The sequence below is a fragment of the Barnesiella sp. ET7 genome, assembly GCF_024733785.1.
Classification (GTDB): domain Bacteria; phylum Bacteroidota; class Bacteroidia; order Bacteroidales; family Barnesiellaceae; genus Barnesiella; species Barnesiella merdigallinarum.
Genome location: NZ_JANRHM010000009.1, coordinates 57,672 through 115,342 on the forward strand (window position 1 = coordinate 57,672; position 57,671 = coordinate 115,342).

Genomic DNA, 57,671 nt, shown 5'->3' on the forward strand with positions numbered 1-57,671 from the left:
TACCTCGTATATCTTGTTGTGAATATTTCAAGGCATCGACCACGCCTTGACCAAAGAGCATGGAGCTGCTACAAAGAGCAACTCCAGCCAAAGCATATTTTACCGTTTTCATATTGTTCTTACTTGATGATTCACGTCTTGCTTATCTACGACCTCCACGGCCTCCTCCACTGGATCCCCGCGAAGAGGTACCGCTGCTTCTTCCCGACGAAGAGGATGGCGCCGAATAGCTACCCGAAGAGCGACGGCTCGACGATCCGCTCGAGAAGCTCGAGGAACGCCCCGAAGTCGAGGAGTTGCGATTGAACGAAGAGCTTGAGCTCGAGCTGTTGCCCCGTCGGCTGGTACCGACAGTACCACTGTTGTAACCCCTGTTATAGCTGTTGCTCGAGGAGCTCGGACGGGTATTGATTGTCGTCTGTCTGCGACTTTGAGTCGTCGACGGAACCGATACCGAGCTCGACGACGAACTGGTGCCTCGGCGAGAAGTATTGGCAGAGCCGAAACTATACCCACGATTCGAATTGGAGCTGGAGCTATTGCTGATGACCGTTCCCCGGTTGGTGCGAACACCATTTACAGAACTGCTGCCATTCGACGATGAAGAAACACTGGTCGTTGCTCGGCGACTGGTCGTAGTCGACGCCGAAGTCGAAGCGGTACCCACCGTTGCCCGACGTCCGGTAGTCGTCACCCCATTGCCCGACGATACGATATTACCGCCATAGCGATTGGGCTGACGCCCGTTGGGAGTATATTGCGGACGTGCCGGAGCATTCCACCCGTAGTAGGGACGATGGTAGTAGTAGGGCGAATAGTAGTGATGGTGATGGAAATAGGGACTGTACCACGAGTTCCATCCCCAATAGCCACCCCAGTAGCCGCCCCAACCGTAGTAGTAGGGATCATATCCCCAACCAAACCGCCACGGGCCCACACTCCAGCGCCACGACCAACTGGTATAGGAATAGGGTGTCCACATGTAATCCCAGTACCAGGGATTCGTCCAGGTGGGAGTTACCCAAGCATAGTTGTCCGAAATGTAGACATTCCAGTCGTTATTGTCGAGGAAATAAATATCGGAATAGAAGGGATCGCTTACCGACACCACAAACTTGGGGTTGTGGAACCGACGAATACGCAGGGCATACTCATAGTCCGAAGCCGATCCGTTGAAACCATTCAGGTAGTAACCGTCATCGCCATTCTCGTCGACAATATTATACTCGACATAATTTTCCTGTTGATTGGCTGCCAACTGATCGAGGGTCACCTCCGGAGCCGAACTGCCTCGACGATTGTACTCGTCGACATCGAAGAACTGTTTGTCGGCAGTCATCACCAACGTCTTCTTCACAACCGTATCCGAAGCTGCCCTGACGGCGGCAGCCTGCGCAGCTTTCTCCTTTGCCTTTTGCTCTACAATCGGATTCTTATCATTCGGATTATAATAAATATCATCTTCGATTACATACGAGCTTGCCCTGGCAAAGCTCACCCCAAGCATCGGCAATATAATCAACAGGGCAAATCTTCTTGTTTTCATAACCACTTCTCCTTAGTTTAATTACTCTATTGATTGATTCTATAATTTATCCATTAGACTTTTCTTTCAAAAAATAGTTTAACGGCCTTTCTACTAAAAGAAACTAAAAAGCCGATAAATACTGCATACAGTTCTCTTAATTTTCTACAAATATACTCTTTTCCTGCTTATAAGAAACACCCACAAAAGGATTTAACGCACTTAAACAAAAAGCGCTCACCTCCGATAGAGACGAGCGCTCGATGCAAAACAGCCTGTCGGGAACCGTCATTGAGCCTTAGGCCGTAACGAATAGCCGAAAAGGATAAGTGTGATACCCCAGTAGAGGAAGGCTGCGGCACATAAAAAGACAATCGAGAAGGTGGCCATGAAAGGCATCGACAAAAACAGGAATCCAAGAACGAGCAGCAACAGACCGTTGATGAGATAGACCCACCAGTACCGGTGCGTAGAGGTCATGGCAAATGCCGAAGCCAGATTGGAAATACCCTTGTACAGGAATATGAATGCAAAGAAGAAAGGTAACACCGTTTCGCTGAACGAAAGATTCCCCACCAAAATGAAACCAATGAGTATGTCGATGACACCCCCGGCCAACCACCAGCCCCAGCCGCGCACCTTACGCTTTACATTGTTCGATACAATGAGCTGCACAACACCAAACAAAATCAGCATCCATCCCAACAGCATGGAGAGCACTTCATAGCCCAGTGTCGGCTGCGACCAAAGCCACAAGCCGCAAGGTATCATCAATAACCCGACTACAATCAGGGCCCACCAATATTTGGTTTTGCCCCAGAAATACATGGTTGAAATATCCATCATAGCAAATAGTTGTAATTAAAATTATAGATTCACACAAACTACAACTATAACAGTCGGGATACCGCATTTGTTCCGGGTTTTACATTTTCAGATAAAAATCACGGGTAAGCGACACATAGTCTGTTGTGTAGCCCGAACCCCGCTGTTCGATAGCCATGGCATGGGTCTGCAAAGGCCGGCGTGCCCTGCCCCACTCCGACAGCAACCGTTTGGGTGCTCGCCCCGCGATACCCGACACATAGGTGAACCGGGCCGGATAGAAGCCGTGCAACAGGGCCACAAAGGTGAGATGCTCCTCCAAATCGGCCGGTGAGATAAGCGACACACGTCCGCCCGGCAACAGCAGCGCAGCTGCCCCCTCGAACAGAGTCTCGTAGTCGAGCGTACCAGTGTGCCGGGCCCTCTCCCGACGGCTGTCGGGCGGCAACAACGACTGCACGAAATAGGGCGGATTGGAGAGAATATGGTCGTACCGCGGCCGGGTGTATCGGCCGAACCAATCACCGAAATCGGCCTTATAGATTGTGACACGGTCGCTCCAGGGCGACAGTCCCGCATTCAGAGCCGCATCGCAGGCAGCCCCGAAATCCAGCTCGACGGCGTCGATACAAGCCGCCGAGCGTTGAGCCGCCATGAGAGCTATCAGCCCGGTGCCGGTCCCCACGTCGAGAATGCGCTTGGCCTCTCCGATGCGACACCAGGCCCCGAGCAACACCCCATCGGTACCTACCCGCATGGCGGCACGCTCCTGATAAATCGTAAACTGCTTGAATTTGAAAAAAGAATTTGCCATATTGCTTTGCTTTGGGCATGCAAAATAAACAAAAAAACATAATAATTTCGACAATGCCCTCTTATTTGCGTAACTTTGGCACGCCTGTTGCAGGATAACATAAAATAAGAGACAGGGGAAGACTATGCTTGCAACAGAAGTATGGCTACCTGCCAAAATGTCAATATGGAACCAAACACCTAAGAATAAGAACAAGTTTATGATCTGCGAAAACGACGAAAATACACCTTCGATTATGCCACTGTTTACCGAAATATCCGGACAAAACGATTCGGAATGCAAGACGTTAGACACCAAAGGATTGCCTATTCTCGCCTTGCGCAACATGGTATTGTTCCCGGGAGTAGCCATCCCGGTGAACGTAGGCCGCCCCAAGTCGCTGCAACTGGTCAAGGATGCTCAGAACAACCATACCCCCATCGGCGTGGTATGTCAGCGCAATGCAGCCGTTGAAGACCCGGGGCGCGACGACCTGTACGAGGTGGGTGTAATCGGCGAAATCATCAAGATACTGGAGATGCCCGACGACAGCACGACCGTGATTCTGCAGGGTAAGATGAAGCGCTTCAAAATCGACGAAGTGACCGAGACCTTCCCCTACATGCGTGCCAATGTGTCGCTACTCGACGAAATCATGCCCGAACCCGACGACAAGGAGTTTGAAGCGTTGGTATCGGCCATGAAAGACCTGACCTTCGACTTGCTGAAAAACATCGGCGAGCAGGCCAAAGAGTTGATTTTTGCCATTCGAAATATCGACAATGCCCACTACCTCATTAACTTCCTGGGAGCCAATATCCCGCTGACAGCTGCTCAAAAACAGGAACTGCTGGGTATCGACAACATGAAGGCCCGCCTCTTCAAGCTCTACGAGATGCTCACCCAAGAGGCGCAACTGCTGCAAATCAAGGCCGACATCCAGTCCAAAACCCGCGAGGACCTGAACCAGCAACAACGGGAACACTTCCTGCAACAGCAGATACGTACTATCCAGGAGGAGCTGGGCGGCAACATGCAGGACCAGGACATACAGGAGTTGCGCGAACGGGCCGAAAAGAAGAAATGGGATGCCAAGACGGCCGAGATTTTCGAGAAAGAGATGCGCAAGCTCGAGCGGCTGCACCCGCAATCGCCCGACTTCTCGGTGCAGTATACCTACCTCGACACGCTGCTCGAGTTGCCGTGGAACGAGTACACGCAAGACAACTTCAACCTGAACCACGTGCAGAAACAGCTCGACAAGGACCACTACGGTCTCGACAAGGTGAAAGAGCGCATCATCGAACATCTGGCCGTGCTGAAGCTGCGGGGCGACATGAAATCGCCCATCATCTGCCTCTACGGACCTCCGGGCGTGGGCAAGACCTCGCTGGGTAAATCCATAGCCGAGGCACTGAACCGCAAGTATATACGCATCTCGTTGGGCGGTCTGCACGACGAGGCCGAGATACGGGGTCACCGGCGCACCTACATCGGGGCCATGCCGGGCCGTATTATCCAGGGACTCATCAAGGCGAAGAGCTCCAACCCGGTATTCGTGCTCGACGAAATCGACAAGATAGGTAACGACTTCAAGGGCGACCCGGCTTCGGCTCTGCTCGAGGTACTCGACCCCGAACAGAACAACGCCTTCCACGACAACTACATCGACATCGACTACGACCTGTCGAAGATTCTGTTCATCGCTACGGCCAACAATCTCAACACCATATCGCAGCCCCTGCTCGACCGTATGGAGCTGATCGACATCAGCGGATACATACTCGAGGAGAAGGTCGAAATCGGCCGCCGGCACCTGGTACCCAAGCAACTCGAGAACCACGGGTTGAAAGAGGGCGACGTAGTCATCCCCAAAAAGGTGATGGCTGCCATCGTCGACCAGTACACCCGCGAGTCGGGCGTGCGCGAGCTCGACAAGAAGATAGCCCGCATCATGCGGAAAATCGCCCGCATGAAGGCCTCGGGCAAGGAGTACAACCACACCCTCACACTCGACGACCTGCACGAGTATCTGGGGGCTCAGGAGTACAACCGCGACAAATACGAGAACAACGACTACGCCGGTGTCGTAACCGGTCTGGCCTGGACGGCGGTAGGCGGCGAAATACTCTTCGTAGAGTCGAGCCTGAGCAAATCGAAGGGCGAGAAACTCACCCTCACCGGCAACCTGGGCGACGTGATGAAGGAGTCGGCTGTCATTGCCCTGCAATACATCAAGTCGCACGCCTCGCTGCTGGGTATCGACGAAGATGTATTCGACAAGTGGGCCGTGCACATCCACGTACCCGAAGGCGCCATCCCCAAAGACGGACCCTCGGCCGGTATCACCATGGTCACCTCGCTGGCCTCGACTTTCACCCAGCGTAAGGTGAAAGACCACTTGGCCATGACGGGCGAGATTACCCTGCGGGGCAAAGTGCTGCCCGTGGGCGGTATCAAGGAGAAGATTCTGGCAGCCAAACGAGCCGGCATACGCGATATTATCCTCTCGGAGGAGAACCGCAAAGACATCGAAGAGATTAAGGATACCTACCTGAAAGGGCTCACCTTCCACTACGTGAAGAATATCGAAGAGGTGTTGAAGATTGCCCTCACCGACGAGAAGGTAAAAAATGCCATAGAGATTAAATAAGGATTACAGTATGAAAGAGTGGAAAATAACCGAAGGATATAAAGTAAAGGAGGGCGAAGTCTCGTGGGACGAACTGAAACGTACGGCCGAAAAGACTCCCGAAGAGCGTCGCCCGGCACACCGCATCGTGGCGCTCGACGGCTACGGACTGAACCCCGGCGACCTGTCGTGGGAAAAGATTGAAGCGTTGGGCCACTTCACCGTCTACGACCGCACTGCGGTCGACGAGATTGTGGAACGGGCCGCCGAAGCCGACATCGTGCTCACCAACAAGACACCGCTCAGTGCCGCGACCTTGGACAAGTTGCCCCGGCTGCGCTACATCGGGGTGTTGGCTACGGGATACAATATCGTCGACATCGAGGCCGCCAAAGAGCGCGGTATCGTAGTCACCAACATACCGTCGTACAGTACCGACTCGGTGGCTCAAATGGTATTTGCCCATATCCTCAACATAGCCAGCGACGTGGCTACCCACTCGCAGAGCGTAAAGGCCGGCGACTGGGCCCGCTGCAAAGACTTCTGCTACCTGAAGAGCCCGGTATTCGAGCTGGCCGGCAAGGCCATCGGCATCGTCGGGTTCGGACACATTGGCAGTGCCGTGGCCCGCATCGCCCACGCATTCGGCATGAAGGTACTGGCCAAGACCTCCAAGAGCCGCGAAGCCCTGCCCGACTACGTCACCCCCGTCGACTGGGAAACCCTGTTGGCCGAGAGCGACGTCATCACGCTGCACTGCCCTCTCACCGACTCGACCCGCAACCTCGTCAATGCCGACGCCATCGCCCGCATGAAACCGACGGCTATCGTCATCAACACGGGGCGCGGTCCGCTGGTCAACGAGCACGACCTGGCCGAAGCCCTGAACTGCGGCCGCATCAAGGCCGCCGGAGTCGACGTTCTGTCGCAGGAGCCGCCGCGGCCCGACAACCCGCTCGTTGCTGCCCGCAACTGCTACATCACCCCGCACATTGCCTGGGCCACCCTCGAGGCCCGCGAGCGGTTGATGCAGATTGCTGCCGACAACATACGCCAATACATCGCCGGGAACATCGTCAACCAGGTAAACCGCTAATCGGTCCGAACAAGATAAAAGGCCCGCTACTCACCCCCATGTGAGCCGCGGGCTTTTTGCATACCTGCTTGTCCGTACACACGAGCCAACAGGACCAAACCGCCACACACTCACAAGACTACCGCTGTTCGACTCTTGTACAATTTGAAAGCATCCAAACCGGGGCAACAAGAAAATTCAAGAAAAATTCGAGACAATTTATCGTCCTTTACAAAAGAATATATAAATTTGTAAGGTACAAACGCTGTTGACCTGATACCTATGAGATATATCGCCCTGCCGGACCAAACAGTGCGCCGCCTGTCGTTCTACCTGGCTATGGAAGAATACATAGCCCGTACGCGAAGCGGCGAAGATTGCTTCTTCATGTGGCAGGTAAATCCTACCGTTATTTTTGGCCGTAACCAGTTGATGGAGAATGAAATAAACATGGACTACGTTCGCTCGCACGGCATCCAGTACTATCGCCGCAAATCGGGCGGAGGCTGCGTCTATGCCGACTTCAGCAACATCATGTTCTCCTACATCACCGACGACTTCAACGTCAGTTTCACCTTCGACCGCTACCTGCAACTCATCGCCCGCACCCTGAACAAACTGGGCGTGCAGGCCTTGGCTTCGGGACGCAACGACATCACCGTCGACGGCAAGAAGGTGTCGGGCAACGCGTTCTACCGCGTGGGAGGCCGCAGCATCGTACACGGCACCATGCTCTTCGACACCAACCTCGAAGACCTGGTTCTCTCCATTACCCCCAGCAACGAGAAGCTCATCACCAAGGGGGTGGAGTCGGTGCGCAAGCGGGTGACCAACCTCAAGGAGTATCTCGACATCGACATCAAGGAGTTCAAACGCTTCATGCGCACGTCGCTCTGCGACAGCGAGGAGTGCCTTACCCCCGACGACATCACCCGCATCGGCGAAATCGAAAAGGAGTACCTGAAAGAGGAGTGGATTCTGGGTAACAACCCGCGCTACACGCTGGTGCGCCGCGGCTACGGCTCGGCCGGTGAGATAGAGGCCCGTATCGAAATCAAAAACGGCATCGTCAAGGCGCTGAACCTCATGGGCGACTACTTCCCGATAGGCGAAATCGACGAGTTCCTCGACCGCTTCCGCGAGGTGCCCTTCACCCGCGAAGCCTTCGACCGGGTGCTCGACGATACCCCCATCGAGCGCTACATACACCGGCTCGACCGGGCGGCCTTTACCCATATTTTATTCAACGAGCAGAAATAGATTTTATCATAAAAAACACCTGTTGACTATGGAAGATATTTTAAAAACGTGCCTGCATCAGAAACACCTCGATCTGGGTGCCAAGATGATGCCTTTCGGCGGATTTGACATGCCTATTGAATACACCTCGATTATCGAGGAGCACAATGCCGTACGCCACGCCGCCGGCATATTCGATGTGTCGCACATGGGCGAGATACTCATTACCGGCCCCGACAGCGAGCGCTACATCAATTACATTTTCACCAACAACATACGGGGTGCCGAGCCCGGGAAAATCTTCTACGGCATGCTTCTCTACCCCGACGGCGGTACCGTCGACGACCTGCTGGTCTACAAGATGGGCGACGAGCGCTTCTTCCTCGTGGTAAACGCCTCGAACATTGCCAAGGATTACCAGTGGATTGTCGAGCACAGCGCCGGCTACAACCTGAATATCGAAAACCTGTCGGACTACTACGGCGAAGTGGCCGTGCAGGGGCCCAAAGCCGAAGCCTGCATCGAAGAACTGCTGCACCTCGAGGTAAAGGATCTGCAGTTCTACACCTGCAAGGAGATTGAGTGCGACGGCGAAACCATCATCGTTTCGCGCACGGGCTATACCGGCGAAGACGGTTTCGAGATTTACGGCAGCCACGCCTTCATCAACAAGGTATGGGATGTGCTGGTAGGTTCGAAACAGGTACTGCCCTGCGGACTGGGTTGCCGCGACACGCTGCGCTTCGAGGTAGGACTGCCGCTCTACGGTCACGAACTCGAAAAAGACATCACCCCCATCGAGGCCGGCCTGGGCATGTTTGTCAAACTCGACAAGGACGATTTCATCGGCAAAGAGGCTATCGCCCGCCAGAAGGCCGAAGGTGCCAAACGCAAAATCGTGGGCATCGAACTGGCCGACAAGGCTATCCCCCGCAGCGGCTACGAAGTCTATGCCGACGGCAAGGTGATAGGCCACGTCACAACCGGCTACAACTCCATATCTACCGGCAAGAGCGTGTGCATGGCCCTTATCGACAGCGCCTACGCCGCCCTGGGTACCGAGGTAGAGATTCACATCCGCAAGAAATTCTTCAAGGGAACGGTCGTCAAGAAACGCTTCTACGAAAAGAACTATAAAAAATGATTTATTGACAAACCTAAAAATAACAAGATTATGAGTACAGTATTGGACGGACTTTATTATTCCGAATCACACGAGTGGTTAAAAGTTGAAGGCGAATTCGGCTACATCGGTATCACCGACTATGCCCAACACCAACTGGGTAGCGTAGTATACGTAGACCTGCCCGAGGTAGACGATGAGCTGAACCAGGGCGAAGAGTTCGGAGCCGTCGAGAGTGTGAAAGCTGCCAGCGACCTGCTGTCGCCCATCAGCGGAACCGTCGTAGAGATTAACGAAGCGCTGGAAGACAAGCCCGAACTGTTGAACGAAGATGCTTTCAACAACTGGATCTGCAAGGTAACGATAAGCGACCCCGAAGAGTTGAAAAACCTGATGGACGCCGAGGCCTACAAAGCTATTTGCGAATAATCGACGGAGGAGGATAAGTACATGTACAAATATTTCCCGCATACCGAATCGGATATTGCCGAAATGCTGGAGCGGATAGGCGTCGCGTCGCTCGACGATCTCTACGCCGAAATCCCCGAAAGCATTCGCTTCGACAAAGACTACAACCTGAAGAAGTCGATGTCGGAAGACGAGGTACGTAACTATTTCAAGGAGCTGGGCAACCTGAACCACCCGCTCACCGTCTTTGCCGGCGGCGGAGCCTATGACCACTACTCTCCCTCGGTCATCGGACAGCTCATCGCCCGCTCGGAGTACCTCACGGCCTACACCCCCTACCAGCCCGAGATTTCGCAGGGAACCCTGCAATACATCTTCGAGTTCCAAAGCATGATGTGCGAACTCACCGGCATGGAGTGCTGCAACGCCTCGATGTACGACGGCGCCACCGCTACGGCCGAGGCCATGCTCATGGCCATCGCCCATGCCAAGAAACGCAACAAGGTAATTATCTCGCGCACGGTGAGCGAACGGGTGATTGCCGTCGTAGAGACCTACGCCCGTTTCCACGGCGTGACGCTCGACTATATTCCCGAGAATGATGGCGTGACCGACAAGGCCGCCATGGAACAGATGCTCGAGGCCAACGACGTGGCCGGTGTCATCGTGAGCACCCCCAACCGCTACGGCATCATCGAGGACTTCACCGGCTTTGCCGAGAGCACGCACGCCCACAAGACTCTCTTTATCGTCAACGCCGACCCCTCGGCCATGGCCGTGTTGAAGACGCCCGGCGAATGGGGTGCCGATATTGCCTGCGGCGACGGTCAGTCGCTGGGCATGCCGTTGAACTTCGGCGGTCCCTACGTGGGTTATCTGGCCGCCTCGCGCGACCTGGTGCGCAAATTGCCGGGCCGTATCGTAGGCGCTACGAAGGATGTCGACGGCAAACGGGCTTTCGTACTCACCCTGCAGGCTCGCGAGCAGCACATCCGCCGGCAGAAGGCCAACAGCAACATCTGCTCCAACCAGTCGCTCATGGCGCTGTATGTCACCATCTACATGGCTCTCATGGGCAAACGCGGTTTGCAGGAGGTCAACGAGAAATCCTATGCCGGGGCACACTACCTGTGCGACAAGCTGCTGGCTACGGGCAAATTCTCGCTCTGCTTCGACAAACCCTTCCTGAAAGAGTTCGCCGTACGCACCACCCTGAACCGGGAGACGCTGATGAAACATCTCGAAGAGAAAGGCTTCCTGGCCGGTATCCCCGTCGAAGGAACCGACGACACGATACTCTTCTGCGTAACCGAAAAACGCACCCGCGAAGAGATTGACAATTTGGTTTCACTAATCGAACAGGAGGGATAAGCCATGAAGTATTACAACAAACTGATATTCGAAATTTCAAAACCGGGACGCGTAGGCTACTCCCTGCCCCAATCCGATTTCGGCAACTATTCGCTGGCCGACCTGCCCCAGACACTGCGGAGAGAGACTCCGGCCGAATTGCCCGAAGTGAGCGAACTCGACGTAGTGCGCCACTATACCAACGTATCGAACAAGAACTTCGGTGTCGAGACCGGCTTCTATCCGCTGGGCTCCTGCACCATGAAGTACAACCCCAAGATAAACGAAGAGATGGCTGCGATGCCGGCCTTCACCACGCTGCACCCGCGGCAGAGCGAAGAGTCGGTACAGGGTGCCCTGCGGCTCTACTACGAGTTGGCCCAGGCATTGGCCGAGATTTCGGGTCTGGCCGAATTCACGCTCAACCCCTTTGCCGGTGCTCACGGCGAGCTGACCGGTCTGATGCTCATGCGTCAGTACCACATCAAACGGGGCGACCTGAAACGTACCAAGGTCATCGTACCCGACAGTGCCCACGGCACCAACCCGGCCAGTGCGGCCGTGTGCGGCCTGGAGATTGTCGAGGTGCCCTCGACCCCCGAAGGAACCATCGACGTGGCCAAGCTCGAACCGCTGCTCGACGACACGATTGCCGGTATCATGATGACCAACCCCAACACGCTGGGTATCTTCGAGAAAGAGATTCCCCAGATTGCCAAGCTGGTACACGGATGCGGCGGTCTGCTCTACTACGACGGAGCCAACCTCAACCCGCTGCTGGGCCGTTGCCGTCCCGGCGACATGGGCTTCGACATCATGCACATCAACCTGCACAAGACCTTCTCTACCCCGCACGGCGGTGGTGGTCCCGGTAGCGGCCCCGTAGGTGTGGCTGCCGCCCTGGTCGACTATCTGCCCCGTCCCCGCGTGGTGAAACACGGCGACCGTTACGCCGTCGAAGGGGGTGCCGACAGCCTGGGCAGCGTATCGGGTTTCTTCGGCAACTTCGGGGTGATGATGCGGGCCTACGCCTATATCCTATCGCTGGGTAAGGAGCATATCAAACATGTGGGCGAACTGGCCACACTCAACGCCAACTACGTGAAAGAGTCGTTGAAAGATTGCTACTACCTCCCCATCGAGGGCATCTGCAAGCACGAGTTCGTATTCGACGGCCTGCTCGACAAGTCGACCGGCGTCACTACACTCGACGTGGCCAAACGTCTGCTCGACTATGGATACCATGCGCCTACCATCTACTTCCCGCTGCTGTTCCATCAGTCGATTATGATCGAGCCTACCGAGACGGAGTCGAAAGAGACGCTCGACGAGTTTATCGAAGCCATGCGCACCGTGGCCCGCGAAGCCATCGACGACCCCGAAATGGTGAAGAGCGCTCCGCACGTGACACCCGTACGCCGACTCGACGAGACGACCGCAGCCAAGAACCCCATCTTGCGCTTCAAAGATTTGAATTATTAAAACCTCACCTTTACGGAGACCGGGAAGGCGCCCTGCGCTTTCCCCTCTCCGTTTTTTATTTCTTACATGCACATGAACAGCGATATTATCATCATCGGAGCCGGCCCCGGCGGATACGAGACGGCCCTGTATGCTGCCAAGAAGGGACTGAGCGTCACCCTGTTTGAAGAGCGCCGGGTCGGAGGCACCTGTCTGCAAGAGGGGTGTATCCCCACCAAATGCTTCTGTCGCAGCGCCGAGGTGGCCGACACCATTGCCCACTGCGAGGCGATGGGTATCGGGGCGACGGCTCCCACCGTAGATATGGCACGTGTCGTAGCCCGCAAAAACGAAGTGGTGGCCCAACTCACCGCCGGCATCGAGTTTCTGTTGAAAAACGAACTCATCACCTGCATACCCGAGCGGGCCGAACTGCTCGACGCCCACACCGTGAAGAGCGCCTCGGGCGAGACCTATACGGCCCGGCACATACTCATAGCCACCGGCTCTACGGCCAAGATTCCGCCCATCGCGGGGAGTGACCTGCCCGGGGTAGTCACCTCGACCCAACTGCTCGACATCGACCACATACCCTCGCGGCTCTGCATCGTGGGAGCCGGTGTCATCGGGCTCGAGTTCGCCTCCATCTTCCGCAGCTTCGGCAGCGAAGTCACCATGCTCGAGTTTGCCAAAGAGATTCTGCCCAACTTCGACACCGACATCAGCAAACGGCTGAAACAGGTTCTCTCCAAGCGGGGCATCGAGTTCTTCAACCAGGCCGGTGTAAACTCCATCGAGTCGACCGGCTCGGGGCTGACCGTCCGCTACACCTGGAAAAACCAGGAGCACACGGTCGAGGCCGACACGGTATTGATTGCTACCGGCCGGGCCCCTCGCGTCGAAGGGCTGGGACTCGACACCGTGGGCATACACTACTCGACCAAAGGCATCGAGACCGACGACAACCTGCAGACCAACGTGCCCGACGTCTATGCCATAGGCGATGCAAACGGCCGCTGTCTGCTGGCCCATGCCGCCTCGTTCCAAGGCCGCAAGGTCATCGACCACCTGCTGGGCCAGGAGAGCGGCATCGACCTCAGTATTATTCCCTCGGCCGTATTTACCCACCCCGAAGCCGGTATGGTGGGACTCACCGAAGAGGAGTGCAAACAGCAGGGCATCGCCTTCACGGCCAAGAAATCGCTCTTCCGGGCCAACGGTAAGGCGGTGAGCATGGGCGAGCCCGACGGGCTGTGCAAACTCATTGCCGACGAAAACGGCCGCATCATCGGCGGCCATATCTTCGGGGCCCACGCTGCCGATCTGATACAGGAGATTTCGGCCCTGATGAACCGCGCTACCACCGTAGCCCAACTGAAAGAGATGGTACATGCACACCCCACCCTCTCGGAGGTGCTGCAAGAGTGTGCCCGGGAATTTTAGGGAATCCCCCTACTCCACAGGATAACGAAAGAGGCTGTATCTATCTTGGATGCAGCCTCTTTCCGTATAAACGTACATAATCGTTCCACCCGAGAAAAGCATGGGTCTAGATTGTTTCTTTCAATAATTTTTTGCTACTTTGCAACTGATATAATATGTAAAGCCTTAATCTGAAAAAGAACACACCTATGGAAGCGACAAATTGTGAAAACATCGGTATAAAAATACAGGTAAGAGAGAATCTGACCGATCCGAGAATAACAAAATTTCTCGAAGAAAAAGATTGGAATTTTTCATTAGACGACTTTGATGCATACCTTGATACCTTAGAGCGACCGCTCTACAATGAACGGGCTCGACAAATTGTAGAATTTCTTGTCAACTATCGCGACGGGATTATATGTCCCGATCGGTACAACAGTTGTGACCCGATAAAATATCCCTTTGACAAGAACGATATATCAGACCCGATTGCCATGCTAAGTTTCCCGGCAGGAGACTTGAGTATGAAGAAACTGCGTAAATATCTTGTTCTTATATACAATAAGTCATATGCTATTATCGGAGATGGAGGAGTGGAAAAAGTCTTACGTCCCAAACGGGTCTTACCGGAATATATGGGTATTATCTCCTTTTATTTCCTCAAACAATGGAAGATTGACAGGGACTTTGTGGAACAACTCCTGCGGGACTTTTGCGAGTACCTGAAAGCCGACTACGGCATTATGTATGACAATAAGACAGGCGAAGTCCTGCTCGATCTCTTCGGCAATGCCGAGAAAAACATCTACGAAGAGAAATGGAAATCACAAAAAGAGACCGAAGAATACTTCAACAACCTCATGCAAAAGGCCTTGGCCAATCAGCAGAGCCAGGAACAGGAAATCGCCGACCCACAAAACCAGGAGCAGAAACCCGCGATACGGCAACAGGAACCCGGCAAACAGCCACCGATTTTATGCTTATGTATACAGGTCAAGCCCAACCTGACCGACCCGCGATTTGTAGAGTTCATGCAGAACTGGGACTTTGATAGGGCCAAATTAAATACCTTTTTACACGACCTGTGGGAGAAAAGTCATAACGAGTATGCCGAGAAGATAATCCGTTTCTTCTGCACCTATAAAGATGGATTTATTTGCCCCGACAAATATGGCTACTACGCCACCATGGGAAAAGAGTTTGATGCCGACCATATAGAGATTCCCGTGGCCTGGTTGAGTTATCCCGGCGTGCGCCTGCACCTGTCGAAGAAGCGCATGTATCATGGCTCTATCATCAGCGATTACTGGTACACCATTACCAATGGCTGCGACATAAAAAATCCCAAGAAGGTAACTCCCCAATATGTAGGGATATTGACCAACGAACTGGTGAAGTCGAGAGCGCAGATTTTTGGCCAGTTTCCCGACCACATGGGCACCATATTGATTTGGACCATGAAGAGGAGCAAGCTGGATATGGAACGATGCAAAGAGCTGCTGGTCGATTTGTGTACCTATATGGATACCGACAGCGGGGCGATAATCGACGAAGAGACCGACCAAATCATCTTCAATGTCGAAGAGGTTCTGGAGAAAAAGCCAAAGCCTCGCAACAATTGGCTGTCGTGGCTTCTGAATCCCTTTAAGAAAAAAGACGACCTGAAGTCATAGACTCATAAGAACAGAAAGCAAAAAACAAGAGGGGCTGCATCGGTTGCGATGCAGCCCCTTGTCTTATCAGTCTGTGATAAGATTATTTCATCACTTTGGCAACCGTGTTACCGGCTTTTACAATATAGGCACCGGCAGCGGGCAAGGCGATTTCGTTCTCACCTTCCACACCCTCGACACTCATAACCAATACACCGGCCATGTTGTAAACGGCAATTGTAGCCGGTTTCTCAAGAACAACGTGCAGATTGTCGTGTACGAAAATCTTGTCGTTGCTAACTTGTACACCTTCTACACCGCTTTGGCCATCTACATCAATCAAATTTGAAATATTGGAAGCATCGGTAACTTGACCGGTGGCCATATTGACATTCAAGGCAAATACACCATAGAAGAAATTATCAGTTACCCCTTCGGACATTACATCTCTCTCCATCGTAAATACCTGAACCGATGTACCCGTGGTCGTGGCATAATCATGGAAAGCCATAAACTCAAGACCGGGAGCAAGAGTTTGTGATACAACGAATTCATTAACCTTTATATCACCTGTATTCTCCGAAGCCATCGTATATAAGAAAAGTCCCGATTCTTCAGTCAACGGAAGATCTGGAACCGAATAACTTCCTTTCAACCCGCCATCGTCCAAAGTCAGGTCACCCAAAGCATAAGCTTTGCTTTCACCATTTTCATCATAATAATACCCTATATAAACCTTATCACCGGTATTACCCTCTAGACTGAGACTGAAATGGATATTCCCGGTTTCACCACCAGCCGTCAAATCCAACGGGGGAGTATCCAACTCGCAACCCTCTGCAGCTGCGGCAGGGAGAATAACAGACTGATCGCCCAACTTACCATCGATCAATACCCACTGAGAACGGTAGGTACTACCATTAAGATAGTTGGTAATCGACTCATCACTTGCCTCTGCGAAATAGAAATCTTCATACAAAGCACAATATTCAACAGAATCGGCAGCCGTAGTAAATATTCTATATGTATCTACTTCGTAATAATTAGCTCCCGACACAGCATTCCAGTTAGCTACAAAATAAGAAGGTGTTACATTTGTAGCAGGGAGAGCTTCAGGTGCCGTCAAAGCAGCAACTTGTGCCGGTTTTTTGGCAATACGTTTTTGATTCTCCTTAATAAAATCAAATTTGGTTTCAGCAGTACCCGGTAAAGTTCTGCTCAACGAGGACTTTTCAATCTTCTCGAGGGCTACTTGTTTAACCGGAGTCAAGCGATTCATCGGTTCAAATGTTTGGGCAAAGCCAACATTTACACACAAGGCCGTAGCGGCCAAAACAAAAGTAAATTTTTTCATACCACTTTTTTTAAGTTACTACTTTGGGGTCAAAAAATATGTACACAAATGTAATAATATTTTGATAAATAAAGTCATTTTTCTAATAAAAATCTATTAAAAATTTCATTTTGAAAACAAATACCATCCCTCTGTTTCATTTCAAAAGTAGAACAAAAATCTATAACATGCTGTTTAACAGAAAAATACAAATCGATTGTGTTGATTGACAACAGGCCACAAAAAACGGAGCGTACCGACAATACAATCTATCGGGACCACAACAGATGACTGCCACACTCGTAGAAAAAGAGAGGGAATGTCGCCGAAGGAAGAGCTTGCGAGGGGTTTAAAAAAGGAAAGGTTGTCTCACGACAACCAATCTTCATTAACCTTAAATCTAATACTATGAAAAACACATTGCAAATGTATGAATTTTCTGAGTCGACGACAAGAAAATCAACTCAAAAACGAGAGTATACAACTTTATTTATTATTTAAATACAATATTTTAGCAAAATAGAATCAAAAACAACCAACTCTAACCTATTTTTGCAGCATTGAAAAAAGTAAGAGCTCGACGAACCATTATCGTCAAGAAATCGCTATCTTCGTGCACCCAAACGAAAAGAGATGATAGACCAGGCAACCATCGATAAAATTATGGCCGCGACCGACATCGTCGATGTCGTATCCGACTTCGTCAGCCTGCGCCGGCGTGGAGCCAACTATTGGGGGTTATGCCCGTTTCACGACGACCGGTCGCCCTCGTTCAGCGTATCGCCATCGAAGGGGGTTTGCAAATGTTTCAGTTGCGGCAAGGGTGGCAGCGCCATACACTTCATCATGGAACACGAACAGCTCTCCTACTACGAAGCGCTGAAATACCTGGCCAAGAAATACAACATCGAGGTTCATGAAAAGGAGCTGACCGACGAAGAGCGTCAGAAACGGAGCGAACGCGAAAACATGTTTGTCATCAACACCTTCGCTCAAGAGTTCTTCAGCAAGTCGCTGCTCGAGACCGACGAAGGCCGTTCGGTGGGTCTGGCCTATTTCAAGGAGCGGGGCTTCAACGAAGACATCATCCGCAAGTTCGGGCTGGGATATTCGCCCGAAAAGCGCGACGCCCTGGCCGTGGAGGCCCAGAAACGGGGCTATAAGATTGACTATCTGCTCAAGACGGGGCTCTGCCGCGAGACACAGGAAGGCCGCATCTACGACCTCTTTTCGGGCAGGGTCATGTTCCCGGTCTACAGCGTATCGGGCAAGGTGGTCGCCTTTGGCGGACGCATCTTGAAGTCGGGGGTGAAGATAAGCAAATACTTCAACTCCCCCGAATCGGATATTTACCACAAGAGCGACGAGCTCTACGGCATCTACCAGGCCAAGCGGGCCATCGAGAAAGAGCGGCGCTGCTATCTGGTCGAGGGGTATACCGACGTGCTGTCGATGCACCAGTCGGGTATCGAAAATGTCGTAGCTTCGTCGGGTACGGCACTTACCCACGGACAGATACGACTCATTCACCGCTTCACCGACAACATCACGGTGCTCTACGACGGCGATGCTCCGGGCATCAAAGCCTCGTTGCGAGGTATCGACCTGCTGCTGCAGGAGGGGCTCAACATCAAAGTGGTGTTGCTGCCCGACGGCGAAGACCCCGACTCTTTCTCCAAGAGTCAGAGTGCCGAGTCGTTCACCCGTTATATCAAGGGACACGAGACCGATTTCATTCGGTTCAAGACCCAACTGCTGCTCGAAGATGCCGGCGAAGACCCCATCAAACGGGCCGCCATCATCTCGAATATCGTCGAGAGCATCTCGCTCATACCCGATGCCATTGTCCGCTCGGTCTACGTGCAAGAGTGCAGCCGCCTGTTGCAAATCGACGAACAGGTACTGCTGTCGGAGCTGAACAAACGCCGCCAGAAACGGGCCGAACAGCAGTTCTCGCGCGAGCGCTACAATCAGGAGAGGCAATCGGCCGCCACGACGAACGCCCCGAAATCGGGAAACACAACAACCGCCGCACCGGCCAACGGCAACGAAACTCCCCCACCCCCTTCGCTGGCCGATATGCCGGCACCGGCCGAAACACCCGAAGCCGTCCCCGTCACCGACCACACGCTGTCGCAACGGATGGTACAGCAATCGCCCCTCGAAAAATACGAGCGGGAGATTATCCGCTATATCGTGCGCTATGGCTACCGCAACCTGTTCGAATTGCCCGACGGGTCGTGGCAAAAGGTGTGGGAATACATCGTCGAAGAGCTCTCGATCGACAGTATCGAACTGTGCAATCCGCTGTACAAGCATATCGTAGAACTGACAGCCGAGCAGCGGGAATACGAAGCTCAACAAGTAGCCGCCTTGCGAACCGAACTGCAGGTGAAGGAACAAAAACTGGTCGACGAAGCCATCGAACAGATACGCCTCGAAAGCGGCGATATTGCCGACAAACAACGGAAAGAGGCCGAAGCTCAAACACGTATCGCCCGCGAGATGGAAGAAGAGTTGCAAACCTTCGAGACCAATTTTCTCGAACGCTATTTCACGACCCATCCCGACTCCTCGATCAGCATGCTTGCCGTCGACCTGGTGAGCGAGAAATACCAGCTCAGCAAAGTACACACCAAATTCCAGAAGGTAGAACTGGAGGCCGATCGTCTGTGGGAGCTTATTCCACGGGCCATCTACGAGCTGAAAAACGCCATTCTCGAGCAGTCGATCAAGCAGATACAGGAGCAAATCAAAGAGGCCTCGCGCAACAAGGACGAGCAACGGATAATCGAGCTCATCGAGCAGAACGTCGAGCTCAACCGGGTGAGAACAGCGTTGGCCAAGCAGATAGGCGACCGTATCGTATCGCCGAGATAAAAAAGATATTCAATATTTATTTATCGAAAAACAATAAAATTTTATCATTTTACTTGTTTAATTCAAAAAATATACGTTCCTTTGTCTCATCAATCATATACCTATTGTCAAAACACTATGTACTATCTCGAAGCCAATCACATTGTCAAACAATATGCTTCACACCGAGCACTCGACGATGTCACCGTGCGCGTACCCCGCAACGGCATCTATGGCCTGCTGGGGCCCAACGGAGCCGGTAAAACGACCCTGATTCGTATCATCAACCAGATTACCGCCCCCGACGAAGGCGAAGTTCTCATCGACGGCCGCCCGCTACACCCCTCGGATGTCGAGCACATAGGCTATCTGCCCGAAGAGCGAGGCCTCTATAAAAAGATGAAGGTGGGCGAACAGATTCTCTACCTGGCCCAATTGAAAGGCATGTCGCGACAAGCTGCCAAAGAGAGCATGAACTATTGGCTGGGCAAATTCGACATCCGCGGTTGGGAAAAGAAGAAAATAGAAGAGCTCTCCAAAGGCATGCAACAAAAGATACAGTTCATCACCACGGTGATGCACAACCCGCAACTGCTCATCTTCGACGAGCCCTTCAGCGGATTCGACCCCGTGAATGCCAATCTGCTCAAACGCGAGATTCTCGAAATGCGCGACAAGGGTGCCACCATCATCTTCTCGACTCACAACATGGGTTCGGTCGAGGAGTTGTGCGACGAGATTACCCTCATCAACCGCTCGCACGCCGTGCTGCAAGGCAAGGTCAACGACATTCGCGAACAGCACAAGAAGCACCTCTTCCAGGTCGAGGTACAGCAGGGCGAACTGCAAAGCAACGACCTCTACGAGATTACCGAGGCACGGGATGTCGCCCGCGGCCACGCCTACACCCTGCGCAAGCGCGACCCGCACATGAGCAACAACGAGCTCATCGGGCTGCTCACGCAACAATGCCAGATAGCCGGGTTTGAAGAGATACTGCCCACGATGAACGAAATCTTTATCGATACCGTTGGCGAATCGGCCCTGGAAGAAAAACAAAACGCTTAGCTAAACACACTGCATCATGAGTAAAATATCGCTTATCATAGAACGCGAGTACCTCACCCGAGTTCAAAAGAAATCGTTCATCCTGATGACGATTCTCTCCCCCATCATCATGGTGGCCCTCGTCTTTGCACCCATCTGGCTCTCCAAGCTCTCGAGCGACGAGACCCGCCTCATCGCTATCATCGACCAGACCGGCCTGTACAAGGATATTTATCACGATACCGACGAGTATCACTACACGTATACCCAAGGGACCTTATCGCCCGACCAGATGCGGGTCGACGGCGACGAAAGCACCATGCCCTATGCCTATGTCATCATCAAGGACAACCTGCTCGACAATCCTCAGGGCATGACCATCTATTCGCAGAAACAGATTACCTCCAGTTGCGAGCTGAACATCATCTCGCAGATGGAAGATTACCTCAAGGACGAGAAGCTGCTCTCGTACAATATCCCCGACATCAAGCGCATCATCGACGAGTCGGACATCAATCTCCAGGTCGACACCATCCGGCTCGAAGAGGATGGGGCCGAGACCCAGACCTCGACCGAGTTCGTGACGATTATCGGCATGGCCATGACCCTTATCATCTACATGTTCCTCATGCTCTATGGCGGACAGGTGATGTCGAGCGTCATGCAGGAGAAGACCAACCGCATCGTCGAGGTGATGGTGTCGTCGGTCAAACCGTTTGAACTGATGATCGGCAAAATTGTCAGCATCGGGCTGGTAGGACTCACCCAGTTGGGCATCTGGATTATCTTCCTGGTGGGCATATTCCTCTCGGCCGGGGCCTACTTCTCGTTCAGCGGCGGTGTAGACCCCGCACAGATGAGCGACATGGCCGCCATGACCACTACGATGAACGGCGTCGATGCCAGCCAGTTGAGCGGCGACATGGGTGCCATGGCCGAGGTACAGCAGATGCTGGGGAGCATCAACATCACCCAGCTGCTCGTCAGCTTCGTGTTCTTCTTCATCGGCGGGTATATCCTCTACGCCTCGCTCTTCGCCGCCATCGGGTCGGCCGTCGACAACGAGTCGGACACGCAACAATTCATGGTACCCATCACCTTCATCATCATCTTTGCCCTCTATGCCGGCATCTTCAGTGCCGAGAATCCCGACGGACCGCTGGCCATGTGGTGCTCGATGATACCCTTTACCTCGCCCATCGTCATGATGGTGCGTATCCCCTTCGGGGTATCGACCTGGGAGCTGGCCCTCTCGATGGTTATCCTCTACGGCTCGGCTATCGGGCTGGCCTGGGTAGCCGGCCGCATCTACCGTGTGGGCATACTCATGTACGGCAAGAAACCCAGCTATAAAGAGATGATTAAATGGATACGTTATAAAGCCTGAGCAGTATGAAAACGGTACGAAATTTCATAACTCTGCTATGCGCCGGTCTGCTGATGCTCTCCTCTTGCGCCGGTAGTAAATATGTAGTGGAGAAGAATCCCGCAAAGCACAACCCCGTCGATGAAATCGAGTGGTTGAAGGAGCGGAAGAAAACTCTTTCGCAGACCGAATGCCGCATCACCCTCTACGAGAAAGAGGGGGCGCTCTACTACGTCGTCTATATGCCTACTCCCGGAGCCTTCGACAAAAATACCACTACGGTCTACGACAGTGAGGGCAAGATGTGCCTCAAATACGGAGGCCTCATGCCCCCGGCCCGTCGGGAAGCGGTCCGGCAGTTTTTCGAAGGTGCCGTCGACAAAGGGGTTATCTGGGAATGCCGCCTGCGCGAACCGGCGACTGCGACCAATCCCAAACCCTGACAAATACGACTTTTACAGATTACACACAATAACAAGCGTGGCAGAGGCCCGAGAGGGTCGCTGCCACTTTCCTTTTTTAAATGTCCTTATAACTCCGGCAAAGACTACCGCAGCTCAAAATCGTCGGCATCCTTCCATACGGGGAACTTCTCCCGGAACCGACGCACCTTCGACAAGTCGAGTTCGACCTCGAGCACCTGCTCGGCAAAGGGTTCGGCCTCGGCCAGAATCTCGCCCTTCACCCCTACGGCCATCGTATCGCCCCGATAGACCATTGCGGTAGCATCGTTGCCGGTACGGTTCACCCCGCACACATAGGCGGCATTCTCGATAGCACGAGCCACCAGCAGACTGCGCCAGGCATAGGCCCGCGACTGCGGCCAGTTGGCCACCACCAGCATCAGGTCGTACTCGTTGTTCACATTGCGGCACCACACCGGGAAACGCAAATCGTAGCACACCTGCAAGGCGATATTCCACCCCCGATAATTCACCACGAGCTTGTGGTCGCCAGCTGCAAAATGACGCCCCTCCTCGCCCATGCGGAAGAGGTGACGCTTGTCGTAGTAGTGCGGAGTACCGTCGGGAGTAACCAAAAATCCGCGGTTGTAGCACACTTCGCCCTCCCGGGCCATGAAACTGCCCGCCACCGCCAGGTTGTACTGCCGGGCCCACGAAATCAAAGCCTCGACCGTCGGACCCGAAACCGGCTCGGCCAACTCTTCGGCCCGCATCGAGAAGCCCGTGGTAAACATCTCGGGGAGCACCACCAGGTCGCAGCGCCCTGCGAGCCGCTCCAGCATCGCAGCACAACGCGCCCGATTCTGTACCTTATCCTCCCACACAATATCGGTCTGCACCAAGGCGACCCTCAACAATTCGTCCATCTCAATCGTGTTTATACAAAAAAGTCGAGCAGACCCAACCAGTCCGCTCGGCTCATACAAAATTTACTTACAATCCGGTTATGAAATTCTCGGGCTTACGAGCATGGAAATCCTTGTAATACGACTTGATGGCCCGCATATCGGCCTCAACATCGCCCGTAGGGGTAAAGGTGCGCTCGATACCCACCCGCTTCTCCTTGTAGTCGATATAGGCCAGCACGATAGGAACACCCGCCCCCTGAGCAATGTAGTAAAAGCCCTTCTTCCAATCGGCATTAGGCTTGCGGGTAGCCTCGGGGGTAATGGCAATCGCAAAGCGTTCGCGTTCGTTGAATATCGCCACCAGTTGCGACACCATATCGGTACGTCTGTCGCGCGACACTGGCACCCCGCCCATCGAACGGAACAGGGCACCAAGCGGCGGGAAAAACCACTCTTTCTTCATCATGAATCCGGCAAAGCGTCCTACCGACAGATAGGCCAGCTTGCCGATGATGAAATCCCAGTTGCTCGTATGAGGCGCCACACAGATGACACACTTGGGATAATCGGGCAGCGTGACCACTACCCGCCACCCCAGCGCCTTCAGCACGAAGGAACTCAGGGCCCGCTTCATCCTACCCATTAGCCGTTAAGGGCAGCCAAATCTTCGAAAACACCGTCGATAGCTTTGTCGAAGTCGGCACGCAGTTTTTTGTAATAGACTTTCACCTTCTTGGGATCCTTATCGCCGTTGGCACTTACACGGCACAGAAAATCGTCTTGAATATTGGCGATTTTACCCACCAACTCATCGAGCTTGTCGGTATCGACACCGGGCACATAATATTTATTGAACAGACACTCGGCCAGCAATTCACCGGCGATGTAGTTAATCTCTTTTTTCAATGTTCTTTTGTTAGCCATAGCTTATCTATTTTAAATTTACGCTGTAGCAAAGATAACAAAAGGATAGCGCAGAGGCAAATGAAAGGCACAGTTTTTTCAGGCAATTCGCATCTCGAAGACACCACAAAACAGACATCCCGAGGTATAGGCGACAAACTCATCGCCCCTACCCCGGGAAGTATCTGGTACGGTCTTCGGCAAATACGACTATTCGTAGCGACCGTATGCGTATCTTATTTCTTCTCTGTCACCGCACGCACCGGGTGGCCCAGATACCGATAGGTACCACTCAAATGAACCTCAGAGGCATAGTCGCCCGACAACCAGAACTCGGCGGCAAACGCAAATTGCGGGAAAATCGTAACCACCGAACTGGCCCAATAGGAACAAAGCATCTCCAAATTTAAGGTATTACCATCTTGTTTCCACCCCGATACCGGGAAAAATAGGGTGGCATCTTCATACCCGGGAACCGTACTGGTGAGCCGTACGCCCGTGACACCATTCTCGACAGCCGCATAGTCTACGGTCGTATTTGCCAACAGCTCCTCAAACTCGGCACTGGTGGGCATGCGCCATTCGCTCCCCCACGATACCGTGGCCAAATCGTCTTCAGGCTGCAGCGTTTCCAAGTCGTCGGAAGAGGTATATTTGTCGAGCGAGCTCTGTGAATGGCCAAACTCATAGTACGACCACGAATACCAATCTTTAGGCTCTATTCCACCCCAACTCACATAATAGCCTACCTCCTCGGGATTTTCGGCACCAATATTCAGCGAAGCCCAATTCACCGAGAGACCCATATCGATAATCTCCAGATTTTCGGGAGTGTTGCCATCAAAGCTCTGCGCCTCTTTGAATCGCATCTCTTTGATATCGTTAATATCCAACTCCAGCAAGTCGCCGTTGGTCTTTTCAATTTGCAACAGTTGTGCTTGTGCCGAGCTACCTATAAACAGTGTGGTGAGTATGGCCAGTGTAATCTTTTTCATTTCTTATATACTTTAAGGGTTCGACTATTGATGTTGATAATATATATGCCGGCAGCGAGGTCCGTCAAATCGATTTGCACCAGAGAGCCTTGGGCAACGAAGTTTTGCAACACTTGCCCGCTCATGGCATAGACACGCACGGGTGCCCCCTGTATATCGCCCGTAACCTCTACGAGATTGCGGTCGACATATCGGAAAACAATCTCGTTTTGGTCCTCGGCATCATCCAGACTCGAGGGGACCGAATAATCTTCGAACGTGAATGTTTGAATTTCCGACCGGGCATAAACGGCTTCTGCCACATCCGATTGCACATACACGTTCTCTTCGTCAAAAGTCAACCGGGGATTCTCCGCTATTATATAACGGATTGTGGTTCCATCGGTGAGATTGACAGCAAAAACTTTTGTCGTCGACTCTTCCGCCAATAGAGGGCTTATGGATGCAAAAGCCATCAGCAAAAAAATCAGAATGCAACTTTTTCTCATCATTTCATCACAAATTATTGGGTTATTTAATAGGAATAGCGATTTACAAACGAACACATCATTTTCGATTCGTTTGTAAAATTAGATGCAAAATGTTAGGAAAACAAGTGAAAAATATTGTATTGTGTCGTATTTCTTGAATTATGACATCTTTTTGCGCACAGTTTTGATATATTCGCCAGGAGTCTGCCCCATCACCCGTTTGAAGGTGGTATGGAAGGTAGCCCGACTTTTGAAACCGACCAGACCGGCAATCGCCTCCAGCGTGTAGTTACCCAGTTTGTCTTCTTCGTTGATGATGCGACAAGCCTCCTTGATACGATACTGATTGAGCAGCGAACTGAAATTGGATCCGTAGAGCTGATTGATGACCTGCGATACATATTTAGGTTTCGACTCGCACAGTTCGGCCAGTCGATCCAGATTGAAATTGGGCGTAAATATTTCGCGATTCTGTTCGAACACCTCCTGTATCTTGGCTCTCAATTGCTCTTTGGTTTCATCGTCGAGCGTGCTTTTCATGTATTTTTCGGCAGGTGCAACTGCCTGCGACTCCCTGGCAGGTCTTCGTTTCCATACCAGAAACCACACCACACCTATACCCACTATCAGAAAAAGCAGACACGAAACATACAGCGTGTAACGCTTGTATCCATGCAGCTCGCTTTTGTTGGCCTCGAGTTGCTGCACCACCTGCATCACCGCCACCTCGTCGAGCTTATTGCGAGTCAACAGCGAGTCCTTATGCCGCAGGGCCTGATTGTAATACTCGGCCGACTTCAGCGAATCGCCGTTGAGACGATACATCTCCGACAGGTCATAGAGCGCCACGGTTTGCCCGTCTTTCATGTTCATCCGGGTAGCCAGGTCGAGCATCTGCAGTTCGTACACGATAGCCGAATCGTAGCGCTCTTCGTAGACAAACGACTTCACCATCGATGCGTATGAACCATAAAGCAAATAGCTGTACTTATCGTCCGGCGGTAACGAACGCATTTGCTTGCGGAAGGCGTCGCGAGCCCGGTCATACTCATGCTTTTCCATATAAATGAGCCCCTCCTGCAAGTAATAGGCATACTGGTAGTTATACTCGTGACGGGCTTCGGTACAACTCTTGAACGCCTCGATTTCCGCTTGTATGCTGTCGATACGGTTCGACGAAAACATGCGGTTCCCCAAATTGATAAAGGCTGTGATCATGGTGTGCCACTGCCCGTATCGCTTGGCTACCCAGAAGGCTTTGCGATAGGCCTCTTCGGCTTGTTCGAAATATTTATTCTCCCGCTTCTGGGTCGCATAGGTCATCAGCAAGGCACCCTGCTCGACATAAATTTTAGGTGTCTCCTCCTGAATCTCATACCGCCGACTCAGACTCAAGGCTCTCAATAACCGATTGCTGGCCTTTTCATAATCATAAATCAGAGAATACAGTTGCGTGCTCTGAGCCAATGCCCGTATATAAAAACGTCGCTCCTCCTGAGAGGCCGACTCGACATCGCGAGTCTCACAGAGCGAAAAGAAAATCAGAGCAGAATCTTTCTTTCCCTCCTTATAACAGGTTTGACCCTTCTCGAACAACTCGGTTATGGTCAAATGATTGAACCGGTTTTGAATCGGTTCGGCAGATTTATCGGCACGGATATTTAGCGGGAAACAAAAAACAGAGATGACAATAAAGAAACATATTCTCTCCAATATCTTATTATACATATCCATTTTCCCTACTTTATTGCGATAGCGAAAATAATAAGAAGATAGTAAAATTCAAACCATGTGCTCTATTTATTTATGAAATGGTGCCAAAAGGATATACGACAATCGATATACATTTATATATAACCACACGAAACTCCATGCCCGGCCGAGATAACTCAAATGGAACATCGACTCCGTTTTTTTATATTCTTTATAAAACAGATACGACTTTTTGAAGCAGACAAACCCCTTTTTGTAAAAGGGAGAGCAGTCGATTTTTACTCCACGGGTCATCGTTTTATCGTGATAAGAATTTGCAAAAAATTTTTTTTATCGCTGTGTTACAAAATATTTTCTCTAAATTTGCACTCTCCATTTCCCAAGAAACAACCGGGAATGATTTTTACAGTAATGGAAAAACAACTCGTACCTGATTATATTTTTGAAGTTAGTTGGGAGGTTTGCAACAAGGTAGGCGGTATCTATACGGTACTTTCGACCAAAGCAAAGACTCTGCAAAAACAATATAAGGATAAAGTCATCTTTATAGGCCCCGATGTCTGGGGCGATAAACCCTCACCCTATTTCACACGCTCGAAAACACTATTGAAAGAGTGGCAACGCGAGGCATGTCTGCCGCAGAACATGAAGGTAAAGGTGGGCCGCTGGAATGTACCGGGTCGCCCTATCGTGATTCTGGTAGACTTCAAACCGCTCTATGCCTATAAAAACGATCTCTATGGCGAGATGTGGAACCGCTACGGCGTAAACTCACTGCCGGCCTATGGCGACTACGACGAGTCGTGTGCCTTTGCCTACGCCTCGGCGCTGGTTATCGAGAGCTACTACAAATTTATCCATGGCGAGAAATACAACGTAGTAGCCCACTTCGACGAGTGGATGACCGGCATGGGGTTGTTGCATATCAAATACACCTTGCCGCAGGTGGCTACCCTCTTTACCACACACGCCACCTCGATAGGTCGCTCGATTGCCGGCAACGGGAAACCGCTGTACGATTATCTGGCCGGCTACAACGGCGACCAAATGGCCGAACAGTTGAACATCGTATCGAAGCACTCGCTGGAGAAAACGGCGGCCATCGAAGCCGACTGCTTCACGACAGTGAGCGAAATCACGGCCAAGGAGTGTACCCAACTGCTGGACCGCAAACCCGACATCGTAACCCCTAACGGATTCGAACGGAATTTCGTTCCCTCGGAAGAGGTTTACAAGGAGCGTCGCAAAGTGGCCCGCCAACGGCTCTTCGACATCACCGAAGCGCTCACGGGCGAACGTCCCGACAAAAACGCATACCTGATTGCCACCTCGGGACGATATGAATACAAGAACAAGGGTATCGACCTCTTTGTCGATGCGGTCGAACGCATAGCCAAGAGTCCCGACCTGGAGCGCGAAATCGTAGCCTTCGTACTGGTGCCGGCCTGGATCGATGTTCCCCGGGCCGACCTGCAAGACCGGTTGAATCGACAGGTCCACGAGACTACACCTCTGCCCGAACCCTTTATCACCCACACCCTGCACAACTACGACCAGGACAGTGTGGTGAACCAGATACACTATCTGCATCTCGACAACCATGCCGGCAGCCGGCTGAAGATTGTCTTCATCCCGTCGTACCTGACGGGCGACGACGGCATTGTAAACCTGTCGTACTACGACCTGCTTATCGGCCTCGATGCCACGGCATTCCCCTCGTACTACGAACCGTGGGGCTACACCCCGCTCGAGAGTATCGCCTTCGGGGTGCCCACCATCACGACCGACCTCTCGGGATTCGGCCAATGGATCAACAGCCGCCAGGAACAGGGGTTGAAGAAATCGGGCGTAAAGGTGCTGCACCGCAGCGACTTCAATTTCGTAGAGGTATCAGAAGAGCTGGCCGACACCATCCTTGCCCTGAGCCACTGCGGAAAGGCACAACGCGAAAAAATATCGCAGGCAGCCACGGCCGTTTCGCTCGAAGCCGAATGGAAAAACTTTATTACCTACTACACGAAGGCCTTCCACATAGCGCTGAAAAAGTCGGCTCTGCGAAAGCCCTCGGACAACTCGGATAACTCGGATAATTTAATGTAGAAAAGACTTAATAATAAATTCAATATTCTATTATGAAAGTACAAGTAAGCAACACAAACACTCCTAACTGGCGTGATATTACTGTTAAATCGCAAGTTCCGGCAGAATTGAGCTGCCTGGCAGTCTTAGCAAAAAATCTATGGTGGTCATGGAATAGTGAGGCCAAAAACTTGTTTAAATCGATAGATAAGGATTTGTGGAAAGCGGTTCACGAGAACCCCGTTCTATTCTTGCAACGCATCGGGTACGAAAGACTCGAAGAAATCACTAAGGACAAACAGCTCATGCACGACATCAAAGAGGTGTATGATCATTTCGAAAAATATCTTCAGGTAGAGAAGCGGAAGGATGTACCGTCGATTTCCTACTTCAGCATGGAATATGGCTTGAGCCACGTGCTGAAAATCTATTCGGGAGGTCTCGGTATTCTGGCCGGCGACTATCTGAAAGAGGCCAGCGACAGCAACGTCGATATGACGGCCGTTGGCTTCCTCTACCGTTATGGCTACTTCACGCAGACCCTCTCGATGGACGGTCAGCAGATTGCCAACTACGAGGCCCAGAACTTCAACCAGCTCCCCATCGAGCAGATGACCGAAAAAGACGGCCGTCCTATGGTACTCGAGGTTCCCTACCCCGGCCGCATTGTCTATGCCCACATCTGGCGCGTGAATGTAGGCCGCATCAAACTCTATCTGCTCGACACCGACCTCGACTCGAACAGCGAATGGGACCGCTCCATCACCTACCAGCTCTACGGCGGTGACTGGGAAAACCGTATGAAACAGGAGTATCTGCTGGGTATCGGCGGTATCTTGATGCTGAACAAGCTGGGTATCAAGACCGATCTCTACCACTGCAACGAGGGCCATGCTGCCCTGCTGAATGTACAACGGTTGGTAGACTATGTACAAAACGAACATCTGAAATTCGGCGAAGCCCTCGAGGTAGTGCGTGCTTCGTCGCTCTATACGGTACACACGCCGGTACCTGCCGGTCACGACTACTTCGACGAGTCGCTCTTCGGCAAGTACATGGGTGAGTTCCCCGCCAAACTGGGCATCGAATGGAAAGACCTGATGAACATGGGTCGCGAAAACCCCGACACCAACGAGAAGTTCTCGATGAGTGTATTTGCCTGCAACACCTGCCAGGAGGTGAACGGTGTAAGCTGGCTCCACGGCAAGGTATCGCAAAAGATGTTCCAACCCATCTGGAAAGGATACAGCCCCGACGAACTGCACGTAGGCTACGTAACCAACGGTGTACACATGCCTACCTGGGCCGCTTTGGAGTGGAAAGAGTTCTATGTAAAGACCTTCGGTCCCGACTTCATGGATCACCAGTCCGACCCCAAGATGTGGGAGAAGATTTACGACGTAGACGACGAAATCATCTGGAATATCCGTCAGACGTTGAAAAACAAATTCGTGAAATTCGTGAAAGACGACTTCCGCGAAACCTGGCTGAAAAACCAGGGCGACCCCTCGCGCATCGTTTCGGTTCTCGAGAAAATCAACCCCAACGCCCTGCTCATCGGCTTCGCCCGTCGTTTTGCCACCTATAAACGTGCACACCTGCTCTTTACCGACCTCGACCGTCTCTCCAAGATTGTCAACAACCCCAACTACCCGGTACAGTTCATCTTCTCGGGTAAGGCTCACCCCGCCGACGGTGCCGGCCAGGGTCTGATTAAACGGATTGTCGAAATCTCGCGCATGCCTGAGTTCCTGGGCAAGATCATCTTCCTCGAGAACTACGACATGAAGGTTGCCAAACGGCTTATCTCGGGTGTGGATATTTGGTTGAACACGCCTACCCGTCCGCTCGAGGCATCGGGTACGTCGGGCGAAAAAGCCGAAATGAACGGCGTGCTCAACTTCTCGGTACTCGATGGCTGGTGGTACGAAGGTTACAAAGAGGGTGCCGGCTGGGCGCTGACCGACAAACGCACTTTCCAGGACCAAGGACAGCAAGACAAACTCGATGCCGCTACCATCTACTCGATGCTCGAGAACCAAATCGTTCCTCTTTACTTCGCCAAGAACAGCAAAGGCTACTCTCCCGAGTGGATTCAATACATCAAGAACTCGATTGCCAAGATTGCTCCCCACTTCACCATGGAGCGCATGTTGCACGACTACATCGACCGCTTCTACCTGAAAGAGGGCAAGCGTACTCACCTGCTCAAGGCCGACAACTATGCCAAAGCCAAAGAGATTGCCGCCTGGAAAGAGGAGTTCGTATCGAAATGGAACGACATCGAAATCTGCTCGGTATCGATTCCCGACGGTCTGCTCTACAACCCCCACGTAGGCGAAGAGTATGAGATGACAGTCGTTCTCGACAACAAGGGCTTGGGCAACTGCCTGGGTGTAGAACTCGTCATCGCCAATGCCGAAGAGGGCAATACCGAACCGTACAAGACTCTCGAAATGAAACCGGTACAGACCGATGGCACCAAGGTGACTTACAAGTTGCGCTACCTGCTCAACGACTCGGGTGTATTCCGCTACTCGTTCCGCATGTTCCCCCAGAACCCCGACCTGCCCCATCGTCAAGATTTGGCATACGTCCGCTGGTTCTAATCGGAGTCGTCGTGGAGAGAGGGACCACACTCTGCTTCGCATGAGGGCGGCTCCCGACCAACATTCTCCCGACCCTATACCATCTATCGCCAGATTCCCGCACGGGAGTCTGGCGATCTGTTTTTGTTAAAGCTCGTTAAGTTTTTCGTCTCGACAAACATTATTTCCACACATGCGTTTTATCCCCAAACTACTACTCTGTATATCAAGATGACCCGGCGTCGAGACGACAGGCAATGCCCCGTCCCTGCACCGAGTCATCTTTTCCCTCTTACCGTTAAAATAAATCGTGCGAATTTCGTATCTTTGCACAAAGCAAATATCGCAAAGCAAACATAAACCTCATGAGCGAACAAAATTCACTACTGGAAAAATTAGAGGGATTGCTTATCCGATTTCAAGAAATAGGGACTCTCATCACCGACCCTGCCGTCATAGGCGATATGAAACGGTATGTAAAACTCACCAAAGAATACCGGGAACTCGAAAAAATATCGGAAGCAGCCAAACGCTATAAACAACTGCTGAACGGAATAAACGAATCGAGACAGATACTCGACAGCGAAAACGACCCCGAAATGCGCGAGATGGCCAAGGACGAGCTCGAATCGTGCACGGCCCAACTGCCGCAACTCGAGGAGGAGATAAAGCTGCTGCTCGTACCGGCCGACCCCGAAGACAGCAAAAACGCCATCGTCGAGATACGTGGCGGAACGGGCGGCGACGAGGCTGCCATCTTTGCCGGCGACCTCTTCCGCATGTATACCAAGTATTGCGAGACCAAGGGGTGGAAGACCGAGGTAAGCAGTTACAGCGAAGGTGCCTCGGGCGGGTTCAAAGAAATTATCTTCACCGTAACCGGCGACAACGTATACGGTACCCTCAAGTATGAGTCGGGCGTACACCGCGTGCAACGGGTACCGGCCACCGAAACCCAGGGACGCGTACACACCTCGGCCGCCACGGTAGCCGTGCTGCCCGAAGCCGAAGAGTTCGACGTGGAAATCAACGAGGGCGAAATCAAATGGGATACCTTCCGCTCGAGCGGTGCCGGCGGTCAGAACGTGAACAAGGTAGAGTCGGGCGTACGGCTGCGCTACAACTGGAAGAACCCCATTACCGGCGAGACGGAAGAGATACTCATCGAGTGTACCGAAACCCGCGACCAACCCAAGAATAAGGAGCGTGCCCTCTCGCGGTTGCGTTCGTTCATCTACGACAAGGAGCACCAGAAATACATCGACGACATCGCCAGCCGGCGCAAGACCATGGTATCGACGGGCGACCGGTCGGCCAAGATTCGCACCTACAACTACCCGCAGGGACGCATCACCGACCACCGCATCAACTACACCATCTACAATCTGGCAGCCTTCATGGACGGCGACATACAGGACTGCATCGACCACCTCATCGTGGCCGAAAACGCCGAGCGACTCAAAGAGAGTGAATTATAATCTGCATATAATCATGAACAAGAAACAGCTATTCGAGAATATCAAGCGGAAAAAATCTTTCCTCTGTGTGGGACTGGATACCGACATCCAGAAGATTCCCGAACACCTGAAGTCAGACGAAGACCCCATCTTCGCCTTCAACAAGGCGATTATCGACGCCACGGCCGACCTCTGCGTAGCCTACAAACCCAACCTGGCTTTCTACGAGAGCCTGGGCGTGATGGGTTGGACGGCCTTCGAGAAAACCGTCAGCTACCTGCGCGAGAACTACCCCGACCAGTTTATCATTGCCGACGCCAAACGGGGCGACATCGGCAACACCTCGGAACTCTATGCCCGCAGCTTCTTCTGCCACCTCGACCTCGACGCCGTGACCGTGGCCCCCTACATGGGCGAAGACAGCGTGAAGCCCTTCCTCGGCTACCCCGACAAGTGGGTCATCCTGCTCGGCCTCACCTCGAACAAAGGGTCGCACGACTTCCAGCTGACGACCGATGCCAACGGCGAACGCCTGTTCGAGAAGGTGCTGCGCACGGCCCAAACCTGGGCTACCGACGAGCAACTGATGTTTGTCGTGGGTGCCACACAAGGCCAACTGTTTGAGGATGTGCGCCGCATTGCCCCCAACAACTTTCTGCTGGTGCCCGGCGTAGGCGCCCAGGGCGGCAGTCTCGAGGAGGTTGCCAAGTACGGAATGAACAGCGAGTGCGGCCTGCTTGTTAACTCATCGCGCAAAATCATCTACGCGGCCAACGACGAAACCTTCGCCCAAGCTGCCCGCGAAGAGGCCCTGAAGGTACAATACGAGATGGAACATCTGTTGCACAGCAAGGGATTACTCTGATTTTTAAAGAAAATAGCATTTAATAGTAAAAAGATAATCGATTTTTACCTAAATTTGCCAAACGGAAACGAGTTACATACTAAATATTAAACGATATGCAAACTATTGACAATTACAATTTTGCCGGTAAAAAGGCATTTGTACGCGTAGATTTTAATGTTCCCCTCGACGAGAACTTTAACATCACCGACGACACTCGTATGGTAAAGGCTTTGCCTACGTTGAAAAAGATTCTGGCCGATGGTGGCAGCCTCATTATCGGTTCGCACCTGGGCCGTCCCAAAAAAGGTCCCGAAGATAAATTCTCTCTGCGTCACATCGTAGCTCACCTGAGCGAACTGCTGGGCACCGAGGTTAAATTTGTCGACGACTGCGTAGGCGACAAGGTAAAAGCTGCTGCCGCTGCCTTGAAACCGGGCGAAGTGCTGCTGCTCGAGAACCTCCGCTTCCACGCCGAAGAAGAGGGCAAACCCAGAGGCTTGGCCGAAGATGCCAGCGACGAAGAAAAAGCTGCTGCCAAGAAAGCTATCAAAGCCAGCCAGAAAGAGTTTACCAAAGACCTCGCCAGCCTGGCCGACGTTTATGTAAACGACGCCTTCGGTACGGCTCACCGTGCTCACGCCTCCACGGCTCTGATGGCCGAATACTTCACCCCCGAAAACAAAATGTTCGGTTATCTGATGGGTAAAGAAGTTGCTGCCGTAAACAAAGTGATGAAAGAGATGGTTCGCCCCTTCACCGCCATCATGGGTGGTTCGAAAGTTTCGTCGAAGATCGAAATCATCGAAAACCTGTTGACCAAAGTCGACAACCTCATCATCGCCGGTGGTATGACCTACACCTTCACCAAAGCTCTGGGTGGCAAAATCGGTAACTCTATCTGCGAGGACGACAAACTCGACCTGGCTCTCGAACTGATTGAAAAAGCCAAAGCCAACCACGTGAACCTCGTGCTGGCCGTCGATGCCAAAATCGCCGACGACTTCTCGAACGACGCTCACACCGACTTCTGCGACGTAGACAAAATTCCCGACGGTTGGGAAGGTATGGACATCGGTCCCAAATCGGAAGCTCTGTTTGCCGACGTAATCAAGAAATCGAAAACCATCCTCTGGAACGGTCCGACGGGCGTATTCGAATTTGAGAACTTCACCTCGGGTTCGCGCGCTGTTGCCGACGCTATCGTAGAGGCTACGAAGAACGGTGCCTTCTCGCTCGTTGGTGGTGGTGACTCGGTTGCTTGTATCAACAAGTTCGGTCTGGCCGACCAGGTTTCTTACGTTTCGACCGGTGGCGGTGCCCTGCTCGAAGCTATCGAAGGTAAAGTATTGCCCGGTATCGCCGCTATTCAAGGCTAATACCCTGCTTTATAAACTATACAGAAGCATCTGGAGAAGATTTTCTCCGGATGCTTTTTTTATGGGGTTATCCCATGCAAGCATAAGCATCAAACCCAATCTCACCCCAGCTCTGTACTCGAAGACAAAAGAGGAGAATCGGATACGGAATGCTATGTTTTCAGCAATTATCCTACATTTTTTTCACGAAAACGATGGAAATCCTATAAATTTTCCATACCTTTAGCCACCGAGATATTATCATAGGGACTTATTCATTGTATCCGAGACTCAATCTGTTTATCGTCATACCCCCTCATTACGCATACCATGAACAAAATCGAACTGAAGAAAGAAGCATTAACATCGTTGAGCGCCAGCGGCACCCTGTATCAGGAGGGGCGCTATCACGAAGCCCTCGATATGGCCGAACGGGCTTGGAACTGCTACTTCGAATTGCAGAAGTTGCGCGATCTCAACGAAGACTATACCGACCTCATCTATACTGCCCGTACCCAATACGAACGGTGTAAAGAGGCTATCGACCCATCGGACGACAGCACTCCCACCCCCAACCTCGAAGAGGAGTATGCGACAGTCCTGGAATGGCAAAGGGAGGGCGAAGCCGGCGACTATCAATCGGCCTTGAATGCGGCCGACTGGTTTGCCAATCCCGACCACTGGAGTTTCCTGCACGAGAGTGGCATGACCGGCAGCGAATACCTCACCCGCGCCTCGCAACTGTACCAGTCGGTAGTCGACGACGAAAAAATCTGGCCCGAATACCGCGCTCTGGCCGCCTATCGCATAGGCAGGATGTACATGCTACCCTTGTACGGGAATGTCGATATGAGCCATGCGCTGCAATATCTGCGATGGGCCGCCGAGCAGATGCTCGACCTGGAGCACCGCACCGAACGGCTCTTATTGGCCATACTCCAGTCGATGGTCAATGCCGCCACCTACATGGGCCATATTCCGCAAGCATGCCGCTATGCCGCCATAGCCCGCGAGAATGGTGCCGACATGGGCATATTCGATGCCGTGGCCCGCTACGGTTTCCGACACAAGGAGAAGATGGCCGGCGAACTGCTCGAGCAGATGATTGCCGACGGTACGTGGGAGGGATTGCTCATCAAGGGACAGAACCTGCTCAACGACTGGCTGGCCGATATGGACGACCCCGACAAGGATGCCCGGATGGCCGAGTATGCCGACTTGCTGTCGAAATATTACGACGAGCATTCCGATGCCGAAGAGAGCTACGAGATTCTCGGGTTGGTATTGATGAACTACTTCCTCAGGAACGGCATGAGCTTCTTCGACGACAACCTGGTAGACTACATGCAGAAGGGTCTCGACGCCGGCTCGCTGTGGTGCCGCTACTACATGGGATGGATTTGCGACATAGCCTCGGAAATCGTGAGCAAGGAGGGTGACCACGAACGCGCCGACAATTTCCACAAGACAGCCCTCTCGCAATATTGCCTGGCGGCCAACCGAGGGCACCGACTATCGATTATCGCCTATCTGAACATGCTCAAGGACGACCAGGCCGACCCCGAACTCATCGCCAGCTACGAGGCCGTTGCCCGTCAATACGATTGTGAAATATAATTTGCTAACTCCCTAACTACACTCAACCATGGCTCAAGAAATAGACGGCAAAATTTACCAGGTTGCCGATTTGGAAGAGATACGACGCCAACAACTCGACGTGTTGCAGAAAGATGCCGGCAATGCCGATGCCATCGTCGAACTGGTTTGTGCCGATGCGCTGCTGTGCGAAGAATACATCATGGATTTCGGCCCCTCTTGGAAAAACGCCGCTTTGTGCCGGGAGATTGCCAAATACATCCCGGCAATTATCGAGGACGAAGAGAAGCGGGTAATGGCCGGGAACGTATGCCACCGGGCCCGAATGGCCCTATATGACCACCCGCGCCTCAGCCTGCGGCTGATGGAACTCGAGCGCGAGGCCATCGAAGGAGTCGGCGACGACCGGGCCGAAGACCTGGAGATGGGCATCGACCCACTCAATGCCGAAATCACACGCTACGCGCTCAACATCATGGCGGCCGACCAGAAACGCTTCGACGATATTGAGGAGGACGGCCACCTGCGCAAAGACCCCATAGAATGGACGGCCGAATATGAAGAGGTCATTGCGGAAGCCGACGAGAAAGCTCACGCCCTGCTGGCCGACGAACCTCGCGGCATGGGATTCTGCTTTGTCTATTGGCCCACGCTTCAACGCATTCTCTTCCAAGACTACGGCATCCGCTGGCGCTCACCGGCCGAGATGAACCCCGGTGTCATATTCGATTGACCGGCAAACCGGATAGAAACAGGACTCTCTTCGTGGTAAGGGGTAAAGCCGAGATTCCTTATCGACAACAACCGGGAACAGGCCACTCGGGAAACCAAGATTCAGGTATGAAATACCGTAAATCGTATACAACCCAAGCGGGAAATACCCTCTATTTTTGTACTCGAGAAAAGGGACTCGAACCCACCCTTCACTCATGGAGAGACAATGAATACGAAAAATTTTATCATTACCCTGTTTTTAATTCTGTTTGCAATGACTACGATTCAAGCACAAGAGAACGACAAGACGTTTGCACCGAGCGACCGGGTAACGGTCGAGCGTGTAGAGTTCAAGAACCGGTTCGGCATCACACTGGTCGCCGATATGTATATCCCCAAAAACGCCGAGGGCAAGATGCCGGCCATCGCCATATCGGGCCCCTTCGGTGCCGTGAAGGAGCAGGCCTCGGGTCTCTATGCCCAGACTCTAGCCGAACGCGGATTCATCACCCTGGCATTCGACCCCTCCTACACGGGCGAGAGTAGCGGCGAGCCCCGGTATGTGGCTTCGCCCGACATCAATACCGAAGACTTCAGCGCCGCAGTCGACTTCCTGTCGATACGCGACGACGTGGACCCCGAGCGCATCGGTATCCTGGGCATTTGCGGCTGGGGCGGCATGGCCCTCAACGCTGCAGCCATCGATACCCGCATCAAGGCTACGGTCACCTCGACCATGTACGACATGAGCCGGGTCAATGCCAACGGCTATTTCGACTCGATGGATGCCGACCAACGCTACGCCCTGCGCCAGAAACTCAACGCCCAGCGCACCGAAGATGCCCGCAACGGCTCATATGCCTTGGCCGGTGGCGTGGTAGACCCGCTGCCCGACGATGCTCCGCAGTTTGTCAAAGACTACTATGCCTATTACAAAACTCCGCGGGGATACCACAAACGCTCGCTCAACTCCAACGGCGGCTGGAATGTCACCTCGGCCCTCTCGTTCATCAACACGCCCCTGCTGACGTACAGCAACGAGATTCGCAGTGCCGTGCTCATGATTCACGGCGAGAAGGCCCACTCGCTCTACTTCAGCCAGGATGCCTTCAAGAAACTGACCGGAGACAACAAGGAACTGCTGATTATCCCGGGCGCCTCGCACGTCGACCTGTACGACCACACCGACATCATTCCCTTCGACAAAATCGAAGCATTCTTCCGTCAATACTTAAAATAAGGAGACAGCCATGACTCTCGAAGAATTTCTGAAACATACGGCCGAACGCAAACCGCTTTGCGGCCCCGAGATCGGACAGTTTATGAACGAGATGAGCGACGAGGCCCGGCGCATTACCTGCCAGATGAACGGCTCGTACCACACCCCCGACGAGATACGCGAACTGCTTGCCCAACTTACCGGCCAACCCATACCGGCAACGGTTCGGGTATTCCCACCGCTTTATGCCGACTTCGGCAAGAACATACACCTGGGCGAAGAGGTCTTTATCAACGACTGTTGCCACTTCCAGGACCACGGCGGCATCACCCTCGGCGACGGCTGCCAAATCGGGCACGGCGTCGTATTTGCCACACTCAACCATGGGCTCGCCCCCAAGGACCGCAAAACCACCTACCCCGCCCCTATCGTGTTGGGACGTAACGTGTGGGTAGGTGCCAACGCTACCATCCTGCAAGGGGTCACCATCGGCGACAATGCCGTAGTGGCAGCCGGTGCCGTTGTGACTAAAGACGTGGCAGCCAACACGGTTGTCGGCGGTGTTCCGGCCCGGTTAATCCATGTAATCGAAACCGAAGAGGAATCTAAAGCATAACGCGTATGAGACCGCTATTTTTGACATTGGCCCTGCTCTTTGCCGCAACCGCGTGCCCGGCCTTTACCGCGTGCGATTGCAACGACGACCCCACGACTACAATCAATACCCCGACGGGAGGCAGTAGCGACAGCAGCGACAATACCGGCAATACACCCGGTGATAACGAAGACAATGACGATAACAACGGCGACAGCCCCGAAACCACTCGAACCATGACACTGAAAATAGGAAACTCTACCTTCACGGCCACACTGGCCGATAACGCTACGGCCCAAGCCTTCGCCGCCATGCTGCCGATGAGCTTGTCGATGAGCGAACTGAACAACAACGAAAAGTATGTATACCTCGACCAGAGCCTGCCTGTTCAGGCCTCGTCGCCGGGTACCATACAGACGGGCGACATCATGCTCTACGGTTCGTCGTGCGTTGTGCTGTTCTACAAAACCTTCTCGACCTCATACAGCTACACCCGCATCGGACGGGTAGACAACCCGGACGGACTGGCATCTGCCGTAGGTTCGGGCTCGGTAACGGCACTGTTCGAACGCTAACCGAAGCCACCGATACGCACAAAAAATCGGCGGGAGAAGGGTCTCACACTCTCTGTCTTCCGCCGATTTTGTTCTATTCACCGATACACTACATCTGCTGTTGCAGGGTAGAGTTGTCGTTTCTCCGCTCGAGCAGTTGCCGCTTGTAATCTTTTAGCATGGCCACATCGGACGTCTCGCCGTTCGCCTTCTTTTCAAAAAGCGTGATGGCCTTCTCTACCCACCCGATAGCGGCGTCGTAATGGTCGAACAGTTCGTTATAGACCGCCAGGTTGGCCGCAGCCATAGCCCGGTGAGTCGTGCTCTTCTGCTCCTCGTAGACATACTCCCACAGATACGAAGCCTCGGTGTATTTCTTCTGCTGCCAGAAGTCATAGGCATCTTTCAAGGCCGGTTCGGTAGAGGTGTAGATATACCGCTCTACGTTGTCGACATGCGGGATGAAGAGATCGCGCACCCGTTTGGAGACGCGGTGCATGGCCTCCTGAATGAAACCGGCCATCTGAGGCAGCGAACTGTGGGCGTCGTCGGGCGTATAGCCAAACGATTGCCAGTAGACCGTATCGCTCACCATCTGGGTAGTAGGCTCGGCCTTATCGGGCCAGTAGACCCGCACCCCCAACGTCGTAGCCACCGAGAGGTCGGTCACGAACACGGTTTCGCCCATGGCATCCACCACCGTCTGGTCCACCATGTTCACGGCCATATCGGTGTGGTCTAGCGATACGACTGCCGTCTGGTCGGCTCCACCCCGTATCACGGCCAACTGTTCGGCCGACAACAACGGATAGAGACTCTTGGGCAAGGTGATGGAGTCGTCGTAGAAAATCGTAATTTCGGGGAAGTAGTGCGCATCGGCCAAGTCGAGAGCTATGCACTCGGCCAACCGATAGGTGGTGCTGTCGTGGGGAACGACCAGCGTATACTCACGCCCCGACATATCGGTATATTTGTTCCCTACCTTTTCATTGGGCTCTGCCGAATTGTTCACGACCGTCACGCGCTGGATGGTCGGCGGGAAGGTAACTTTAGCCGGTCGCCACACATCGAACGAAAGGACCGATACCGATCGGCAACCCGTCAATAACAGGGAGACCGCAGCCATTAAAAACAAAAACTTTCTCATCATAAAATCTCCTTTCCACCACAGGTTTCTCTCTACAAATGTAATTCATAACCCCGTGTTCTCGGGGCGAATCAGATACATTTAAGCTATTTTAAATGATTGGCTCGCACCCGCCGCAGCAAGGCCCGCATGCCCGGCGAACGGTCCAGATCGTTCAAGACCACGAGTTGGGCTATCATATCGTCGGCCCACTCGACTTGCCGGGCCAACAGTCCGAGAACAGCGAGCGTCCATACGAGCGTCGACACCTTTACACCGGGCTCTATGCTCCAGCTACACACCACCTCGGCCAGATGCTCGGCGGCTTTGCAGTCGGGGCGATACTCACCCCGCTCCAACAAATGGTGCATGAGGCTGCCGTATATGCGCCGTACCCCGGGATGAGCCACGCGGTCGAAATCGGATACGAACCGCCTCTTGTATGGAGCAAAAAGAGCCCGGTCCCACTCGTAAACCCACGCCACACATCGCGACGCCCGAAAGGCTTCGGCCCCCTGCCCCAACGCCATATCCATCACGGCATCGAGACTCGGGTCCCGTTGCAACAACTCGGCCACTGCCGCAGCCATCGGCTCCTTTCGGCTCGGCTTTGCCACAATCGCATGCCAATCGTTCTGCTCCATAGAGGATTGTTTTCGATGAGTAAATATAGCGATTCATTTCCTTATCCCCAATACCGCTAACAAAAATTAGAAAAGAGTACTACGGTACAAAATTCGAAACAAAATAGACACAAATCGAAAATATAATAGAAAGATATTGTTTCATATTTTTATCTTTTTTATATTTGTAGCATCTTTTGAAATAAATCTAACACATGAAACGCTCGGAATTCTTAAAACTTATGGGACTTACTGCCGTTGGTGCGGCCTTTGCGCCTTCGATTCTGGCCAACGGAAAATCGGACAACGTACAACATATCGATGCCCAGATAAAAGATTTGAAAGCCACGGTCGACCGGCCGGTGACCTTTCTCGTACTCGGTGCCGGCAACCGCGGAAACGTATACGCCGGCTATGCCAAACGCTACCCCGACTGCATGAAAATCGTGGGTGTAGCCGACATCAACCGGCTGCGGCTGGAGAACATGAGCGAAGACCACAACGTGCCTCAGGAGAACAGGTTCACCGATTGGAAAGAGGCCCTCGCCCGCCCCAAGATGGCCGATGCCATCGTGCTCAGCCTGCCCGACAACCTGCACTACGAGCCTTGCATGAAGGCTCTCGAAATGGGCTACCACATCCTGCTCGAAAAACCGATTGCCCCCACCGAAAAAGAGTGCACCGACATACGCGACCTGGCCCTGAAAAAGAAGGCCATCGTGGGGGTATGCCACGTGCTGCGCTATGCCCCTTACTTCATTGCCCTGAAACAGATTATCGACTCGGGCGAAATCGGGCAACTCATCAGCATACAGCACCTCGAGCCCATACAGTATGCCCACATGGCTCACTCGTTTGTGCGGGGCAACTGGCACAACTCGCGCGAGACGACCCCGATTATCCTGGCCAAGTCGTGCCACGACCTCGACATCATCCGGTGGCTGGTAGGCTCGCCCTGCAAGTCGATTGCCGCCTATGGCTCACTTACCTATTTCAAGCGCGAAAACATGCCCAAAGGGGCCGCCGAACGCTGTATCGACAACTGTCCTTACGAGAGTGAATGCCCCTACTCGGCTCTGGATATCTACATCAAGAAACGGCAACACATCTATGCCTTCGACCTGCCCAAGGAGCGCAGCCGGCAAGACGATGCCATCCGGCAGGTGCTGCGCACCACCAACTACGGGCGCTGTGTATTCCAGATGGACAACGACCAGTGCGACCACTACGTGACCAGTATGGAGTTCCAGAATGGCGTCACGGCCAACTTCTCGATGGAGGCCTTCATGGCCAAGGGCGGACGGCGTACCCGAATCATGGCCACCCGGGGCGAAATCGAGGGCGACATGAGTGCCTTCACGGTGACCGATTTCCGCAGCGGGAAAAAGCGGGTATGGGATGCCAAGGTCGAAGAGGTCAAGACCTATGTGGGCCACGGTCACGGCGGCGGCGACCTGTGCCTGGTCCGCGACTTCATCAACGCCGTGGGCAACAACGACCCCAGCTACCTGTCGAGCCCCATCGAGGTTTCGGTCGAGAGCCATATCATGGGTTTCATGGCCGAGAAGAGCCGCCTGAGCAATCGCAAGGCAAGCATCTGAGTTCTCAATTCTACATAACCACAAAAAGAGAGAAGACCGAGGTCGTCGAATACAGACCCCGGTCTTCTTCATATAGAGACAATTCTTATCAGCGTACCATCACGCGGGTAGCCGCTGCACCGCAACGCACGATGTAAACCCCGGCTGCCGGTACCGGCACTACGGCCCGGCCGTTCACCTCGGTCGACGCAACCACCTGACCGGCCAGGTTGACAATCTCGACCGGTTGAGCGGTTTCGCACTCAATCACGATACCACCCTCGGCGGCATAGATGCGGTGGTTGACCTCGAGAATATCGCAGATACCCGAACTCAAGTCAACCTTTACCACATTGGAGTAAGCCCCCTCTTCGTTCTCGGCCGTCACGGCCTTTACCTTATACGAATAGAGATAGCCCGGCTCGAGAGCGGTAAGCGAATAGGCGGTCTCGGTAATACCCTCAATCACCATAGGCCACTCGACTGCTGCCGGTTTGGCCATGGCGTCGGGCTGAACCTCGCCGCTATACACCACGATATTGTCGATATAGGCCCGCTTCTTGCCGCTGTCGGCGGTCGACTCGAACACGATCTTGCTGCTGGCCGTGCCGCCGGTAAAGGTCAACGTATAGGTATTCATGGGGTCGAGCGGCAGCATCTCGGTGGTTTGGGCATGAGCCTCGTCGCCCTCGAGATAGACTTTCATCACCGTCTTCTCCTTATCGTTGTCGTAACGCGAAGCCGCAAATTGAACCGTAAACGTCCCTCCGTTGGACGACAAGTCGATAGCCGGGGTACACAGGGCACCACCGTTCGACGAGTTGCCCATCTTCATCATACCCACCTCGGGATAGAGGTATTTGCCGCTCCAGCCCGAAGTCTGGAAATATTGGCCGTCTACGGTCTGGAAGGCATTGGTTCCACCCAGATTGGCCGTACCCGCAGTCGTACATTTGGCAAAATCTTCCGACAACAGAATCTCACCCCCGGCCGACGGCTGACGGCGATCGACATGGAGCGTATAACTGACAGCCCCCTCGACCGGCGACCAGTTGGCCGTAAAGCCGGTAGCGGTTATGCCGGTAGCCTCGTTGGCCACGGGAGCATCGATGGCCGAGCCACCCATAAAATCGAAGGTAATCACCCCGTTTGCCTGGGTAATGTTGGTTACCGGCTTACCCAACAACAGCCCTGTATTGGTCACTGCCGCCGGTGTGCTCTGGTCGGTAAACGAGTTGTTATTCTTGTAGGGATAGAGGTCTCCCGTCTCGTCGTAGAAGCTACGATGGTTATCGGCCGGCATGATGGTCATGCGCTGGCGAGTAGGCTCGCAATTTATGATATTGTTATCCCAAATCATCCGGTCGTAATCGACCTTCAGAATCATCAAGCCCGAAGAGGCCATGTAGGTATCCCACCCCGTTTGCTGACGATTCTCGAGGGTGAAGTATTGATTTTGGTCGCTCGATACAATCTTGTAGGCTTTCTTGCTATCGGCCAGATTTTCGAGCGTGAGGGTAGCCGGCTCGGTCAGCTCTTCGATGGTGAGCCAGCCGCAAAATTCGCGTTCATAAGCGGTATAGCCTACGGGTACAGAGCCGTCGCTGTGTCCGTCGTCATTCATATCGGGACCGTTGTAGCAACCGTAATCCATCAGGCTCCAGGTACTCATTCCATAGTTGGAACCGCTGGTATCGTAGAAGTCGGGCAAGCCCAAAGTATGACTGTACTCGTGGCAGAACGAACCGATACCATCACGATAGGTCCCGGTATTACCCTGCAACTCGGCCGAACAGGCGTATGCGTCGAGCAGTTTGCCATCGACCGAAACCTCTTTCCCGGCACCCTGGTAGATATACCAGGCGTGGGGCCAGATGGTGTCGTCGAGCGAACCGGCGTTATCGTTGGCCGACTCGCCGTAACCGGCATAAATGACATAGACCAAATCGACAAAACCGTCGTTGTCGCGGTCGTAGATGGAAAAATCGACCGTCGACTCTACCTTGCGGCAAGCGTCGATAACCATCTCTTCGGGACGGCTGTCGTTACCCGTATACTTGTCGTTTCCTCCATAGTAGGCCATCGCCCTGTCGAGAGTGATGGGGCCCACCACGTCGAAGGTGGGACGGAACTGTCCGTCTGACTGCGCAATGAAGTAATCGCGCGCACTGCCTATGGCTCCTTGATAGTCGTAGCCCTCCTTGTTCATCATCTCCTTGAAATCTTCAAGGGTGTTCGTCGGGTCGAATTTCTTGTCGCTAAACTCGACCAGCAACACCAGCCCATGTACATCGTCGCCCGTAGTTGCCTGTGTAGTCCGGCGGGTAACCGAGCGCAGCTTCTGCTGCCGCTTCAACTGACGTTGGGCAACCATACCCTGCGACACCTTCCGGGCAGCCAACTGTTCGAGATAGACCTTATCCGAAGCCGTACGCAGATGGGCATCGCGGGCTATCACTTGCCCGGCCACCACCGTACCGTCGGGAGTCAGTTCGGCATACCGATAAAAACCATCGGCACCCCGAACAACCGGAATACCATCGGCAGTCATTTGATAATGATAAAACTCATCGCCGACCACACGAACGGTAACTACCGTCCCGTCGGGCTGGGTTACGGTCTCGGGGATAGACCTTGCCGGTAAGGCGAAAAGCGAAGATACGCCCAGAAAGGCACTCGCGCACAAGGTGATAAAGACTTTCTTCATATTATCAGGTTTAGAAAAGTGAGTAAATATACGAATAATATTTAAATAAAAAAGACAAGCGCTCCAACTATTGTGTCGAAGCGCCTGCCCTGATGTGTTTGTCGCGAGAGTTTACCACACCAGTTTCGCTACCCGAAAACCGGTCTCAGTCTGTACACCAACCAGATAAACACCTCGAGAGAGTGTAGTCGGAAGCAACACCTCGCAGGTACCCGACGGCGAAACCGATGTCTCGAGCATAACCAGCCGACGCCCGTTCATATCCGACAAGGTGACACTGGCACTCCCCTCGTGTGTCGCAAGACCTTCTATCATGAGACTCTCGGGCGAACTCTTGAACACCGTAAGACCCGGCTCCCGAACGGGTGCCACAAGGCCGTCGGTGGCTTCGTGCGGATAATAGGCCTTGAAATCGCGGAACGAAATCTTCCGGTCGGTACCCTTCTGCTGGGTCGAGAGGTAAATCTTGAGATTATCGAGCGTCACGGGGAAATCGCTCACGCCCCGGTCGGACAACGGTACTACATAGACCGAGTCGCTGTCGGCCTCGGGAGTAAGGGTATGTATCCACGAGCCGGTCGGGCAGGTAAACTCGCACGATATGGAGCTGATAATCGAATCCCAGTTTTTAATCTGCATCGATACCGAATCGGGCAAACCGAAGAAACGCATCGAGTGGTCAATCACGATATTGGGTGCCCGCCCCGTATTCAGATCGAAGACGAGGGTATTGCCGTCGCTCCACCCGGCCGGGAGTATCGACGAATCGAAACGCATCTGGGCTACGGCCGAACTGGCGGTTACCTGCAGCGATGCAACGTCGGCAAAATCTTCGTGCACCATTTCGCCCGCCCCGATTTCGACCACCACGGGAAACTCAACGGTCGTACCTTCGTAGCGGCCTCGCAACATGGCCCGGCCGCTCTTCACGCCCTTGACAGCTCCTTCGACCACTTGGCAACAGTCGTCGCCGGTCACGCTCCACGTCAATATCTCGGGGTTCACCCGATAGGTCTCACCACTGGCTTCGGCCTCGAGTTCGATGGGATACTCCCGGATGTCGTCGATATAAAGACTGTCGATACAGAGGCGAGGCTCGCCGGTAGTGCCACTCATCGTTACCCGCATCTTGCAGGTCGAGTCGCCCCGGCGGGCCGTTATCGTACCCGACATGGCCACCGGCCCGGCACAGAACTCGCCACGGCTGTTGACATAGCCCAGCTCCTCGGGCTCGCACGAGAACTCGACCTCGCGGCAGTCGTCGTCGATGACGATACCGTAGCGGTTATGAGCCAGCAATCGCAGTGGTGTTACCCCCAGGGGGTGAGTCTTTATCGAGGGTTTAGAGAAGGAGAGGAACGAAAAGACGGGGTCGTCGGGAGCCAGCGAGATGCCCTGGAACGAATCCATCACGGCACGCTCCTTGCCATCGGTGGGCGAATTGACCACCTGGTCGTATACCACCATCGTGGCCGATCCGCCACCGTCGAAGTTGACCACATTCCAAGCCCCCTGCTCTACCAGATAGTAGGCATCCTCGACCATCGAGCCCTTGTCGGCTGTGATGATGAAGAGCTTCTTGCCGTCTTTGGTGATTCCCACCAGCGTACAGGGATAGTCCTGAAACTCGCGCCCCGGAGTCACGAAGTCGTTATACTCCTTGTCGTGCAGCTCGCCGTTCAAGATGACGCTGGGCCAACCGTGGAAGGCCTGCAGCACCTGCTGGGCCGGCGGAACCGACAGTCCCGAATTGGGAAAGGTGGTATTGACAAAACGCTGGTCGATCTGCACCACATCGCCTACCTGCACCCGACTCTCGAACTGGGTAGCGGCATCGTTGCGCATGAAGAGAATATGGCTCTTCCCGTCGGGCTGTATGGGGGTGTGGCCTATCGAGACCACCCGGCAAGGGGTAGGCTCACCGTTGATAATCCACTCGCCCTGCGGCTCCAGCTTGGCATAGAGTCCCTCGGTCGTAAGGGTGAGGCTGCTGTATGTATTGAAGAGAACACAATTCCGGTAAGACTGTATCCCGTAGGCCGACTCGTTGACGTTGTCGATTTTGATTTCGGTCTGGTCCGGGCAAATGACCTTGGCCTCGTAGCAGGGCGGAAATACCTCGGCCACCTTGTCCTTGTTGATCGAGAGGACCGACCGTCCGTAATCGCCGTAATGGCTGATGATTTCGCCATTGCGCACGTTGATTCCCGCCGCCGTAGTCTGGCCGCTGTAATGGAACAAATCGTGGTTCACACCGAAGAAGGCCCGGTGACCTTCGTACGAATTGCTACGACACTGCGACGAGGTGGTCTCACGCGTGGCATCGGGAGTCTTCCCGTTCGACGGATATACCTCCACGGCATTATACTCGTCGTTCAGGTCGAGTGTAACCTGAAAGAGCTGGATAGGTTTCTGAGTAAACTCGATGTGGGTATACACCGCCCCCGGTCCTATGGGATAGTGTGCTATCGTGTCGGGGGTACCCCACTGGGGTTTCTCGGCTTGAGCGACTAAGCCGAGCGAAAGGCAGGCTGCCAGTGCAATGCTATTTTTCATATATATCAATTAAGCGGTTATTCCATGGTGTAAATTTGGTTATTTTTCGAATTACATACAATTATTTTATATTATTTTTTCAAATAAAAAAGCAAGGCACATCCATTGCGGGTGCGCCTTGCCCTGAAACAATATCTTCTGCAAAAGAATTATTCGTCGAGAAGAATTTCGAGAATCTGACAAGCAGCCTTGGCTACCGAAGTACCGGGACCGAAGATAGCTGCCACACCGGCCTTGTAAAGGAAGTCGTAATCCTGGGGAGGAATTACACCACCGGCAATGACTACAATATCTTCACGACCCAGTTTCTTCAACTCCTCGATTACCTGCGGAATCAAAGTCTTGTGACCGGCAGCCAGTGAAGAGACGCCCAGCACATGCACGTCGTTCTCGACAGCCTGGCGAGCAGCCTCGGCCGGAGTCTGGAACAACGGGCCCATATCTACGTCGAAGCCACAGTCGGCATATCCCGTAGCTACCACCTTGGCACCACGGTCGTGACCATCCTGTCCCATCTTCGCAATCATGATACGCGGTTGACGGCCCTCTTTCTTGGCAAATTTTTCGCACAATTCCGTTGCCCGAACGAAATCGGCATCTTTTTTGGTTTCTGAAGAATACACGCCTGAAATAGTTCTGATTACTGCTTTATAACGACCTACCACTTTTTCGCAAGCGTAGGAGATTTCGCCCAACGTAGCGCGCACCTTGGCGGCTTTCACGGCCAAGTCGAGCAAGTTGCCCTGTTTGGTCTTCACGCACTCGGTAATGGCATCGAGGGCAGCTTGTACGGCCTCGTTGTCGCGGTGCGACTTCAGGTATTGCAAGCGCTCGATCTGCTCTTTACGCACGGCGGTGTTGTCCACCTCGAGGATGTCGATGGGAGCCTCTTTCTCGAGACGATATTTGTTCACACCCACGATAGTCTGTTTGCCCGAGTCGATACGAGCCTGTGTACGAGCGGCAGCCTCCTCGATACGGAGTTTGGGGATACCGGTCTCGATAGCCTTGGCCATACCGCCCAGCTTCTCGATTTCCTGAATGTGTTCCCAAGCCTTGTGAGCGAGCTCGTTGGTCAGAGCCTCTACATAGTACGAACCGGCCCACGGGTCGATTTCTTTGGTAATGTAGGTCTCTTCCTGAATATAAATCTGAGTATTACGGGCGATACGGGCCGAGAAGTCGGTAGGCAATGCGATGGCCTCGTCGAGGGCGTTGGTGTGCAACGACTGGGTGTGACCCAGAGCGGCGCCCATGGCCTCGATACAGGTACGGCCTACGTTGTTGAAGGGGTCTTGCTCGGTGAGCGACCAACCCGAAGTTTGCGAGTGCGTACGCAGAGCCAGCGATTTGGGGTTCTTGGGATTGAACTGTTTTACAATCTTGGCCCACAACATACGGGCGGCACGCATCTTGGCAATCTCCATGAAGAAGTTCATGCCGATAGCCCAGAAGAACGACAAACGCGGTGCAAACGAGTCGATGTCCATACCGGCATTGATACCGGCGCGCAGGTACTCGAGACCGTCGGCCAACGTGTAGGCCAGCTCGATGTCGGCCGTGGCACCGGCCTCTTGCATGTGGTAACCCGAAATTGAAATCGAGTTGAACTTGGGCATGTATTGCGACGTGAACTCGAAGATGTCGGCAATGATTCGCATCGAAAATTCGGGCGGATAGATATAGGTGTTACGCACCATGAACTCCTTGAGGATATCGTTCTGGATGGTACCGGCCATCTCTTCGAGTTTGGCACCCTGCTCCAGACCGGCGTTGATGTAGAAGGCCAGAATGGGCAACACGGCACCGTTCATGGTCATCGACACCGACATCTTGTTCAAGGGGATACCGTCGAAGAGCACCTTCATATCCTCGAGCGAGCAGATGGAAACACCGGCTTTACCTACGTCGCCTACTACACGCTCGTGATCGGCATCGTATCCGCGGTGTGTAGGGAGGTCGAATGCTACCGAAAGACCTTTCTGACCCGAAGCCAGGTTACGACGATAGAATGCGTTGGATTCTTCGGCGGTGGAGAAACCGGCATACTGACGGATAGTCCAGGGACGAATCGCATACATGCCGCTGTACGGGCCACGCAGGAAGGGCGGAATACCGGCTACGTAGTTGAGGTGTTCAAGACCCTCGAGGTCTTCTTTGGTATAAATGGGTTTTACGGGGATCTGTTCCGGGGTTATCCAGTTTTCACCCTCGCTGGCTACTTTCCCTGCCGAGTGAGCGAAAGCATCCTTTGTAATATCTATGTTCTTGAAATTAGGTCTCATAGTTTTCTGTTTTTCTTTGAGTGATACAAAATTGTACGACTTTTAAATCGAGAGTTTCTCGTTAAACGATCTCAACGTATCAAGCACGTTGGAACGTACGTGGATAAACTCGGTAATACCCTGAGCTTTCAAATCGTCCATACAAGCGGGGGCACCGGCTACGACGAAGAGCGCACGGCCGTCGAGCAGCTTGAAGGCTTCGGGGGCATATTGGGCATATTCGTCGTCGCTCGAGCAAAGTACCACTATATCGGCTTTAGCTTCGAGGGCGGCATCGATACCGGCTTGTACAGTTTCGAAACCGAGGTTGTCGATAATCTTGTATCCGGCACAAGCAAAGAAGTTGGCCGAGAATTGCGAACGGGCCAGACGCATGGCCAGGTTGCCGATGGTAAGCATGAATACCGACGGACGCTTGCCCGAGTGCTCGGTAGCCAGGCGCAAGGCTTCGAAATCGCTGGCGGCACGTTTGGTATTCAGTACCGGGAATTCGGGTTCGCAATGGTGCTCGCCTTCGTGTTTGCTGCAACCGCAGCCACAAGCCTCGCCTTTGGCAATCTTGTCGCCGGCTACCTCGTTGAAGTTGGGATATTGGTTGGTACCCAACAGAATCTCTTTGCGGCGAGCCACATTGGTGTGACGGGTCTCGGCCGAAGCGTTGACCTGATTTTGAACAAAGCCCTCTTTCACGGCTTTGTAGAAACCGCCCTTCTCCTCTACTTCGAGGAAGAGTTTCCAAGCCTGCTCGGCAATCGACACGGTGAGGGTCTCTACATAGTACGAGCCGGCTCCCGGGTCGGTAATGCGGTTGATATGCGACTCCTCCTTGAGCAACAGTTGCTGGTTGCGGGCGATACGCTCCGAAAATTCATCGGGCTCCTTGTAGGCTTTATCGAAGGGAGTGGTCGTAATCGAATCTACACCAGCCAAAGCAGCCGACATGGTCTCGGTTTGCGAGCGGAGCAGATTGACATAAGCATCGAATACGGTTTGGTTGAATTCCGAAGTCTGAGCATGAGCCTTCATCTTGCAGGCACAGTCGCAAGCGGGATTGTATTGTTTTACAATCTGAGCCCACAACATGCGGGCGGCACGGAACTTGGCCAACTCCATGAAGTAGTTGGACGAGATGCCGAAGTTGAATTTGATTCGATTGGCAACCTCATCGACCGAGAGACCTTTCTCGGTAAGAGCGGCCAACCATTCGTTACCCCAAGCCAGGGCGAAACCCAGCTCCTGCGAAATGAACGAACCGGCATTGTTCAGCATCACGGCATCGACAGCCAGCACTCTGAAGAGCGGCAACTCTTTCACGGCTTCGATTACGGCAACGGCCTCATCGGCATAGTCGGCAAAGTCGCGGCCTTTGGTCAACATGCGCTTAAACGGATTGAATCGGATAGAACCCGAAACTTTCGAAAGGTCGGCTCCACTCTTTTTCAAATAGGCGGCTACCGTTTCGGCAAGTTTCACTGTGCTTTTCATGCAAGAGGAGAAGTTCAACTCGACTTTCTCCAACTCGATACCATGCAGCAAAGTTTCCATATTCTCTACCGAAATCAAATCTTTCGGGAGCTCAAAGCCCAGCGACTCGACACCCTTCGTCAGGATGTCCAGAGCCTTGGCGTTGGCCTCTTTGACATCGGTCACTTTGATGTCCTGACGTACCAGCCAGTTGTTGTCGGTACGAGTGCCACGCACGTAAGGATATTCACCGGGAAGCGAATCGGTCGTGTGCAGGTTCGCAATGTCTTCGGCACGATACATGGGGTTTACGTTAAACCCTTCGTTTGTCCTCCATACGAGCTTTTTGTCAAAATCAGCTCCTTTCAGGTCGGCGATAACCTTGTCTTTCCATTCTTGTGTGGAGACCGGAGGGAACTGGTCAAACAGTTTTTCTTTACTTTCTGCCATAGTTGTTATTAGTTAAGTTGTTTAAGCCAAACTATTGGATTGGATTATTCACAAAATAGGCCCGGCACAAAATACTTGCACCAGACATCTGAGAACAAAAGTAGTACAAATAGTTTGAAATAAAGAATTTTTTCTGTAATTTTTATGAACGCCCCTACCTTTGGGACAAACCGGCTTCGTATTGCGGTCTCACCCCCTGGTTACCCGCCAGAACTACCGTCACCACGCAGTTGTCGATTTTTTTTGTATATTAGTAGAACACAAACCAACATAATAGGTTCGAATAGGATTTAACTGTTTACACTCCGTGTCCATATGAAAGAGGGTAAGAAACTTGTTTATACTGGAGATCTGCTGCGAAAATTCTTGCACCAGAAAGGGATTACCTACAAAGAGGCCGCTAAAGAACTGGGGCTGGACAAGAATACCATAGGCAAAGCCGTAAGAGGTGGCAACATGAACATCAATGTATTGCTCACCATTGCCAATCATTGGAATCTACCCATCACCGATTTCTTTACTTTTATCAATTGCGACGAGAGCCGGGAGGCCTATTTTATTAGTCCTAACCAGTATGTCTTCGACGAAGGGAACGGGGCTGCAACCGCCGACGAACCCCTTAAATTATATAAAAACATCACAAAATCAGTAAACAAAAAGAGTGCTATTTACGAATCGAAACAGCAAGAGATCGAACTGCTGCAAAACCTTATCAACAATTACCGGAAAAGAATCGAAATACTGCAACAAGAGTTGGAACAAAACCATTCCTATTAGCCCCCCATCCAATCCACTTATAACTTGCAAAACGATCTTTGCTTCTACCGATTTTAGTATGTAAAATCGACAGGTGCTATCTTCCCCATCAACGACACGATTTGTGCCTGCCGGCGCAACATATACCCCGACGGCGCAGCCGAATTGAACCGGCGCGGATTGGGCAACGTAGCGGCAATCAGTGCACATTGCGACCGAGTGAGCCGAGCAGCCGTTTTGTGGAAATGCTGCTGCGCGACCGCCTCTACCCCATAAATGCCCTTGCCGGTCTCTATGGAGTTGAGATAGACTTCCATGATACGCTCCTTCCCCCAGAAGAGCTCGATAAGTACGGTGAAATAAGCTTCAAACCCTTTGCGCACATAGGAGTGACCGGGCCAGAGGAACACATTCTTGGCTGTCTGCTGCGTGATGGTGCTGGCTCCCCGCGGACGCTTGCGGTGCTTGTTCTCCTCGATAACTTTTCGCAGCTCCTCGAAGTCGAATCCGTGATGGGTCATAAAGCGATTGTCTTCCGAGGCAATCACCGCCATGGGCATATAGCGCGACATCTTCTCGATAGGTACCCACCGGTGGTGCCACTCGACCTTCTTCCCATCGACCAGTTGCTCGACCGTGCGGATAACCATCAAAGGGGTTACATACACGGGGACAAACCGATACAGCAGCACGACAATGATGGTCGAGAGAAAGAAAAACAACACAAGCCGTTTTGTCCAACGCCAAATCTTACGCATCATCGCTCGTCAATCTTTCACACATTCGACCCGGGCCCACCGGTTTTTCTCGGCATGACCTGCAAACCGCAGCCCCAGACGCTCGGCCTCGGACCGGATGGCCGGAATATCTTCAACATAAAATCCACTCATAAAGAGATGCGACCCACTCTTCATTCGTTCTGCATAGGCATGCATGTCGGACAGCAGAATGTTGCGGTTGATGTTGGCAAAGATAAAGTCGAAGGTCTCTTGCTTCAGTACCTCGATACCACCCAGACGCACCTCGATGTCGGGCTCTCCGTTCAAGCGCACATTCTCCTGGGCATTTTCAGTGGCAAACTCGTCGATGTCGACAGCGACCACCGGCGAAGCCCCCTTCATGCCGGCCAGGATAGCCAACACAGCGGTTCCACACCCCATATCGAGCACCGAGCAACCGGTAAAGTCGGTAGCCAATATGGCCTGCAACATGAGGGTCGTAGTCTCGTGATGCCCCGTGCCGAATGCCATTTTCGGGTCGATGAGCACATCGTAGCGAGCCTGGGGCACATCTTTGTGAAAAGTGCTGTGTATCACACACTCGTCGCCCACGACAATGGGTTTGAAGTAGTGTTTCTCCCACTCTTCGTTCCAGTCTTGACCCGGCACAAAGGTTGTCTGCCGAGTCACCTTTACCCCCTCGAGCGGGAACTGGGCCAGCACCGCTTCGAGCTGTGGCTCGTCGTAGGTACCCTGCGGAACAAAAGCCGTCACACCCGTCTCGTCGGGAACAAAACTCTCGTAACCAATCTCGCCCAACATGGCGGCCAGCACATCGGTAGCCACCTCGCTACACGGCTCTACCTCGAGCCGCACCTGCATATAATCGTTCATAGCCTATTTTTTCTCCCGCATAGCTTTCTGTGCACGCGGATAGAGGACATCGCGCACAAAGGCATAATTGGGGTATTTGTTCATGATGTTCTTATACATGGCCAACGCCTGCTCGTAATGTTCGTTCTTCTCGTTGACGACACCGATAGTCACCAGCAGTTGCACATAGAGCCAGTTGTGAGAGTTGGCCGAGAGATTCTTCTCCATCCCCTGGCGAGCGTGCTGATAGCAACTCAACCCCTGCGCCTTGTCGCCACCAAACATGCCCGGCATATAAAAAAGAATATTACCGTATAATATGGAGACCCAACTGTCGTCGGGAGCCATCTTGTAGGCCTCACGGGCCGACGATAACATATCGGAAGCCAAAGTGGTAGCCTTCAAGGGCGAAAGCGCTATCTTAAGGCCCAGCAGATTGGCATACAATGCCTTGAAACGGGCGTCGTGCGGGTAGAGTTTCTGATACTTCTCGGCCAGAGCCAAGGCCGTTTTCAGATTCGATTGGGCTTCGGTCTTGCGTTTCTTGTCGACCAGATGGCCTACCAGACCGTAATATCCGCACAAGATTTCGTGCCGCCCGTCAAGGGTCTCGCACGATTTGTCGGCACTCATTTGCGACAACACCCCACTCCACTGCGGAATCTTCTGCTCGATAAACAGGTTGTACAATTTTTCACGATAGTCGGTGAGCGACGCTCCCCACATGGGCAGATGCGAAAGGGCAGCCCAGAAAAGCAACAAACATACAATTCGTTTCATATCCATTTATTCTCTTCTGTACAAGGGCGCAAAGATAGTAAAAGGTGAGAGCAGAGACAAAAAGAAAACAAAGTTTTCATCTTTTGGCTATGCCGAACCGCCCCCTATCTTATTCAAAGATAGTAAAAGGTGAGAGCAGAGACAAAAAGAAAACAAAGTTTTCATCTTTTGGCTATGCCGAACCGCCCCTATCTTATTCAAAGATAGTAAAAGGTGAGAGCAGAGACAAATGAAAACGGACTTTTCACACTCCATCTTCTCTCAAGCTATACATCAAAAAGAGAATACTCTACAATCTGAGATACCGGCAGCATTCCCCAACTCTTTCTACCCGACAACCTTTAATGGGTATCGGTAATGCCATACATCAGCTGGTCGAGCAAAATGGGTATATCACTCGCGGCAATGCCCGAGGCTACGAGATCGGGCACATCCTGCTTGAAGTTGGCCATAAACTTGGCGGTATCGCCCCCGTCGAGTTCGATGCTGCGGCGATAGTAATCGATGGCCTGCCGGATATGACCCAGCGAAAACTCCACATGCCCGGCATTGAGATAGTCGAGTGCCGTGGGCTTCCCGGCCAGAATCTTCTCGTAATAGCGGCGCGCCTGATCCTTCTTCCCCACCAGGAACGAGCACCAGGCAATGGGTTGCCAGGCCTTCCCGCCGTCGGGGTCGAGATAGTCGACCTTGAAGTAATACTTCAGAGCCTCCTCATAATCTTTCTGCTCGACATAGCAATGGCCTATGTTCATCTGCACCGACAGATTGTCGGGCTGTATCTTTTCGGCCCGATGGTAATACGAGAGGGCCATCTCGGGCTTCTTCAGATTACGGTAGCAGGTAGCAATGCGCCGGATGGTCCAGAAGTTGTCGGGGGCGATAATCTCGGCCTTGAGGAAGGCCTCGAGCGCCTCGGCATAGTCGCCCTGCTTCTGGTAGCAGAACCCTATCTTCTGGTATATCTCGGCATCGGAGTGATAGGTAGCCGAGAGCCGTTCGAAGAGTTCGAGCGCATCGTCGTAATACCCGCGACGGAAATAATATTCGCCGATGAGCCGCAGGCTCTCCTGCCCGCTCAACAGCGACTCGAGCGTAGAGACATGCAGCAGGTTGATGTGTCCGGCAAAGGGGTCGGTAAACTCCGACCGACGGATATAGAGTTTGAAGAAGCGATACAAATCCTGAATGTACCGGTTCGAGATATTCTCGCGACTCAGTTCCTTCTTCATCAGCTCCTGG

At 52.9% G+C, this 57,671-nt stretch carries 46 protein-coding genes (2 of these 46 cut by a window edge); 25 read left to right on the plus strand and 21 right to left on the minus strand.

All coding sequences use genetic code 11. The annotated features are described in order from the left end of the window. The 4 genes from NW211_RS07450 to NW211_RS07465 all read right to left on the minus strand — a co-directional run. Positions 1–112, minus strand: partial view of an OmpP1/FadL family transporter gene (locus NW211_RS07450; protein WP_258327443.1) — the beginning only. The gene continues 1,520 nt to the left of window position 1, outside the view; the window shows 112 of its 1,632 coding nt (coding positions 1–112); the start codon lies at positions 110–112; its stop codon lies beyond the left edge, outside the window. A 30-nt stretch (positions 113–142) separates the two neighbouring features. Next, positions 143–1,546 (minus strand): hypothetical protein, encoded by a 1,404-nt coding sequence (locus NW211_RS07455; RefSeq protein ID WP_258327444.1) that lies wholly within the window; start codon positions 1,544–1,546, stop codon positions 143–145. Positions 1,547–1,813: 267 nt separating this feature from the next. Next, complete coding sequence (locus NW211_RS07460; protein ID WP_241147778.1) at positions 1,814–2,371, minus strand: HdeD family acid-resistance protein; 558 nt, start codon at positions 2,369–2,371, stop codon at positions 1,814–1,816. A 79-nt stretch (positions 2,372–2,450) separates the two neighbouring features. Further along, complete coding sequence (locus NW211_RS07465) at positions 2,451–3,164, minus strand: tRNA1(Val) (adenine(37)-N6)-methyltransferase (protein ID WP_258327445.1); 714 nt, start codon at positions 3,162–3,164, stop codon at positions 2,451–2,453. Between the two features lie 157 nt (positions 3,165–3,321). Between NW211_RS07465 and lon the strand changes: the two genes are divergently transcribed. From lon to NW211_RS07510, 9 genes are all read left to right on the plus strand, one after another. Next, positions 3,322–5,796 (plus strand): endopeptidase La, encoded by a 2,475-nt coding sequence (gene lon / locus NW211_RS07470; RefSeq protein WP_375379582.1) that lies wholly within the window; start codon positions 3,322–3,324, stop codon positions 5,794–5,796. A 10-nt stretch (positions 5,797–5,806) separates the two neighbouring features. After that, positions 5,807–6,871, plus strand: coding sequence for a D-2-hydroxyacid dehydrogenase (locus tag NW211_RS07475; protein ID WP_258327447.1), 1,065 nt, complete (start codon positions 5,807–5,809; stop codon positions 6,869–6,871). Positions 6,872–7,132: 261 nt separating this feature from the next. After that, positions 7,133–8,110 carry a lipoate--protein ligase gene (locus NW211_RS07480; protein WP_258327448.1) on the plus strand — a complete coding sequence of 326 codons (978 nt, stop codon included), beginning with the start codon at positions 7,133–7,135 and terminating at the stop codon, positions 8,108–8,110. Positions 8,111–8,138: 28 nt separating this feature from the next. Further along, entirely contained in the window at positions 8,139–9,233 is a 1,095-nt protein-coding gene (gene gcvT, locus NW211_RS07485) for a glycine cleavage system aminomethyltransferase GcvT (protein WP_087407350.1), read from the plus strand. A 30-nt stretch (positions 9,234–9,263) separates the two neighbouring features. Beyond that, complete coding sequence (gene gcvH / locus NW211_RS07490) at positions 9,264–9,641, plus strand: glycine cleavage system protein GcvH (protein WP_087407349.1); 378 nt, start codon at positions 9,264–9,266, stop codon at positions 9,639–9,641. A gap of 21 nt (positions 9,642–9,662) precedes the next feature. Further along, positions 9,663–10,991: an aminomethyl-transferring glycine dehydrogenase subunit GcvPA gene (gcvPA, locus tag NW211_RS07495; RefSeq protein WP_087407348.1), complete on the plus strand. Its 1,329-nt coding sequence runs from the start codon at positions 9,663–9,665 to the stop codon at positions 10,989–10,991. A 3-nt stretch (positions 10,992–10,994) separates the two neighbouring features. Next, the gene (gene gcvPB / locus NW211_RS07500; RefSeq protein ID WP_258327449.1) at positions 10,995–12,452 is read left to right on the plus strand and encodes an aminomethyl-transferring glycine dehydrogenase subunit GcvPB; all 1,458 of its coding nucleotides are present in this window, start codon (positions 10,995–10,997) and stop codon (positions 12,450–12,452) included. 72 nt (positions 12,453–12,524) lie between these two features. Further along, positions 12,525–13,874: a dihydrolipoyl dehydrogenase gene (gene lpdA / locus NW211_RS07505; RefSeq protein ID WP_258327450.1), complete on the plus strand. Its 1,350-nt coding sequence runs from the start codon at positions 12,525–12,527 to the stop codon at positions 13,872–13,874. 671 nt (positions 13,875–14,545) lie between these two features. Continuing rightward, the gene (locus NW211_RS07510; protein ID WP_258327451.1) at positions 14,546–15,529 is read left to right on the plus strand and encodes a hypothetical protein; all 984 of its coding nucleotides are present in this window, start codon (positions 14,546–14,548) and stop codon (positions 15,527–15,529) included. Positions 15,530–15,611: 82 nt separating this feature from the next. On the opposite strand, the gene NW211_RS07515 is transcribed toward NW211_RS07510, so the two are convergent. Continuing rightward, a complete protein-coding gene (locus tag NW211_RS07515; RefSeq protein ID WP_258327452.1) occupies positions 15,612–16,862 on the minus strand; it encodes a hypothetical protein in 1,251 nt (416 codons plus the stop codon). A gap of 612 nt (positions 16,863–17,474) precedes the next feature. Between NW211_RS07515 and dnaG the strand changes: the two genes are divergently transcribed. The 4 genes from dnaG (at position 17,475) to NW211_RS07535 (ending at position 22,556) form a co-directional block, all read left to right on the plus strand. After that, a complete protein-coding gene (dnaG, locus tag NW211_RS07520; RefSeq protein WP_258327453.1) occupies positions 17,475–19,721 on the plus strand; it encodes a DNA primase in 2,247 nt (748 codons plus the stop codon). Positions 19,722–19,838: 117 nt separating this feature from the next. Further along, a complete protein-coding gene (locus tag NW211_RS07525; protein ID WP_258327454.1) occupies positions 19,839–20,768 on the plus strand; it encodes an ABC transporter ATP-binding protein in 930 nt (309 codons plus the stop codon). 16 nt (positions 20,769–20,784) lie between these two features. Beyond that, positions 20,785–22,134, plus strand: a complete 1,350-nt coding sequence (locus NW211_RS07530) for an ABC transporter permease (protein ID WP_258327455.1) — start codon at positions 20,785–20,787, stop codon at positions 22,132–22,134. A 5-nt stretch (positions 22,135–22,139) separates the two neighbouring features. After that, entirely contained in the window at positions 22,140–22,556 is a 417-nt protein-coding gene (locus NW211_RS07535) for a hypothetical protein (RefSeq protein WP_258327456.1), read from the plus strand. A gap of 104 nt (positions 22,557–22,660) precedes the next feature. On the opposite strand, the gene NW211_RS07540 is transcribed toward NW211_RS07535, so the two are convergent. From NW211_RS07540 to NW211_RS07565, 6 genes are all read right to left on the minus strand, one after another. Beyond that, the gene (locus NW211_RS07540; protein WP_258327457.1) at positions 22,661–23,443 is read right to left on the minus strand and encodes an amidohydrolase; all 783 of its coding nucleotides are present in this window, start codon (positions 23,441–23,443) and stop codon (positions 22,661–22,663) included. Between the two features lie 67 nt (positions 23,444–23,510). Then, complete coding sequence (locus NW211_RS07545; RefSeq protein WP_258327493.1) at positions 23,511–24,059, minus strand: lysophospholipid acyltransferase family protein; 549 nt, start codon at positions 24,057–24,059, stop codon at positions 23,511–23,513. Positions 24,060–24,067: 8 nt separating this feature from the next. After that, positions 24,068–24,349 carry a hypothetical protein gene (locus tag NW211_RS07550; RefSeq protein ID WP_258327458.1) on the minus strand — a complete coding sequence of 94 codons (282 nt, stop codon included), beginning with the start codon at positions 24,347–24,349 and terminating at the stop codon, positions 24,068–24,070. A 215-nt stretch (positions 24,350–24,564) separates the two neighbouring features. Then, positions 24,565–25,323 (minus strand): hypothetical protein, encoded by a 759-nt coding sequence (locus tag NW211_RS07555; RefSeq protein WP_258327459.1) that lies wholly within the window; start codon positions 25,321–25,323, stop codon positions 24,565–24,567. Further along, entirely contained in the window at positions 25,320–25,814 is a 495-nt protein-coding gene (locus tag NW211_RS07560; RefSeq protein WP_258327460.1) for a T9SS type A sorting domain-containing protein, read from the minus strand. The genes NW211_RS07555 and NW211_RS07560 overlap by 4 nt, the downstream gene beginning before the upstream one ends. A gap of 138 nt (positions 25,815–25,952) precedes the next feature. Then, positions 25,953–27,404, minus strand: a complete 1,452-nt coding sequence (locus NW211_RS07565) for a helix-turn-helix domain-containing protein (RefSeq protein ID WP_258327461.1) — start codon at positions 27,402–27,404, stop codon at positions 25,953–25,955. A 498-nt stretch (positions 27,405–27,902) separates the two neighbouring features. Between NW211_RS07565 and NW211_RS07570 the strand changes: the two genes are divergently transcribed. The 10 genes from NW211_RS07570 to NW211_RS07615 all read left to right on the plus strand — a co-directional run bounded on the left by NW211_RS07570 (position 27,903) and on the right by NW211_RS07615 (position 40,531). Then, positions 27,903–29,606 carry a glycogen/starch synthase gene (locus tag NW211_RS07570; protein WP_258327462.1) on the plus strand — a complete coding sequence of 568 codons (1,704 nt, stop codon included), beginning with the start codon at positions 27,903–27,905 and terminating at the stop codon, positions 29,604–29,606. A 32-nt stretch (positions 29,607–29,638) separates the two neighbouring features. Beyond that, the gene (gene glgP, locus NW211_RS07575) at positions 29,639–32,194 is read left to right on the plus strand and encodes an alpha-glucan family phosphorylase (protein ID WP_258327463.1); all 2,556 of its coding nucleotides are present in this window, start codon (positions 29,639–29,641) and stop codon (positions 32,192–32,194) included. A gap of 344 nt (positions 32,195–32,538) precedes the next feature. After that, positions 32,539–33,651, plus strand: coding sequence for a peptide chain release factor 1 (gene prfA, locus NW211_RS07580; RefSeq protein WP_258327464.1), 1,113 nt, complete (start codon positions 32,539–32,541; stop codon positions 33,649–33,651). Between the two features lie 13 nt (positions 33,652–33,664). Continuing rightward, complete coding sequence (gene pyrF, locus NW211_RS07585; RefSeq protein ID WP_087407750.1) at positions 33,665–34,495, plus strand: orotidine-5'-phosphate decarboxylase; 831 nt, start codon at positions 33,665–33,667, stop codon at positions 34,493–34,495. Between the two features lie 95 nt (positions 34,496–34,590). Next, entirely contained in the window at positions 34,591–35,853 is a 1,263-nt protein-coding gene (locus NW211_RS07590) for a phosphoglycerate kinase (RefSeq protein ID WP_087407334.1), read from the plus strand. A gap of 309 nt (positions 35,854–36,162) precedes the next feature. Then, a complete protein-coding gene (locus NW211_RS07595; RefSeq protein WP_258327465.1) occupies positions 36,163–37,449 on the plus strand; it encodes a hypothetical protein in 1,287 nt (428 codons plus the stop codon). A 28-nt stretch (positions 37,450–37,477) separates the two neighbouring features. Beyond that, the gene (locus NW211_RS07600; protein WP_258327466.1) at positions 37,478–38,161 is read left to right on the plus strand and encodes a hypothetical protein; all 684 of its coding nucleotides are present in this window, start codon (positions 37,478–37,480) and stop codon (positions 38,159–38,161) included. A gap of 255 nt (positions 38,162–38,416) precedes the next feature. Further along, entirely contained in the window at positions 38,417–39,382 is a 966-nt protein-coding gene (locus NW211_RS07605; protein ID WP_258327467.1) for an alpha/beta hydrolase, read from the plus strand. A 10-nt stretch (positions 39,383–39,392) separates the two neighbouring features. Continuing rightward, on the plus strand, positions 39,393–39,977 hold the full coding sequence (locus NW211_RS07610) for a DapH/DapD/GlmU-related protein (protein ID WP_087407329.1): 585 nt from the start codon (positions 39,393–39,395) through the stop codon (positions 39,975–39,977). A 5-nt stretch (positions 39,978–39,982) separates the two neighbouring features. Further along, a complete protein-coding gene (locus NW211_RS07615) occupies positions 39,983–40,531 on the plus strand; it encodes a cyclophilin-like fold protein (protein WP_258327468.1) in 549 nt (182 codons plus the stop codon). Positions 40,532–40,619: 88 nt separating this feature from the next. Here NW211_RS07615 and NW211_RS07620 read toward each other — a convergent pair whose 3' ends face one another. Then, a complete protein-coding gene (locus NW211_RS07620) occupies positions 40,620–41,660 on the minus strand; it encodes a DUF6340 family protein (RefSeq protein ID WP_258327469.1) in 1,041 nt (346 codons plus the stop codon). Positions 41,661–41,743: 83 nt separating this feature from the next. Beyond that, complete coding sequence (locus tag NW211_RS07625; RefSeq protein ID WP_258327470.1) at positions 41,744–42,280, minus strand: hypothetical protein; 537 nt, start codon at positions 42,278–42,280, stop codon at positions 41,744–41,746. Between the two features lie 194 nt (positions 42,281–42,474). On the opposite strand from NW211_RS07625, the gene NW211_RS07630 reads away from it, so the two are divergent. After that, positions 42,475–43,860, plus strand: coding sequence for a Gfo/Idh/MocA family protein (locus NW211_RS07630; RefSeq protein WP_258327471.1), 1,386 nt, complete (start codon positions 42,475–42,477; stop codon positions 43,858–43,860). An 88-nt stretch (positions 43,861–43,948) separates the two neighbouring features. On the opposite strand, the gene NW211_RS07635 is transcribed toward NW211_RS07630, so the two are convergent. The 4 genes from NW211_RS07635 to mutA form a co-directional block, all read right to left on the minus strand. Further along, positions 43,949–46,546 (minus strand): M6 family metalloprotease domain-containing protein, encoded by a 2,598-nt coding sequence (locus NW211_RS07635; RefSeq protein WP_258327472.1) that lies wholly within the window; start codon positions 46,544–46,546, stop codon positions 43,949–43,951. Positions 46,547–46,657: 111 nt separating this feature from the next. Further along, positions 46,658–49,102, minus strand: a complete 2,445-nt coding sequence (locus NW211_RS07640; RefSeq protein WP_258327473.1) for a phosphodiester glycosidase family protein — start codon at positions 49,100–49,102, stop codon at positions 46,658–46,660. Positions 49,103–49,251: 149 nt separating this feature from the next. Beyond that, the gene (scpA, locus tag NW211_RS07645) at positions 49,252–51,387 is read right to left on the minus strand and encodes a methylmalonyl-CoA mutase (RefSeq protein WP_087407322.1); all 2,136 of its coding nucleotides are present in this window, start codon (positions 51,385–51,387) and stop codon (positions 49,252–49,254) included. A gap of 42 nt (positions 51,388–51,429) precedes the next feature. Further along, positions 51,430–53,301: a methylmalonyl-CoA mutase small subunit gene (gene mutA / locus NW211_RS07650; protein WP_258327474.1), complete on the minus strand. Its 1,872-nt coding sequence runs from the start codon at positions 53,299–53,301 to the stop codon at positions 51,430–51,432. Positions 53,302–53,616: 315 nt separating this feature from the next. Between mutA and NW211_RS07655 the strand changes: the two genes are divergently transcribed. Then, the gene (locus NW211_RS07655; protein WP_087407320.1) at positions 53,617–54,078 is read left to right on the plus strand and encodes a helix-turn-helix domain-containing protein; all 462 of its coding nucleotides are present in this window, start codon (positions 53,617–53,619) and stop codon (positions 54,076–54,078) included. Between the two features lie 53 nt (positions 54,079–54,131). Here NW211_RS07655 and mtgA read toward each other — a convergent pair whose 3' ends face one another. From mtgA to NW211_RS07675, 4 genes are all read right to left on the minus strand, one after another. Continuing rightward, positions 54,132–54,818, minus strand: coding sequence for a monofunctional biosynthetic peptidoglycan transglycosylase (gene mtgA / locus NW211_RS07660; RefSeq protein ID WP_258327475.1), 687 nt, complete (start codon positions 54,816–54,818; stop codon positions 54,132–54,134). Positions 54,819–54,824: 6 nt separating this feature from the next. Then, complete coding sequence (prmA, locus tag NW211_RS07665) at positions 54,825–55,670, minus strand: 50S ribosomal protein L11 methyltransferase (protein WP_087407318.1); 846 nt, start codon at positions 55,668–55,670, stop codon at positions 54,825–54,827. Positions 55,671–55,673: 3 nt separating this feature from the next. Beyond that, the gene (locus NW211_RS07670) at positions 55,674–56,429 is read right to left on the minus strand and encodes a hypothetical protein (protein ID WP_162611663.1); all 756 of its coding nucleotides are present in this window, start codon (positions 56,427–56,429) and stop codon (positions 55,674–55,676) included. Between the two features lie 341 nt (positions 56,430–56,770). Then, positions 56,771–57,671 carry the 3' portion of a lipopolysaccharide assembly protein LapB gene (locus NW211_RS07675; RefSeq protein ID WP_087407316.1) on the minus strand. Its footprint extends 1,325 nt past the window's final position, so only the last 901 of its 2,226 coding nucleotides appear in the window; its start codon lies beyond the right edge, outside the window; its stop codon occupies positions 56,771–56,773.

What these genes read in the sequence shown, in the direction of transcription:
- gcvPA (WP_087407348.1), top strand. Translation starts at nt 9,663, where the DNA reads ATGTACAAATATTTCCCGCATACCGAATCGGATATTGCCGAAATGCTG.
- NW211_RS07570 (WP_258327462.1), top strand. Translation starts at nt 27,903, where the DNA reads ATGATTTTTACAGTAATGGAAAAACAACTCGTACCTGATTATATTTTT.
- glgP (WP_258327463.1), top strand. Translation starts at nt 29,639, where the DNA reads ATGAAAGTACAAGTAAGCAACACAAACACTCCTAACTGGCGTGATATT.
- NW211_RS07595 (WP_258327465.1), top strand. Translation starts at nt 36,163, where the DNA reads ATGAACAAAATCGAACTGAAGAAAGAAGCATTAACATCGTTGAGCGCC.
- NW211_RS07630 (WP_258327471.1), top strand. Translation starts at nt 42,475, where the DNA reads ATGAAACGCTCGGAATTCTTAAAACTTATGGGACTTACTGCCGTTGGT.
- NW211_RS07610 (WP_087407329.1), top strand. Translation starts at nt 39,393, where the DNA reads ATGACTCTCGAAGAATTTCTGAAACATACGGCCGAACGCAAACCGCTT.
- NW211_RS07480 (WP_258327448.1), top strand. Translation starts at nt 7,133, where the DNA reads ATGAGATATATCGCCCTGCCGGACCAAACAGTGCGCCGCCTGTCGTTC.
- dnaG (WP_258327453.1), top strand. Translation starts at nt 17,475, where the DNA reads ATGATAGACCAGGCAACCATCGATAAAATTATGGCCGCGACCGACATC.
- mtgA (WP_258327475.1), bottom strand. Translation starts at nt 54,818, where the DNA reads ATGATGCGTAAGATTTGGCGTTGGACAAAACGGCTTGTGTTGTTTTTC.
- pyrF (WP_087407750.1), top strand. Translation starts at nt 33,665, where the DNA reads ATGAACAAGAAACAGCTATTCGAGAATATCAAGCGGAAAAAATCTTTC.
- NW211_RS07615 (WP_258327468.1), top strand. Translation starts at nt 39,983, where the DNA reads ATGAGACCGCTATTTTTGACATTGGCCCTGCTCTTTGCCGCAACCGCG.
- prfA (WP_258327464.1), top strand. Translation starts at nt 32,539, where the DNA reads ATGAGCGAACAAAATTCACTACTGGAAAAATTAGAGGGATTGCTTATC.
- NW211_RS07620 (WP_258327469.1), bottom strand. Translation starts at nt 41,660, where the DNA reads ATGATGAGAAAGTTTTTGTTTTTAATGGCTGCGGTCTCCCTGTTATTG.
- NW211_RS07475 (WP_258327447.1), top strand. Translation starts at nt 5,807, where the DNA reads ATGAAAGAGTGGAAAATAACCGAAGGATATAAAGTAAAGGAGGGCGAA.
- NW211_RS07635 (WP_258327472.1), bottom strand. Translation starts at nt 46,546, where the DNA reads ATGAAGAAAGTCTTTATCACCTTGTGCGCGAGTGCCTTTCTGGGCGTA.
- NW211_RS07555 (WP_258327459.1), bottom strand. Translation starts at nt 25,323, where the DNA reads ATGAAAAAGATTACACTGGCCATACTCACCACACTGTTTATAGGTAGC.
- mutA (WP_258327474.1), bottom strand. Translation starts at nt 53,301, where the DNA reads ATGGCAGAAAGTAAAGAAAAACTGTTTGACCAGTTCCCTCCGGTCTCC.
- gcvT (WP_087407350.1), top strand. Translation starts at nt 8,139, where the DNA reads ATGGAAGATATTTTAAAAACGTGCCTGCATCAGAAACACCTCGATCTG.
- NW211_RS07465 (WP_258327445.1), bottom strand. Translation starts at nt 3,164, where the DNA reads ATGGCAAATTCTTTTTTCAAATTCAAGCAGTTTACGATTTATCAGGAG.
- lpdA (WP_258327450.1), top strand. Translation starts at nt 12,525, where the DNA reads ATGAACAGCGATATTATCATCATCGGAGCCGGCCCCGGCGGATACGAG.
- NW211_RS07460 (WP_241147778.1), bottom strand. Translation starts at nt 2,371, where the DNA reads ATGATGGATATTTCAACCATGTATTTCTGGGGCAAAACCAAATATTGG.
- NW211_RS07455 (WP_258327444.1), bottom strand. Translation starts at nt 1,546, where the DNA reads ATGAAAACAAGAAGATTTGCCCTGTTGATTATATTGCCGATGCTTGGG.
- NW211_RS07605 (WP_258327467.1), top strand. Translation starts at nt 38,417, where the DNA reads ATGACTACGATTCAAGCACAAGAGAACGACAAGACGTTTGCACCGAGC.
- NW211_RS07530 (WP_258327455.1), top strand. Translation starts at nt 20,785, where the DNA reads ATGAGTAAAATATCGCTTATCATAGAACGCGAGTACCTCACCCGAGTT.
- NW211_RS07640 (WP_258327473.1), bottom strand. Translation starts at nt 49,102, where the DNA reads ATGAAAAATAGCATTGCACTGGCAGCCTGCCTTTCGCTCGGCTTAGTC.
- prmA (WP_087407318.1), bottom strand. Translation starts at nt 55,670, where the DNA reads ATGAACGATTATATGCAGGTGCGGCTCGAGGTAGAGCCGTGTAGCGAG.
- NW211_RS07560 (WP_258327460.1), bottom strand. Translation starts at nt 25,814, where the DNA reads ATGATGAGAAAAAGTTGCATTCTGATTTTTTTGCTGATGGCTTTTGCA.
- NW211_RS07515 (WP_258327452.1), bottom strand. Translation starts at nt 16,862, where the DNA reads ATGAAAAAATTTACTTTTGTTTTGGCCGCTACGGCCTTGTGTGTAAAT.
- NW211_RS07545 (WP_258327493.1), bottom strand. Translation starts at nt 24,059, where the DNA reads ATGAAGCGGGCCCTGAGTTCCTTCGTGCTGAAGGCGCTGGGGTGGCGG.
- NW211_RS07535 (WP_258327456.1), top strand. Translation starts at nt 22,140, where the DNA reads ATGAAAACGGTACGAAATTTCATAACTCTGCTATGCGCCGGTCTGCTG.
- NW211_RS07670 (WP_162611663.1), bottom strand. Translation starts at nt 56,429, where the DNA reads ATGAAACGAATTGTATGTTTGTTGCTTTTCTGGGCTGCCCTTTCGCAT.
- NW211_RS07540 (WP_258327457.1), bottom strand. Translation starts at nt 23,443, where the DNA reads ATGGACGAATTGTTGAGGGTCGCCTTGGTGCAGACCGATATTGTGTGG.
- NW211_RS07550 (WP_258327458.1), bottom strand. Translation starts at nt 24,349, where the DNA reads ATGGCTAACAAAAGAACATTGAAAAAAGAGATTAACTACATCGCCGGT.
- NW211_RS07525 (WP_258327454.1), top strand. Translation starts at nt 19,839, where the DNA reads ATGTACTATCTCGAAGCCAATCACATTGTCAAACAATATGCTTCACAC.
- gcvH (WP_087407349.1), top strand. Translation starts at nt 9,264, where the DNA reads ATGAGTACAGTATTGGACGGACTTTATTATTCCGAATCACACGAGTGG.
- NW211_RS07590 (WP_087407334.1), top strand. Translation starts at nt 34,591, where the DNA reads ATGCAAACTATTGACAATTACAATTTTGCCGGTAAAAAGGCATTTGTA.
- NW211_RS07600 (WP_258327466.1), top strand. Translation starts at nt 37,478, where the DNA reads ATGGCTCAAGAAATAGACGGCAAAATTTACCAGGTTGCCGATTTGGAA.
- NW211_RS07655 (WP_087407320.1), top strand. Translation starts at nt 53,617, where the DNA reads ATGAAAGAGGGTAAGAAACTTGTTTATACTGGAGATCTGCTGCGAAAA.
- NW211_RS07625 (WP_258327470.1), bottom strand. Translation starts at nt 42,280, where the DNA reads ATGGAGCAGAACGATTGGCATGCGATTGTGGCAAAGCCGAGCCGAAAG.
- scpA (WP_087407322.1), bottom strand. Translation starts at nt 51,387, where the DNA reads ATGAGACCTAATTTCAAGAACATAGATATTACAAAGGATGCTTTCGCT.
- gcvPB (WP_258327449.1), top strand. Translation starts at nt 10,995, where the DNA reads ATGAAGTATTACAACAAACTGATATTCGAAATTTCAAAACCGGGACGC.
- lon (WP_375379582.1), top strand. Translation starts at nt 3,322, where the DNA reads ATGTCAATATGGAACCAAACACCTAAGAATAAGAACAAGTTTATGATC.